Origin of the sequence: Flavobacterium sp. SOK18b (assembly GCF_014156605.1) — a bacterium.
In the GTDB taxonomy this organism is placed as follows: Bacteria; Bacteroidota; Bacteroidia; order Flavobacteriales; family Flavobacteriaceae; genus Flavobacterium; species Flavobacterium tiangeerense.
The window spans coordinates 1-41,191 of the sequence record NZ_QKNZ01000088.1; the positions used below are offsets into that span (position 1 = coordinate 1).

Here is a 41,191-nt window from a genome sequence, read left to right on the forward strand (position 1 = left end):
CCTTTTACTTTTTTAAGGTTTCCATTTTTTTTTATTTTTAAAGTTTTTAATTAAATTATCTTTATGAAAATTAAACTGGAGTTAGGCAAAATTAAATTATTAGTTCCAAGAAAAAAACCTTGTTTTATTTAATTGCAATTAAATTTATTTCAATAACACATTCTAAAGCCCAATATCTTCATTTAACTCCATATTCACATATAATTGAATGTTTTCACGAAAAATAATTTAATTTTTTAAGAAAATTTATTATAATATTTCAAAAACAAGACATGCAATAAAAAAAATATATTTTACCTTTTTTATAACAAAAAAGCTTTAACACTGCAGGAAATACTTAAATTGTTGGTTTTATAAAAAAATAATAACTTGCATACGATTTAAATTCAAACCTATTATGAGCAAAAAAGATGATTTCACCACGTATATAACACAAGGCTTTCAATCAAAAGGCGAAAGTATAACCCTAGGCGGTGCTATTTTAGATGGAGAAGCTGTACCAAATACTTACGTAAAAATACCGTTAAAAACACTTAACCGCCACGGATTAATCGCTGGCGCTACAGGTACTGGAAAAACAAAAACAATTCAAGTACTATCTGAGCAGCTTTCCACTTTTGGTATTCCTGTTCTAATGATGGATATTAAAGGTGATTTTAGCGGGATAGCTAAACAGGGCGAAGAAAAAGATTTTATAACTGATCGCCATGCCAAAATCAACATTCCTTACAACACAGAAAGTTTTCCAGTTGAACTATTAACCTTGTCTGAGCAAAACGGAGTGCGATTGCGAGCCACTGTTTCAGAATTTGGGCCAGTCCTTTTTTCTAGAATTCTCAATTTAAATGATACGCAAGCTGGAGTTGTAGCAGTAATTTTTAAATATTGTGATGACAATAAAATGCCATTACTCGATTTAAAAGACATCAAAAAGGTTATCAACTACATCACCGAAGAAGGCAAAGAAGAGATTGAGGAATTATACGGAAAGATATCAACTGCTACAACGGGGACTATCCTGCGAAAAATAATTGAACTTGAACAACAAGGAGCCGATTTGTTTTTTGGTGAAATGTCATTTGACATCAATGATTTGATGCGCATAGATGAAAATGGCAAAGGATACGTGAATATCTTGCGCCTAACAGATATTCAAGACAAACCGAAATTGTTTTCGACTTTTATGTTGAGTTTATTAGCAGAGATTTACCAACAGATGCCTGAACAAGGAGATGCTGAACAACCTGAACTAGTCATTTTCATAGACGAAGCGCATTTGATATTTAACGAAGCAAGCAAAACCTTATTAGAACAAATTGAAACTATTGTAAAACTAGTTCGATCAAAAGGTATTGGGATTTATTTTATAACTCAAAACCCAATGGACATCCCTAGTGGTGTACTCGCGCAATTAGGTTTAAAAATACAACATGCATTAAGAGCTTTTACAGCCAATGACCGAAAATCCATCAAACAAACTGCCGATAATTATCCTACCTCTGAATATTATACCACTGAAGATGTCCTTACAAGTCTGGGTATTGGAGAAGCACTTGTTACAGCATTAAATGAAAAGGGTATCCCTACTCCTCTTGCTGCAACCATGATGAGAGCACCTATGAGTCGAATGGATATTTTAACCGAAGGTGAAATTGACGCTATTAATAATTCTTCGAAACTTGTCTCAAAATACAGCGCTGTTGTAGACAGAGAAAGCGCCTATGAAATGCTGCAAAAAAAGATTTCCGAGGTCAATGAAAGCGTAGCTGAAAATACTGAGGAAGAAAAAATTGAAAAAGAGAAAAATGAAGGGCCAAGCACTGCTAGCGTTGTGGGTAAATCTGTTTTAAAAGTGCTTACGAGTGCAACTTTTATCCGAGGAGTATTTGGAGTTTTAACCAAAATATTTAAAAAGTAATGCTATAAAATCAAAATATGAAAAAATATTTAGTTCAAAATAACCCTTTTGTAGTCCCAACCACTGACGGAAAATTGATTGAAGAACACCATGGCTCAATTGCAACTCAAAACAACGACATCTCAATTGCACACATGGTGGCTCCCCCAAAGTGGAGTGAGCCTTTTCAAACTCCCCAATTTGAGGAGTATACTTATATTATTAGTGGTAAAAAACAATTCATAATAGAAGACGAAGTTGTTATTCTTGAAGCGGGTCAATCAATAAAAATTGAAAAAAATACACGAGTGCAATATTCCAATCCTTTTGACGAGCCTTGTGAATATATCGCTATTTGCAAACCTGCATTTTCGATAGAAAAAGTTAACAGAGAAGCGTAAGCAAAAGATAAATGGTATCTTTATACGTATAAAAGAAAACAAACATGGAACATCAGAAAAAAATTGTAATCATTGGAGCTGGTTTCGCTGGTTTAAGATTGGCGCAAGACTTAGAAAACACTGCTTACGACGTTTTATTGATTGATAAAAACAATTACCATCAATTTCAACCTTTGATGTATCAAGTAGCCACCGCTAGACTAGAGCCAGCAAGTATTTCTTTTCCATTGAGAAAAGTATTTCAACATTCAAAAAATGTTCGTATCCGTATTGCTGATGTCATTAGTGTGAATGCTCAAAATAAAACTCTCCGAACATCCATTGCTGATTTTGATTATGATCACTTAGTGGTAGCATTTGGTTGTACCACAAATTATTTTGGCAATACTGAAATTGAGAAACATGCATTCCCAATGAAATCAGTACCTGAGGCAATACAATTGCGCAACCAAATTTTGCAGACCTTTGAAGACGCCTTGATTGCACCTGCTGAGGAATTACAATCTTTAATGAACTTTATTGTAGTAGGTGGAGGACCAACCGGTGTTGAACTTGCGGGGGCACTTGCAGAGATGAAAAAAAATATACTCCCAAAAGATTATCCTGACAAAGATTTCTCAAAACTAACCATTTATTTACTGGAGGGTTCACCCAATGTTTTGAATCCAATGAGTGTTGACTCCCAAAAAATGTCTAAGAAATATCTTGAAGATTTAGGAGTGATTGTAATGACCAATACCCTAGTAAGTCATTATGACGGGGAGACGGTAAGTTTACAACATGGAGAAATTATCCGTTCAAAAAATGTAATATGGGCTGCAGGTATTACTGGAAATACTCTAGAAGGAATACCAACAAGTGCATTAACAAGAGGCAACCGTTTTCTAGTAGACCGCTTTAATGGTATTGCTGGATTAGATTCCGTTTATGCCCTAGGGGATATTGCATTTATGACAACCCCAAAATATCCAAACGGACACCCACAAGTAGCAAGTGTAGCTATTGAACAAGCCAAAATTTTAGCTAAAAACTTCAAATTAGCTTTAAAGAATGGAAAGAAAATTGAATATGAGTACCACGACAAAGGCTCCATGGCCACAGTAGGCAAAAGAAAAGCAGTTGTTGATTTACCTAAATTTAGTTTTCAAGGACGATTGGCTTGGTTCACTTGGATGTTTGTTCACCTCATGTTAATTTTGAGCGTAAAGAACAAACTCTCTATTTTTGTAAACTGGATGTTTAGTTACTTTAATAATGACAGTACATTGCGTGTTTTATTAAAACCCGCCACAAAAAAATAACTAGAAAAAACAACAAAGGACTCTAAAAAAGAGTCCTTTGTTTTATTGTAAAAGTTCCAATATTTTATCTTCTACTTTTTTGGAATCCCAGATAGTAGCAATATCATCCATCTTTAACACATCTTCCATAATTTTGTTTTGGTATTCACCAAGAGCCAGCGCTTCGGCATAAGGCGTAAGACTAAAAGTGACCAAACTATAAAGAGGCGTCCATTTATCAGGATGTTTGTCTGAGAACCATTTTTCAATTTTCTTTTGCAATAAAAAATTCTCATCAGCAGTCTTTGAACTCATTTCCATAAAATTTCTTTCGGCAAGTTCAGCAATAGCATCCGCATTTGGTTTGCGAAGTTGCTCATATTCTAAGAAAATTGCTCGCCAGTTATCTCCATGTTTATCAATACAGTCTTGTAAAATAGTAATATCTTCAAATCCCGCATTCATCCCTTGTCCATAAAAAGGTACTATTGCATGAGCGGCATCACCTATTAAAGCAACTTTATCATCATAGGTCCAAGGATAGCATTTCATTTTTACCAAATAACTGGTTGGGTTCTTAAAAAAATCTTCCACCAGATTCGGGATTACAGCTTTTGTATCAGGGAAGAATTTAGCGAAAAAATCAACCAAGTCTTTCTCCGTTTTTAGCTTTTCAAATGAATTATCACCATCAAAAGGCATAAAAAGAGTACATGTAAAACTACCATCAAGATTAGATAAACCCATTAACATAAAATCACCTCTTGGCCAAATGTGTAATGAGTTGGCATCTATTTTATGTGAACCATCAGGATTTGCAGGAATATGCAATTCCTTATACCCTATTTTCATGAACTCCTGAGAATAATTGAACATCGATTGACGTTGCATTTTGTGTCTAATGCGTGAAAAAGCACCATCAGCTCCAAAAACTTTGTCAAATTTAATCTCTGTCCATTCACCACGCTCCGTTTCACCTATGTGTAAAGTAGCATCATTTAAGGTGACGTCCCATATTTTTTGATTAAAAAAGAATTCCACCCCTTCCTTTTCGGCAAGATCTATCATTTTACGGTTTAAAATCCCTCTTGAAAGTGAAAAGATTGCCTCTCCCTCCTTACCATAATTTTGAGTTACATAACTTCCGTCTTGTAAATGTATTCCTCGTTTGTCTACAGGAATACCGATAGCACGTATTTCATCATCAAGACCTATATCTTCTAATGTTTTCCATCCTCTATTAGACATTACTAAGTTGATAGATCGACCAGAAAATTGAATATTGCGTATATCCGGACTTCTATCATAAACATGAACAGTATGTCCTAATTTTTTTAAATATATTGCCAATAGAGTCCCTACTAAACCTGAACCTACTACAGCAATTTTTTGAGGTGTTTGCATTATTTTTGATGATATGTTAAGCAAAACTACTCATTAATTAGTTTATGCTCTTGAAAAAACAGACATTATTTACTAGGAGTAAAAATTAATTTAGTAGAAGTTCTTTGTATCTCCTCTTTATTTAATAACATTCTCCTGAATTTACCTGTATTGTACAACTCCGCTTGGTCATCATAATGGGCACTCATGGGATTCCCTGATTGTCCAGTAGGCAAAATGCTCAAACTGTTTTCAATATCCGAAAAATCTATAACTCTTCGGGTAGAAGGCCCGCCTTTTACATCATAAATCCCACTGCTATTATAACTGAAAAATAAATTATTAATAACCTCGCTAGAACCTGATACCTCAAAAGGACCTACATTGAAAATGTTTTTCAAAACAGCAACTTTACTCAAAGGATGTTGGTGTTCTAAAGTATGAACTCTATTCCAAGTCCAAGCCAATACGTCTGGGCCCAATTGTTTTTCAAGCGCAGATATAGCCTCTTTAAATGACTGTAATACTATATTCTCTCTAGTTTCTTTATTGTTTTTAGTATTAATGTTATCCCACCAAACAGAATTTTTATTTTGTATTTGATTCGCAATTGTCTGTTTCATGACATGGGTGCCCAGGAACATTTCAAACTTTTCCTTTCCTAACTCGTCTTCAAAAGTGTTTTTCATATATTGATATACCCATTTGTTGTAAATTGTAGGAGCAACATCATCCAGATTATTAGAGCCTTTCCAATCTTTTAAAATTAAAATTGCCTGTTTTTGAGTACTCGAAAGTGCTTTAGAACTGCAATTTGCAATCAACTCCTTGACTACATTTGGCGCAACCGATGAAACGTTATCAAAAATCATATTTCCAACAGCTTCCTTATCCCAAGAGGAATTAGAATCTAATAATTGAGCAATTCTTTTGGCGCGATCTTCTGGTAAATAATATCCAGGATAATTAAATCCATCTATAGGTTCCGGCTGATTATTTGCTGAATAAACGTAATTCCATCTTGGGTTTACTGCCGAAGGATTTTTGGAGAAATCCAAAAACGAAACAATATCATCCTTACCCGAAGCTCCATCTAAGATAAAGTTTGGATTTACTCCTTTATTATGTTTGTACAATTTACCAGTAGCCCACCATGCTACATTTCCTTTAGCATCGCCGTACATTACATTTAATCCTGGAGCAGTTATTAATGCAACCCCTTTTCTAAAATCAGCTTTGCTCTTTGCATGCGAAAGAAAATAAACTGCATCAAGAATATTGATGGGTTGTTGGGTATAAATCCAAGATAAGGCAACGGGCTTATTAGGCTCTAAACCATCCATTAAGTCATTCATTATAGGTCCGTGACGTGTTAATTTCAAGTTCAAAACACAATCTGTGGAGTCTTTAATTTTTATTGTTTTTTTTCTAATTTCATAAGTACTATAACCATTGGGAGTTTTATACTCATTGTTATTCTTAGGATTGGATTGTTCTTGATACAAATCGATATCATCATTTTCAAACATGGTCAATCCATAGGCATAATCTCTATTGTGTCCTAATAAAGGATAGGGTGTTCCTGCTAGATAACAACCATATAACTCAAAATCTGGCACCACAATATGAGCTTCATACCACGTTCCAGGTTGAGAAAACCCAATATGGGGATCATTAGCAAAAATAACTTTTCCGTTTTTAGTTTTCTTAGGTGCAATCACCCAACTGTTACTTCCTATAAAAGGAGACACAGGCGATTGGTCTAAAAGTTGCGCAATAGATTTAGATATAGCGGCATACTCTTGAGGATTTTCGAATGCGTTTTTTATTTTGGTAGTATTGAATTCCCCATTTATTCCTAAATCCTTAAGATATTCAGCACCATATTTATTGCGAATATCTGTTAACAAAGGATCTGATTTTTGGGCCATTGCAAAACTAAAAGACATGTATCCAAAAATATTATAGACATCCTTTATGGTAAATTTCTCTTTTTTTACGCCTATCAAACTAAACTCAATCGGAGTTTTACCCTCGTCTAAAAACTGATTAATTCCATCAAGATAAGACATCGTTAGTTGGTAACTTGGACTGTTTTTATCCAATGCTGCTATTGCTTTAGAAGAAGCTTCTTCAATCCCTAAGCCGGCAAAAAATTTATCATTTTTTAACGCTACTGATCCAAAGATTTCTGATAACCTGCCTGGAGCTATGCGGCGCATTAATTCCATTTGCCATAATCGATCTTGTGCATGTACATAACCTAGCGCGACCATAGCATCTTTTGAATTTTCAGCATAGATGTGAGGGACACCAAATTCATCAAAATGAACTGTTGTTTCTTTTTGAATGTTTTTTAACGCTAACTCTCCCTCATATGTAGGCTTTGAGTATAGTGCATACATAAAAATAGAACCTGCTAAAACGGCTACTAGTACCAGTAAAATAAAAAGAGATTTTTTTAGTGTTTTCATCATGGGATAAATTGAAAAACAAATATATAGGATTTGGAAGTGATATGAAACAAATAATTACGACTGGAGTACGATGCAATAAAATAATTTAAAATATCTATATTTTGTTTAATTTATTTCTTGATTAATTAAACAAAAAGTATCTTTGTTTAAAATAATACGACTTATGAAACATATTTCACGAGATATCATTTCTCAAATGGAAAAAATTGAAAGATTAAACTTAATCAATTCGTGTACGGGATATAAATCAGCAAATTTATTGGGAACAAAATCTATTGATGGAAAATCAAATGTTGCCATTTTTAGTAGCGTAACCCATTTGGGGAGTAATCCTGCAATGATTGGGTTTATTATGCGCCCCACTACGGTTCCTAGAGATACGTACAAAAACATTAAAGATACTGGCTACTTTACCGTAAATCACATCACAGCAGATATGATTGAAGCTGCACATCACACCTCGGCCAATTATGAATTAGGAGTTTCTGAGTTTGACAAAACAACACTTGAAGAAGAATTCAAAGAAGGTATCCCTACTCCTTTTGTTAAAGGAAGTCCAGTACAATTATTGTGTAAGTATGTTAATGAATATCATATTGTAGAAAATGACACCATACATGTTATTGCATCTATTGAACATATCTTTTACAAAGAAGAATTAGAACATAAAGATGGCTGGTTGCAAATAGATCGTGGAAATGTTGTGGCTATAAATGGTTTAGACGGGTATTGTTTACCCAAATTATTGGACCGTTTCCAGTATGCCCGAAAAGAAATTCCAACTACTTCCTTTTTCAAAAAATAAACATGAAAAAACTACGGTTAATCCTTGGTGATCAATTGAATGCGACGCACTCTTGGTTTCAAGAAAAAGATGATACTACCATTTATTTGCTTGCCGAAATGCGTCAGGAAACAGATTATGTCAAGCACCACATACAGAAAGTTGTGGCATTCTTTCAATCCATGAGGCATTTTTACACAGACCTTAAAGATAAAGGTCATCAAGTACTCTATTTCGAAATTACAGCCTTAGATAATCCTCAAAATTTAGATCAACTGATTGCCTCTTGTATTGAAAAATATGGCATTACCAAATTTGAATATCAACTGCCTGACGAATACCGTCTGGATCAGCAATTAAAATTGATTTGCTCAAAACTTACCATTGAGACCCAAGCATTCGATACGGAACATTTTTACACCAAACGAGAGGAGTTGACCGATTTTTTTGAAGGTAAGAAGTTATTGCTAATGGAAAATTTTTACCGACACATGCGTAAGAAGCACCATGTTCTAATGGATGGCTCAACACCAGTTGGCAATCAATGGAACTTTGATGCTGATAATCGAAAAAAATACAAAGGAGAAGTTCCAGTTCCTGCAGCAAAAAAATTTGGGACCGATATTGAAGCGCTTCTCTCTCAAATTGAAAAAGCTGGAATCAATACATTTGGTACAATTGACCCGAAAAACTTTGACTGGCCTACCAGCCGAGGGCAAGCATTAGAGCAACTTGATTATTTTTGTGTTCATTTGCTTCGCCACTTTGGAGATTACGAAGACGCCATGCATACAGATGAAAAATATCTGTTTCATTCACGTTTATCGTTTGCCATGAACAGCAAAATGCTTTCACCAAAAGAAGTGATTGAAACTGTAGTTACACACTATCATGAACACGAATCCAGCATTTCCATTTCACAGGTTGAAGGTTTTGTTCGGCAAATTTTAGGTTGGCGTGAATACATAAGAGGAATTTATTGGAAAGAAATGCCGAACTATTCTACGATGAATGCTTTAAACAACACCAATAAACTTCCGGATTTTTTCTGGACAGGTCAAACTAAAATGAATTGCATGAGTCACGCGATAAATCAAAGTTTGAAGGATGCGTATGCACATCACATACAGCGCCTCATGGTGATTGGGAATTTTACTCTGTTAACGCAAATTCATCCTGACGAAGTAGACAATTGGTATCTAGGCGTATACATAGATGCCATTGAATGGGTAGAAATGCCCAATACTAGAGGAATGTCACAATATGCAGATGGCGGAATTATTGCAACAAAACCTTACGTTTCCTCAGGGAGTTATATCAATAAAATGAGTAACAACTGTGCTACATGCCACTACAATGTAAAAGAAAAATTTGGAGATAAAGCCTGCCCATTTAATACGCTGTACTGGAATTTTCTGGACGAAAAGAAAGAATACTTTAAAGGAAACCAGCGTATGGGAATGATGCTAAACCTTCTTAAAAAAATTGATCCTGAAGATTTATACAAGATTAAGATCAAAGCAAATGAAATTATAAACAATATGGATTCTTATTAAAACAGAAAAGCGCTTCAACTCCTCACAGAATTGAAACGCTTTTTTTATTTCTAAAAACGAATTTAGTTTTTCTTACTACCGTCAATAATTGCACCTGTTCCAGCACCAACTCCTGCACCTGCAACACCACCAATAATAGCACCTTGCACTTTTTTCTTACTGATAATTGCTCCGGTTGCTGCTCCTACTCCTGCACCAATTACTGCTCCTTTAGCAGTGCTACTCCAACCTTTCTTTTTAGTTGTCGTAGTTGTAGTTGTGGTTCCTTGAGGAGCTTGCTGGTTAACTACAACAACTTCTTTTTGGGTTTCGACTTTAGCCTCTTCCATTTTCACCATTACTTGCTGCATAGAGTCAATTACTCTTTGCTTTTCCATTTCTACTTTCATAGAATCAACTGTTGCTGCTTTTGCTTTTGCAACATCCATTTTACCTTGATTTTGACAAGAAACTACCGCCATAGCAAGTAACATAAAGTATACTATTTTCATAATTATTTTTATTTTATTGTTAAACAACAAAGTAACAACATAAAAACCCTAGTTCAATTATCTAATTCCAAGTTTAATTTACATAATTCATAGACTCGCTTTCTCTAAAATTCCTTTTTTTAAAATTTGGCCAAACTCATACATATCTACATAAGAGGTATATAAAGGTACAGGCGCCAAACGAATCACATTAGGTTCACGCCAATCTGTAATTACTCCATTTTTCATTAAATAATCAAACAAACTGCGTCCTTCACCATGCAGTAAGACAGAAAGTTGGGAAGCTCTTTCTAAAGGGTTTTGTGGTGTAATGATTTCAAAAGTACTCTCAACTTCTTTATCTATTTCATGTAAAATAAACTCTAAATACGATGTGATACTGTCTCTTTTTTGAATTAGAGCATCCATACCTACTTCATCAAACATAGTTACTGATGCCAAATAAGGAGCTAATGACAATATGGGTAAATTACTAATTTGCCAACCATCGGCACCGTGAACGGGATCAAAAGTTTGCTCCATCTTAAATCGACGTTCTTTATTATGTCCCCACCATCCTGCAAATCTTGGAAGCTCACTATTGTTATGATGCTTTTCATGAATAAAACAACCAGATGCATTTCCTGGCCCTGAATTCATGTATTTATAACTGCACCATGAAGCGAAATCTACATTCCAATTGTGTAATTCTAACTTTACATTTCCTGCAGCATGTGCCAGATCCCATCCTACGTAAGCACCTGCTTTGTGCCCTGCAGCAGTTATCGTTTTCATATCAAAAACTTGACCAGTGTAATAATTGACCCCACCAATGAGAACCAAAGCCAACTGATCGCCTACTTCTTCTATTTTTGCTAACACATCTTCAAGACGGATGTTATGTTCGCCTTCGCGTCTTTTAATTTCTACTAATGCTTCATTAGGATCAAAACCTACCGATCTTGAATGAAAATCAACTTGGCTTTGAAACATATATTGATCCGAAGGAAATGCCTTCTCCTCACAAATAATTTTGAATCTGGATTTTGTAGGTTGGTAAAAAGAAACCATTAGTAAATGAAGATTCACGGTCAAGGTATTCATCACGGTAACCTCGGTAGGAAGTGCTCCAACAATTTTACTTAACGGATTAGCAAAACGTTCGTGGTAATCCCACCACGGTTTATCACTATAAAAATGTCCTTCTACAGCTAGGTTTGCCCAATCATTCATGACTTCGTCGACAAAAGCTTTGGTGCGTTTGGGTTGTAATCCAAGTGAATTTCCGGTAAAATAAATTACTTTTTTTCCGTTTACTTGCGGAAAAATAAATTCCTCTTGGTATTTGTTTAAAGGATCTTGGATATCTAGTTGCCTTGCAAATTCAAGGGTATTTTGAAATTTCATACTTTCGGTTTAGATTTGTAAATGTACAAAAAATGCAGCGATAGTAGCAAGTGTTTAAACGAATTAGGAACTTCATGAAATCCCAAAAACCAGAGTTAGAACCGAGCTTTATCATTAAAAATCCTGATAGAAGAGGATCGAGATTGACGGACGAGTTTGTGTGAGGGATAACAGCGGCATCCTTTATTTTCTTTCTTTAAGAAAATAAAGATAGAGCGGATAGCCCGACCCGACCTTTTTTTGGGAGGGGCACACCAAAAAAAAATCTCGCCACGAATGACGAGATTTAATACTTATGATATGATTTTGTTGTATTATAGAATCAACATGGCATCACCGTAAGAGTAAAATTTATATTTCTCCTCGATTGCTTCGGCATATGCTCTTTTCATTAAATCGTGTCCACAAAAAGCAGAAATCATCATTAATAAAGTTGATTTTGGAGTATGAAAATTAGTGATCATACACGTTGGGATAGCAAAATCGTGCGGTGGAAAAACAAATTTATTTGTCCATCCGTCAAACGGATTAAGTGTGTTTTGTGATGAAACAGAACTTTCTACAGCGCGCATAGAAGTTGTCCCTACACAACAAATACGTTTCTTTTTAGCTTTGGCTGCGTTTACGATATCACAGGCTCCTTGAGTAATTTTTAATTCCTCAGAATCCATTTTGTGTTTCGATAAATCTTCAACCTCAACAGGATTAAATGTTCCTAAGCCTACGTGAAGCGTAACCTCGGCAAAATTGATACCTTTTATTTCTAGTTTTTTCAATAAATGTTTAGAGAAATGCAAACCAGCTGTAGGTGCTGCAACAGAACCTTCCTCTTTAGCATAGATAGTTTGGTAACGCTCTGCATCCTCAGGAGTTACATCTCTAGAAATGTATTTAGGGATTGGAGTTTCACCAAGTTCTGTTAATTTATTACGGAATTCCTCGTAAGAACCATCATATAAAAAACGCAGGGTTCTACCACGAGAAGTAGTATTGTCAATAACCTCAGCAACTAGAGAGTCATCGTCACCAAAATATAGTTTGTTTCCAATTCTAATTTTACGCGCTGGATCAACAAGAACATCCCAAAGTCTTTGCTCAGAGTTTAATTCTCTCAATAAAAACACTTCGATTCTTGCTCCAGTTTTTTCTTTATTTCCGTATAAACGAGCCGGAAAAACTTTAGTATTATTCAAAATTAAGACATCGCCTTCGTCAAAATAATCAATAACATCTTTGAACATTTTGTGTTCTATGGTTTGTTTTTTACGGTCAATAACCATTAAACGTGCTTCGTCTCTGTTTTCGGCTGGATACTCTGCAAGAAGTTCTTTTGGTAAATCGAATTGAAAATGTGATAATTTCATTTGAAAAAGTTATATGTTATGATTTATGCAGTACCTATTTAAATGAAACTGGATATAAATCGTGTGCAAATATACGATTGTGAGAGAGGCGTTGTCAAGTGTTTTAGGGTTTATTTTTAAAAGTCGTTGTTTAGCGGGCACTTAGAGGGCCATTTCATCTTGACAATGCAACCCAATTGTTCTTAAATCATCCCAAAAATCAGGATATGATTTTGAAACTACTTCGGCATTTTCAATAATTATAGGAACTTTTATGGCAAGCGGTGCAAATGCCATTGCCATGCGGTGATCATTATAAGTGGCTATAGATACATTTGGGATACATTGCTTTGTTGCTATAAGCGTTAAACTATCGTGTGTCACTGAAATAGTTGCTCCTAATTTTGTTAATTCAATTCGCAGTGCTTCTAGCCTATCTGTTTCTTTAATTTTTAAAGTATGAAGTCCTGTAAGGTGACAGCCAATTCCTAAACCAAGGCAAGTAACCACAATGGTTTGAGCTATGTCAGGTGTGTTGTTTAATTCAAAACTGATTTGTTCCGGCAGACTAAAATCTTGTTGCTTGCTCAAGGTCATCTGGTCCCCGATAAAATGAGTAACAACCCCAAGTTCTTTGTAAATTTCGACCAAAGCGGAATCGCCCTGAAGACTATCTTGTTTGTAACTTTTTAAGGTTATTGAAGCTTTACTAGAAAGTGCTACTAGACTGAAAAAATACGAAGCCGAACTCCAATCAGACTCCACTGTCATAGACTTTGCAACTACTTCTTTCTTAGGATAAACCGTAATTACATTGCCTTCGAACTTTGTTTTGACTTCTAAATCATTTAATAATGCTAATGTCATTTTGATGTAGGGAACGGAGGTAATTTCACCTACCAACGTAATTTCGATTCCGTTCTCTAGTTTTGGCGCCACCAATAACAAAGCAGAAATATACTGACTACTTACATTAGCTGGGATGGACACTTTTGAGGCCGTTATTTTTTGACCACTGATTTTGATGGGTGGATAACCTACTTCTTTCTCATATGATATTACGGCTCCTAACTGTTGTAGTGCTTCTACCAAAACTTGTATTGGGCGTTCCGTCATGCGTTGAGAACCGGTCAGTATTACCTCGAGACCTTCATGCACTGCATAATACGCCGTCAAGAATCGCATAGCCGTTCCTGCATGATGAATATCAACTATTTCTGCATGGCCTTTCAAGGCTTTTTGCATGACCTCGCTATCATCAGAATTAGAGGTATTATTGAGCGTAATAGTAGGAAACAAAGCTTTCAACAATAGTAGACGGTTGGTTTCGCTTTTGGAACCTGTTATGTTTAATTGTACATCGTCAATCGTAAAAGGTGAATTCGTAGTTACTTTTAAATTCATTTTTGTATTTATAAGTTGTGAATTATGAGTTATGAATTAAATAACCCAAATGCGCAATTTACTACTACTCATTCACAATTCATAATTTACAATTGACAATTTATTTTAGTTTATCGTTGTTTTTGTGACGGTCTTTATCTCTTACGGATTTTAAATCCATCTTTTTATCAAAAGCGGCTTGTAAATCAATCCCCGTTTGATTTGCTAAACACAATACTACAAAAACGACATCAGCAAGCTCCTCGCCTAAATCTTTGTTTTTATCACTTTCTTTCTCTGATTGTTCACCGTAACGACGGGCAATAATACGAGCTACTTCGCCTACCTCTTCGGTAAGTTGTGCCATATTAGTTAATTCGTTAAAGTAACGAACACCATGTTCTTTAATCCAGGTGTCTACGTCTAACTGGGCGTTTTTTAGGTTCATTGTTTATATTTTTTTGAGAACGATTTTTTGTTTTTGAATTTCGATAGTTCTTTGATAAAAGTTTTTTAAATCTTCATAAAAATCCTCCGCCAATAAAACTGTATTCAATTCTTTTGTAACTATTAATTGTATCTTATTTTGTTGCGCTAAAGCGTTAATAGAGAAAACGACGATATTATCATCAAGAACGATTTTTACAGGCTTTGGTAAGGATTCTACTTCATAGCCTTCTGGAAATTCTATGTTTACAATATATTTTTCTTGTAATGGGTAGCCAAAAAATAATGGCATTTGCCTCTTTTCTTGTTTGAATGGATTTTTATCGGTGGTGAAAAACAATAATGGATCAACATAAATTTTACCAGCTATCTTTTCACAATGATTATCGGCACTGAAAGAAAAAATTTCTGTAACAGGTTTCGATAAATCCCCAACCTTATTTTCAATAGTATAATCCTTGATTTGTATACTACCTAGATTATTTTCTAAAAATTCAACATAGTTATCCTTATTACTATTGGCATATTGCTCTCTAAATCTAAATGCCTCATGCATGGATCTTTGCACTATAATTTTACCTGTAATTGTACCTGTATCAGTAATCGTAGACACTACAGAATAATTTAATTTTGATACTGTGGTTGGATCCAAACTAATTTCTTGCGAAGATCCGTCTTCCCTTATGAGCCTTCCTATCCTATTTAATGCTTTTAGCGGTAGTACATTTTGCGAAGTGTACTTGTTTGTTGCATCTAAAAGAATATATTTTCCATCAATTTCTGCACTTGCAATAATATAATTAAACACTATACGATTAGGAAAAATGGGTATACCATGATCAACAGTACTTATTAAAACAGGATTAGCATTTAAACCCGCCAATTTCATCATGGCAATTAGTATAAAATTTATTTCGGCAACATTTCCTGTCTGATCCAAATAAGCTTTTTTTACACCTTTATCCGTGAAGTATCCATTTTCATTATTCCAATTCATTTTACTTTGAACAAATTTAAAAATGATTGCAAGTTTTTCTTCCTCTCCTACTACATTAGCGATTATTCTTTGTACATCTTGTAATACATATTGTCTTTCATTGAGTTCGGGTCCAAAAGACTTATTTTCAAAAATATTTCTTGATACTCCTTCCCATGTTACCGTATACTCTTTTACTGGTTCATCAGGATAGCGGGTACGTTCTAGCTCATTTTGAATGGCAGAAGTATAATTTTTTATATTATCAACATAATCTTCATCCTTAATAGCAGAAATATTTTTGGTCAAGTAAGTACTATTGATTTGTTTATACTTCATATTACTTCTTTGCCCATATATATTATCAAAAGATTGTGACCCGCTATCTAATTTGGAGTCGGAATCTATTTTAGTAGTACCTATTTGAAGTGTTTTGTAAATAAAAAATTCTGGCACTTCAGTATTATATTCTGAATAATTTAATGGTATACTGTATTGATTTTCATATACTGGAAATTTTACAATATTCTCTGATTTAATGGTGTATTTGAATTCTATTACGGAACCAACTTTCACATTTGGCAATGAAATAGAAGCAATGCTCCAATAGGAGTTTACATTTTTCTTAAAGCTTCCCTCACTATTTAGCTTTGTATTAACAATTTTACCGTTTTCAAGATTATAAGTACATGCATTAGAAAACCTAACCGACTCATCGTGTAAATCTTCATACCCTACATAATAAGGCACTTGAAAGTTTGCCCAACTTAACCCTTCTTTTTTATAAACTTTAATTCTAAAAAAGTATTCATGGTTGAGTACAAAACCATCTTTTATGTTGTATTTAAAAAAAGTCCTTCCTTTTTTGGTTAAAATAGCGGCATTTGCTGTAGAATCTAGCGGATGAAACTTCTCTAAAAGCTGGTCAACCGTAACATTTCCCGGCACTGAGTTTTGAGCATTCATTGTAGAAAAAAACAATACAACCATACCTGCAAAAAAAAGATTAAACTTCATTTACTATGCCTTTTTAAAAACTATTTTTTCGTTTTGTTTATCTATCATCTTTTGAAAGAACTCTTTTAAGGCAGGATAGTAGTCAGCTCCAATTATTGAAGCGTTTATCTGGTATAAAAATGATATTTGAACTGCGTTGTCTGTCGCACTCGTTAAAAATTTAAAGGTGGCTAGTCCATCTTGCATAGAAACAACCTCGGTTTTAGGATAGAAATCTATCTTATATCCATCAGGAACTTGAATATTTACTACATATTTATCCATGAGTGGAAAAGCAAAATCAACTGGATATTCTCTAATTTCTTGCTTAAAAGGATTTACACTTGTGGTAAAAGACAATAATGGTTTAATGTATATGGCATTACCTACTTTTTCGCTAAAATTGCCCCCTTTAAAAGAAAGTGTTTCAACTACAGGTAATTTAACATCTGTTTCGTTTGTTCTTACATATTCACTTACTTGAATATTATTGTTATCATTTTCAAATTTTTCTAAGTAAGCATCTTCTTTGGTTCCCTTAAATGAAGATCGAAATAACATTGCATGATGATTTGTTCTTTGACGTCTCAACTTACCTAAAACCTCCCCTTTTTCATCGACACTATAATTCATAGATATAAGATCATTTGCTGTTTGCTGTGGCATCAAATCTACTTCTATGGAACTTCCATCTTTTCGAATTAGCCTACCCACCCAATTTAAATCGCGTATAGGCAATATATTAGGAGCAGAAAAAGCATCTGTAGCATCTAAAAGAATTAGGTTCTGACCATCTTCAACGGCAGCAATAACATAATTAAAGGCAGTTCTATTTGGAAATAGAGCTATCCCATTAGAACGCGTACTAACTAAAACAGGATTTGCAGTTAAACCGGCATATCGTAACATCGCTGTTAACATTAAGTTTATTTCGGCAACATTACCTGATTTCTTGTTATAAGCCTGCCTTACACCATCATTACAAGAATACCCATAATACTCGTCCCATTTTACAGTCGCTTTAACAAATTGTAGAATTGCAGTGATTTTATCCTCGGCAGCATTTAAACCCGCTATTACACCTTGTAAATCTTTTTCAAAATAACCTGTTTTATTTAATTCTGGTCCAAAGTCATCATAATTATAAATCGTCTTTACAACCGAATTCCAATCTGTAGAATACATTTCAGGAATAGAATTTGGAAATTTAGTCATGGCCAATTCATGTGTAACACTTGCCGTATAATTTTCAATATTATTCACAAAAGACTCTTCTTTCATTGCGGGCAAATTTTTAGCTAAATAAGTCGTCTTTGTTTCCTGATAATTTAGATTATCTTGAGAAAAGGTAGTGACCCTGCTATCCCTCCTTTCTTTACTGTTAATTACCAGGGATTTTTGACTTTTATCCACAGTAACCTTAGGAAATACATAACCTTTAAGGTTCGGATTATAAACGTAAAACTCAGGGACATAAGTTATAAATTCCGAATAATTGACAGGAATACTGGTTTGAAAAAACCAATCTTTTAGTTCACTTGCACGTGGCGATCTAATTGTATATTCGTATTCTATGACCGAACCCTCCTTAACGTTAGGCATTGTTATCTTCTTCCTGCCCCAATATTTATTGATTTTTTCATCAAATTCACCCTCACTTTTTAATTTAGTTTTCTCTATTTTACCTTCGATTAAATTAAACGTCACTGCGTCAGAAAAAGAAACGCTTTCCTTTAAATTACTTCCTAAATAATATTGTAACGCTTGATTTGCCCAATCGGAACCTTCTTTTTTATAAATCTTGACGCGTGTTTTGACTACAGTAACCATCTCAAAACCTTTATCTTGACTGTATTCAAATCGAACATCCCCTTTTTTAAACAGAATCGCCGCAACTGCAGAAGGATCTTGAGGATGTGACTTTTCCTCCAATTCTGCCACGGAGACTTTTCCTAATTTAAATTCCTGAGCATTTGTTTTTAAAACAATTGCAATCAGAAACAATGCACTGATAAGTTGGTTAAATTTCATATTATGATTAGTTTTTGGTTAGTAAAACTTTAGCATTGTCATTTCTGGAAATTTGCTCCATAAACAATCGGTAATCCTCGTATTCTTCGTTGGAATACAAACCTTTTTTCAAGAACAAAGAGCGTTTGTAAATCAAATTAGAATCATCTTTTTTTATTATTTCCGTTTTATATTCGCCAAACTTAGTATTTAATTCAAAACCATTTGGTAAAAAATCAACCGAAAAGCCAGGCGGTAAATGAACTTCTATTTCATCTACATCTATGTATCCTCTTGGAATTTCAAAGGGATGTTTACGATTTCTAATCCGTTTAACACTTCCTGAATATTGATTATAAGCGTTTAACACCATCATCATTTTGCCACCAATTACACTAGTATAATTGCTAGAACTAAAAGCAACATTTTCAGTAAATTGAACGCTATCCTTATTATTCACAAGATCTATTGTTCCTATTTTCAAATTATTTATAACACTCCAATAATTTTTATAATGTGCATCTTTTTCAATAGCTGACAACTTTTCAATTCCTTGTTTTTGGTGGTATTGTGTACCTCTAGATACAATTTCTACTTTACCGAAAAAATCACCATTAGCATCTATACTGTAACTTCCTTTAGAGATCTGACTGTTGTCCTTATCTTGATATTTTTTAGTATGGATGATGTGACCACCATCCGGTTTCATAACTACGACGTCTCTGTCATCGGTAAAATTGGCTTGAAAACCAAAAGGATCTGTTTGACTTGTACATTCAAGAAATATATTTTCAGGGCCGTTAGGAATACACAAAATTACATGGTTGCCTTGAATAGAGAAAAAATCTGCTTCAATGTCTCGAATATTGCTATCTCCATAAAGTTCAGTGTAGTAAGACGGTACTCCAACTACTTCAAGTAAAGCCCTTGTATAATTTGACAGAGCTTTGCAATCTCCATATCCTAAACGGTCTACATCATTAGCAGGCATTGGTTTAAACCCACCTATTCCCACTTGAACACTTACATATCTTGATTTTTCTTGAACAAATTTATACACTATTTTTGCCTTTTTAATAGGATCTGTTTCGCTACCTACCAGTGTTTTAATCTTTGCCTTGCTATCGTCATTGAGAATCTCAGTTCCTTTCAAAATATTTTCAGAGAACCATTTCCCATATTCATTCCAGTTTTTTGCAGTTCCATCAACACCTTCTAAATTAAAATTTTCTAATCCCATCATCACTTTCGGGAATATTTTTGAAACAGGTGTGTAGTCTTCATATTTTTGAGCTAAAACATTCTCAACAGAATAGGTTAACTGTGTGTCAGTATCTTTTTCTTTAATGATCTTGAATTTTTCGAAATTAAATTCTTTCTTTTTAAACCCAAGACCGGAAGGGAACGTTACGTTAAGAATGCTTTTCTCAACACTTACATAAAAATCAGTCAATACTAACCATGACGGAATAAAAGCTGTATTTGAAGTCTCTGTTTCACTTTCATAGACTATTGTAAATGGGTATTGAGTAGGCGTATAGTCAATAGTTAGATACCTTCCATCAGAAAAAAGAGTACCTCCTCCTGATGCGCTTTGATCTTTAAAATCTTTACGTTTTATTTTTTTTATTTCATTTCCAAAAGCATCATAAACAACTGCCTCAATTGCTTTTACTGTTTTTCTTTTATCATAACTTTCAACTGCATGTATTGCATTGAGTCCATTTTGATTCAAAACTGTAACAACTCTTTTTTCTTTCACAGTCATGCTTTTTTGTGAAGAGATAGTAATGTCTATTTGATTTAAGCGAATCACGGCATTAGAATTTTCTTTTAAGCTATCTGAAATAATGAGGGAAACATACTCTCTTTTTTGAGCTGAAACTTGAAATGTTAATGCAATAAATAAAAGACAAACAAATGTTGATATTTTCATTGTAATGAATAAATGTTGGGAGAAGATAACCAAAATGCAATAAACAAGAGACCTTTACAAAAAAAGTCTGCTGTTGGTTTTGAAAATAATATTCGTGGTGCTCAAAAATATATTAAATCTAACAAGCAGCAAAGTAATTACTCTTTATTTTTACTGTCTATGATAATGGTTACAGGTCCATCGTTTAGTAATTGTACTTTCATATCGGCACCAAAAACTCCGGTTTGTACTTTTTTGCTAAGATCTTGTTCTATTTGGGCAACAAATTGTTCATACAGAGGAACTGCTATTTCTGGCTTTGATGCTTTAATATAAGATGGGCGATTGCCTTTTTTAGTTAAGGCTTGAAGAGTAAATTGAGAGACCACAATAATGTCACCACTGATATCTTTAACAGAAAGATTCATGACGTCATTTTCATCTCCAAAAATACGAAGATTCACAATTTTGGAACTCAGCCAGCTGCTATCTTCATGCGTATCCGCATCCTCGATACCAACCAATACCAACAATCCTTTTTGAATATTAGCTACAATTTGATCGTCAATTGTGACTGAAGCTTGAGAAACTCTTTGGATTACTACTTTCATTAATCAGTCATAAAGTTACAAAGTCTTAAAGTCGAAAGTAAAAAAATCTATATCTTTCGTTAATTATGACTTTTAAAAATATTACTCTCTAGTTTTATCGCTTATAATTCGATCTTCGTTATGAATGTCAGTTCGGTAATGTTCATCGTCACCTTCTAAAATTTTAAGGTAACTGTTGTAGCGTGACCAAGCAATTTCATCTCGATCTAATGCTTCTTTTATGGCGCACTTAGGCTCTTCTTTATGCAAACAATTATTGAACTTGCATTGCTCTTTCAATTTAAAAAACTCGGGGAAATACCCGCTAATTTCAGCCGGCTCCATATCTACCATCCCAAATCCTTTGATTCCGGGTGTATCAATAATACTGGCGCCAAAAGATAAATCATACATTTCAGCAAAGGTTGTGGTATGTTGTCCTTGTTTACTGGCGTCTGAAATGGTTTTTGTTTTCAAATGCAAAGCAGGCTCCATAGCGTTTACCAATGTAGATTTTCCCACACCTGAATGCCCAGAGAACATGCTTACTTTTCCTATCATCAAGGCTTTTAATTCCTCAATTCCTTTCATTTCAGTTGAGGACACGCGCAAACAAGTATATCCTATTTGCTGGTACACATGCTGCATGTACAATTGTTCGTCTAAAGTAGCCTCGTCAAAAGTGTCAATTTTATTAAACACCAAAACCGTTTCTATTCCGTACGCCTCCGCAGTTATAAGAAATCGATCAATAAAATTAAAAGTTGTTGGCGGATTGTTCACAGTGATCAATAAAAAAACACGATCAATATTTGAAGCTATAATATGCATTTGATGCGATAAATTAACCGACTTGCGTACGATGTAATTTTTTCTGTCATGAATATTAAAAATGGTACCCGTAACTGCATCTGATGTTTCCTCGAGTTCGTAATCTACCACATCGCCTACTGCAATGGGATTGGTACTTTTTATTCCCTTAATGCGAAATTTCCCTTTCATACGGCATTCTATAAAATCTCCTTGCTCGGATTTTACGGTGTACCAACTTCCTGTAGATTTATAAACGATTCCTGTCATGTGACAAAGGTAAAATTTTGTTTCAAGTTTGAAGTTCAAAGTGCACAGTTTTTTTAGAAACAAGTTCAAACAAAAATCCTCCAAAATCTTCTTAACGAAGCTCTGGAGGATTTATTAAAAATTTACAAGCAATTAAGCGTTCAATACCTTATCTTGATGGCTGATACTTTCTTGGTGAATGGCTTTAAATAATTTTAAAACAAACTCTTCTGAAAGTCCTTTGGTTTCTCCATCCAAAATCATTTTACCTAAAATTTCGTTCCAACGGTTGTTTTGCAAAACAGCTACATTGGCTGCTTTTTTCACCACACCAATTTCATCAGCAACTTTCATACGTTTGCCTAAAAGCTCTAGCAAAGTAGCATCTAAAACGTCAATATTAGCCCTTAGTTTTTTCATTTTCTGAGTAAAATCATCCGATACATCATCCGTTTTACGTACTTTCAAATCAATGAAAATTTGTTTCAAAGCATCTGGTGTTACTTGTTGTGCGGCATCACTCCAAGCGTTGTCCGGATCTGTATGCGTTTCAATAATCATTCCGTCGTAATTCAAATCTAAAGCTTCTTGCGTAACCTCTAAGATCATTTTGCGATCACCAGTAATGTGCGAAGGATCAATAATCAATGGTAAATCAGGGAATTTATTTTGCAATTCAATAGCTATTTGCCACTCTGGAATGTTGCGGTATTTTGTTTTCTCGTAAGTAGAGAAACCTCTGTGAATTACTCCTAATTTCTCAATTCCTGCATTGTACAAACGTTCTACTCCACCTAACCACAAGGATAAATCTGGATTTACAGGGTTTTTTACCAAGACAATTTTCTTTGTTCCAGCCAATGCGTCTGCAATTTCCTGAACCGCAAATGGGTTTACCGTTGTTCTAGCACCTATCCACAAGACATCAATGTCATATTCTAAAGCTAATTTTACGTGAGCAGCATTGGCTACCTCCGTTCCCATTAGCAAACCTGTTTCTTCTTTGGCTTTTTTCAACCATTTCAAACCTATTTCGCCCACGCCTTCAAATCCTCCTGGACGTGTTCTTGGTTTCCAGATCCCTGCTCTAAAAATACTTACATCTGAATCTTTTAACTCATGTGCAATTTTCAACACTTGCTCTTCGGTTTCAGCGCTACATGGCCCTGCTATCACTAATGGGTGGGTCAAATTAAATGCCTCCAACCAGTTTCTCATTTCTTTCTTATTTTCCATCTTTTCTAAATTTTATTTTCTAAGTTTCGTTTTTTTTATATTTTTTGTAAGCATTGAAAACTGTTAACTTTGACTCATCACTGAAAACTGCTACTATAAACTGTCAACTGATCACTTCTTAACATTCATTCCGTTCAATATCTCTTTTATCTTATTCACGCTTTCCATTTCATTGTAAATCGCCTCGTAATCCTCATTCTCTAATAGCTCCTTAAATTTAGATAAATTCAAGATATATTCATTCAAAGTTTTTACAACTTGCTTTCTATTTTGCTTAAAAATGGGTGTCCACATTGCGGGCGAACTTTTAGCAAGACGCACCGTACTTTCAAAACCAGAACCTGCCATATCAAAAATATCCTGCTCGTGTTTCTCCTTGTCAATGACTGTTTTTCCTAACATAAAAGCACTGATATGGGACAAATGCGACACATACGCGATGTGCTTATCATGTGATTTTGGATCCATATACCGAATGCGCATGCCCATTTCTTGAAACAAGGCCAAGGCGCGTTCTTGCAATTTAAAAGTCGTTTTCTCTACCTCACAAATAATGTTTGTTTTTCCTTGAAACAACCCTTTTATTGCTGCAGATGGTCCCGAAAATTCCGTTCCAGCAATAGGATGCGTGGCTATAAAATTTCTCCTTTTGGCATGGTTGGCAATACCTTCACAAATAGGTAATTTTGTCGAACCCACTTCAAAAACAATCGTTTGGTCTCCAATCGCCTGCAAAACTTGGGGCACAACCGTGAGCGCTACATCTACAGGAACCGAAACAATCACAAAATCAGCATGCATTAAGTCTGTAAATGTTGCCATTTCATCAATTACCCCCAACTCAATTGCCTGTTCCAAATGCTTCTCGTTCGTATCAATCCCATAAATCGTGGCATGGGGATACAAATCTTTAATATCTAACACCATCGAACCACCTATCAAGCCTATGCCTATTACAAATACTTTCATTTTTTTGTTTTTTATCCGAAGCTAATCCTGCTATCCGTTGCAATCTTTCCTGCCGAACCCCGGCAGCAAATGATTTCCACTACTATCAGGGCTAGGAAACCTCGTCATACAGAAATTTATTTTTTCATTAAACAAATTCATTTGATCATGAATAATAACTAAATGCAATACATCTCGCTGCTATTTCATTCCCCCTTTGGGGGTCAGGGGGCTTAAAATCGACTGATTGCTTCTCTAATTTTTTCTTGTTCAACACACAAAGCAAACCGAATGTAGCCTTCGCCATTACTCCCAAAAATAGTTCCCGGTGTAATAAAAATTGATTTCTCATGCAAGATTCTATCAATAAACACTTCCGCTGATGTAACTCCCTCGGGTAATTTTGCCCAAACAAATAAACCAACACCTTCTTTATACACTTTACAACCCAGTTTTTCGGCGAGCTCCTCTGTTACAATTCGTCTTTTTTTATAGATTTCATTCATAGCATCAAACCAAGCTTTATCACTTTTCAGCGCTGCAACAGCTCCTTTTTGAATGCCGTAAAACATACCACTATCCATATTGCTTTTTACTTTCAAAACCGCATCAATAGCATTGGCATTTCCTAACACCATGCCTACCCTCCAGCCCGCCATGTTAAAAGTTTTACTCAAAGAATTCAGTTCTAAAGCCACATCCTTTGCTCCTTTTACCTGCAACAAACTCATCGGATTGTCATTCAAAACAAAACTATATGGATTGTCGTTGACCAATAAAATTTGATGTTTTGCAGCAAAAGCCACTAATTTTTCAAACAATTCCAAACTCCCTCGTGCTCCCGTAGGCATGTGCGGATACCCAATCCACATGATTTTCACTTTGGTTAAGTCCATTTGCTCCAAAGCTTCAAAATCCGGCTCCCACTGGTTTCCCTCTTTCAAATCATAATACACTGGAACCGCTCCAACTAAATTGGTCACTGATGTGTACGTAGGATAGCCCGGATTCGGAATCAAAACGTGATCGCCTTCATTCAAAAAAGCCAGCGAAATATGCATAATTCCTTCCTTAGAACCCATCAAAGGCAAAATTTCGGTTACCGGATTGAGTGTTACACCATAATTTTTGGCATAAAAAGCAGCCATACCTTCGCGCAACTCCGGCAATCCCTGATAACTCTGGTATTGATGCGCGTTTTCATCTTGCATCGCAGCTACAATTGCAGCTACAATTGCAGGCGCCGGTTGTAAATCTGGACTCCCAATTCCCATATTAATGATGGGTTTGCCTTCGGCAGCTAGTTGCCTTACTTCTCTCAATTTGGAGGAGAAATAATATTCTTCAATGATATGGAGACGCTTTGCTGTGGTAATCATGTTTAAATTTTTATATCTGTATAACTTGGTAACTCGAGGCTCTTTATATTTTAGTATTCTTGTATTCACCCAAGACTTTAAAGTATTCGGCCATTATATTCAATAATGATTTTGCTTTAGCATAATCTTCGTATTTCTCAAAAGTGACATCCACAAAAAAGGAATATTTCCATGGTGTTTCAATTTTGGGCAAAGATTGAATCTTAGTTAAATTCAATTTACAATCACTCATTACGTTTAAAACTGCTGCTAAACTCCCGCGTTTGTGATCCAGTTCAAATTTTATCGATGCTCTGTTAATTTCACTTTCAGGAACAAATGAATTTTCTTTTTTGATAATCACAAAGCGCGTCATGTTGTTCTTAATCGTCTGGATTTCTGGCGCAATAATTTCCAAATCATACATTTCCGAAGCTGTTTTACTTGCAATTGCCGCTATTCCTTTCAGTTGTTTTTCTTGAATTCTTCGTGCTGTCTCAGCGGTATCTTTGTCTTCAACCAATTTGATATTGGGATATTTTTTTAAGAAATCCATACATTGTAAAAGCGCCATCGGATGCGAATGTACTTCGAGAATATCTTTAATTTTTTGACCTTTCAACGCCATTAAATTTTGATGAATATTCAAATAATGCTCTCCAATTATGTGTAAATTATTCTTGTCAATTAAGGCATAATTGGGAATAATTGGACCTGCAATTGAATTTTCTATGGCCATAATTGCTTGCTCTGACTTGCCTGCTAACAAGCTGTCTACCAATTCCTCAAAAGACAAACACTCGTCAAGAATAAATTCCTGATTGAAATATTCTTGAGCAACTTGATGATGAAACGAGCCCGTAATGCCTTGTATTCCTATAATTGTATTCATTTTACACACTTTTAAGCAAAAAAAAATCCCGATTTGCATCGGGATTGTATATCTATAGTATCAATTTAATTTTTGAATTAAATAACCATGCAACAATCCCTTTCTACCTTCCAGAAGAAATAATAAGAGTTGCTAAAATAAAATCGGTTACTCAACATGTTTTGTATTTTTTGTATTTATTACTTTGCGAATGTATACATAATTTTTTACTGCACCCAAAAAAAAGTTGATTTTATGACACAAAAAATGGATTCGCTAAAAAGTTGGTTATTAATTATGTAATGTTTAAAAAAAGGCTTCTAAAATACTATTCATACAACAGCAATTATTGTATTGTTAGGTAAAAACAAGGCTTAATTATGCTGCAACACACAATATGGAACGTGATTTATACAAGTACTTTTTCAGAAAGCCACTTTTTCCCCTCGGCAATTCTTGTCACTAACATTGCCGAAATCAAATCTCCATTAGCATTTAACAAAGTTGCCATTGGATCAACCAAAGTTCCAATAATCATTGCCGCTGGCAAGGCTTGTTCCATTGGAAAACCATAAACGGTTATTGCTAGGATTTCGCCTATGTAACCACCATTAGGAATTCCGCCCTCAACAACAGAAACCACAACTGTAATTCCTAAAGCGGTAAGAATCGTAATTGGATCTGTAAAATCCTTACCAAACATGGCAAAAATAACGGCTATCTTGATAATGGATGACATACTCGAACCATCTTTATGCAAAGGTGCTCCCAATGGAATAACGACATTCCTAATGTGAGCAGGAATATTCATTTTTTCGGCACCTTCAAGATTTGCTGGAATAGTAGCAATGCTGCTGCAGGTCCCAATAGCTGTTAACGAAGGTGTTATATTATTTTTCCAAAACACTTTAAACCCTAATTTCCCACCCGCCATGTAGGCATATAAACTAAAAAATACGATGAAGTAAAAAGCACAAACAGCATAGTAAAGCCCTAGCGGCTTGGCATAAGCACCAAACAGTTGCGGACCAAAAATACCCACCTGATAAGCAAAATAGGCACCTAAACCTACGGGTGCTGTTTGCATAATAATGTATAGCAATTGTTTCATTACTTCGTTACCAGATCGTAAAAACCTACTGAAATCATTGCCTTTTTCACCAGATTGCAAGCTGGCAAACCCTACTAAAAAAGAAAAAAGAATGAGCGCCAACATATTTTTTCGGGACAACAATTCATAAAAATCACCCGCGGTGAGCAATTGCGTAATCTGAGAGCCAGTGCTATTTTCGGCTACAATTTCTAGCGGAATTTTAGAAATGATAATATCTTGATGGATTGGAAAAATCAAAACTCCAACTACCATAAGGATTGCAGAAACCAAGACCGTAAACAAAAAGACTCCAATTACGATTAAGAATAACTTTCCTAGTTTTTCGGTTTTTTCTAAAGTAGCAATTGATGCCGATATGGTAAAAAACACTAACGGAATAATGGCCGTAAACAACAAATTTAGAAAAATGTCTCCCAAAGGTTTCAAAACCTCCACCTCTTTACCAAAAACCAAACCTAATATACTTCCTGCAAGAATGCCCCCCAGAAGTAGCATAATCCCTTTATAATTTTTCACGAAACCTCCTGATCCTATGTCTTTCATGTGTCTTTTGAACTATTTTAAGTAAATATAGAAATCTAAATGATAGTGGTGCAATCACGATGCTACTTTTTTATCATTTCGAATAGAAGTGCTCGTAACTATTCGTGAAAAAATTATTCGTGAATTAGTAGGCAATCGAACAACAAATCCATTCATTTTCTGTTTACTTTTGCAACAAATAATTCATCATGTCAATAGCAGTAAATAACATTTCCAAAAGCTACGGTGCTCAAAAAGCATTAGATAACGTTTCATTTTCAATTAACAAAGGAGAAATTGTTGGTTTTTTAGGCCCAAATGGAGCTGGAAAATCGACTTTGATGAAAATTTTAACTACCTACATTACCGCTGATGAAGGAACTGCCACGGTAAACGGGCAGGATGTAAACACCAATCCAAAAGCAGTGCAACTTTCTATTGGGTACTTGCCGGAGCACAATCCGTTGTATTTGGATTTGTATGTTCGTGAATATTTAGCCTTTAACGCTGATGTGTACAAAGTTGCCAAATCTCGTATCGAAGAGGTAATTCAATTGACAGGTTTAAGTACCGAAAGCCATAAAAAAATAGGCCAACTCTCTAAAGGGTACCGCCAGCGTGTAGGATTGGCCAATGCGCTACTGCACAATCCTGATGTATTAATCCTGGATGAGCCTACCACTGGTTTAGATCCAAACCAGTTGATGGAGATTAGAAACGTAATTAAAAACGTCGGAAAAGACAAGACTGTTTTTCTTTCAACACACATTATGCAAGAGGTTGAGGCTATATGTGATCGCGTTATAATCATCAACAATGGTAAAATTGTTACCGATAAAAAACTAGATAATTTAATTTCTGAAGACAAGGAACAAGTCATTGAAGTGGAATTTGATTTTCAAGTCGAAGAACAATTGATTTCTAAAATTGAGAATCTTGTTTCGTATGTAAACGTTCACGATATGATGTGGGAACTGACTTTTAAATCAGATAAAGACATGCGCTCTGTAGTCTTTGATTTTGCTCAAAACAATGGTTTGAAAACCTTACAACTCAATCAAAAGAATAAAAACTTAGAAGCGGTCTTTAGGGAGATCACTAAATAGTTGGTAATATTGAGTTATATTCTTGAATAAAAAACAAACACTGCTAAAATACAAATTATAAAAAAAGCGTCCAGCCTTCAAAAGGCTGGACGCTTTTAAAATATCAAGAATAAATTGCTAAAAAAGTTGGCTAGCAATTTGACGGATATTTTCTGATTTACCCATTGAATAATAATGCAATACCGGAACTCCCGCAGCCTTTAGCTCGCGTGATTGCTGGATAGCCCATTCAATTCCCACTTGTTTTACATCTGCATTTGTTTTGCATTTATCTACTGCATCAATTAAATCTTCGGGCAAATCGATTCGGAATATTTGCGGTAAAATTTGCAAATGTCTTTGCACCGCCAATGGCTTGATACCAGGAATAATAGGTACTGTAATTCCCATTTCTCTGGCTTTGGACACAAATTCAAAATATTTGGCATTGTCAAAAAACATTTGTGTCACCACATAATCAGCACCTGCGTCCACTTTTTCTTTTAACCTTTTCAAATCAGAAAGTAACGATGGAGATTCCAAATGCTTTTCAGGATATCCTGCCACACCAATACAAAAATCAGCCTTATTATCCACATGCATAACTTCATGCAAATACTTGCCTTCGTTCAACAATTTGATTTGCTGCACTAGATCAATTGCAAAACGATTTCCACCCACTTTTGGAACAAAGGATTGTTCGTCCTTCATCGCATCACCGCGCAACGCCATTACATTATTGATTCCCAGATAATGACAATCTACTAATAAATACTCTGTTTCTTCCTTGGTAAAACCGCCACACAAAACATGAGGAACGGTATCTACGTTGTATTTATGGGTTATCGAAGCGCAAATTCCAAGGGTTCCCGGTCGCATTCTGGTTAGCTTTTTATCCAATAAACCGTTACCTTTATCAACATAAATAAACTCCTCTCGTGAGGTAGTCACATCAATAAATGGCGGTTTGAACTCCATCAAAGGGTCAATGTTATCATACAATTCTTGAATACTTTTCCCTTTTTGAGGCGGAATAATTTCAAATGAAAACAAAGTTTCTCCTTTGGCTTTTTCTATATGTTGTGTTACTTTCATTTTATTTTTTGTTTCATGTTCCAAGTTTAAAGTTTAAAGTTCTCCCGAGTAACTTGAATCCTTAAACTTGAAACAAAATTCCTAATCAGCAATATTCGGATTCAACCATTTCATGGCTACATCAGTGGAAACATTTCTTCTTTTGGCGTAGTCAATTACTTGATCTTCTTTAATTTTTCCGAGTCCAAAATACTTACTTTCTGGATTTCCAAAGTAGTAACCCGATACTGATGAAGCCGGCCACATAGCCATACTTTCGGTCAAGGTTACTCCGATTTCTTCCGCAACATTTAATAATTTCCAAATAGTCGGTTTCTCTAAATGATCTGGACAAGCTGGATATCCTGGCGCTGGTCGAATCCCTTTATAAACCTCATCAATCATATCTTCGGTTGATAAATTCTCATCAGCAGCATAACCCCAAAATTCTTTACGCACTTTCTCGTGCAAATATTCAGCAAAAGCTTCTGCAAAACGATCAGCAAGCGCTTTCACCATAATCGAATTATAATCATCTAAATCCTTTTCGAATTCAGCCGCCCATTCGTCCACACCAAAACCAGTAGTTACACAAAAGGCTCCCATATAATCTACTTTTCCGCTTTCTTTTGGCGCAATAAAATCAGACAAAGCGATGTTTGGCGCTCCTTTGGTTTTTTGAGATTGTTGGCGTAAAGTCAAAAAGAGCCCCCTAACCCCCAAAGGGGGAACTATCTCCTTTGTAGACAACTCCTTGCTGATTTTTTCAATTGTTTCATGTAAATTATTCAATACCTCTTTATTAGTGTATCTAACAACTTTAAAACCCTTAGATTCTAGCCAAATAGTTCTCTCTTTATCATGTTCAATTTGTTCGGGATGATTATGAATAGATCCATCCACTTCAATAACTAGCTTTTTTTCCAAACACACAAAATCAACTATATATTCCCCTATTACATGTTGCCTTCTAAATTTATACCCTTCTACTCCTCTATTAGATAAAACATTCCATAGCATTTTCTCAGCTTCTGTTGGTTTGTTTCTCATCTCTTTAGCGCGTTCTTTTAAAACATCATACATAATAGGATTTGCTGTTTCCCAAGTTTGTTTTGCTGTTTCGAGAGTAGCTCCCCCTTCGGGGGCGGGGGGGGCTTCGTATAGTTCAATATCATCATCATTGATTTGATTCGCCGGAAAAATGCCGTAAATACCTTTGGCAGATAATTTCTTCTCTTTCAAAATAACTTTCAGCATGGCTTGTGCATCTGCAAAAACCGAAGTCGCTTGTTCGCCTACTACTTCATCGGTTAAAATAGCTGGATATTTCCCAAACAATTCCCAAGTTCTAAAAAACGGCGTCCAATCGATATAAGGCACCAAAGTTTCTAAATCTACTTCTACGATTTGCTTGCCAATAACTTTAGGTTTCACGGGCGTGAAATTATCCCAATCCAATTGCAATTTATTTTTACGGGCTTGCTCAATGGTCAAGAAATTCTTGTCGCGAGAACGATTCAAAAACGTTTCTCTAAACGCATCGTATTCTGCACGAATATCACTAGCATATATTTTTCGGTTGTGATCCAATAAATTACCCGCTACCGTTACCGCTCTCGAGGCATCGTTGACGTGAATTACCGTTTGGCTGTATTGAGGTGCAATTTTCACGGCTGTATGCGCACGCGAAGTTGTTGCACCACCAATCATGACTGGAATTTTAAGTCCTCTTTTATCCAATTCCTTAGCGAGATACACCATTTCGTCCAAGGACGGCGTGATCAATCCGCTCAATCCAATAATATCTACTTCGTGCTCAATAGCTGCAGCAATGATTTTTTCTGGAGGCACCATTACACCTAAATCGACAATCTCATAATTATTACAAGCCAATACCACCGAAACTATATTTTTTCCGATATCGTGAACATCACCTTTTACGGTAGCCATCAGGATTTTTCCGTTACCAGATTTGTCGCCAACTTGCTTAGCCGCTTCAATAAAAGGCAATAAATACGCCACTGCTTTTTTCATTACACGTGCCGATTTCACCACTTGTGGCAAAAACATTTTACCCGAACCAAACAAATCACCCACGACATTCATTCCCGTCATCAAGTTGATTTCGATCACCTCAATGGGTTTTGTAGCAGCTTGTCGCGCTTCTTCAACATCTTCTTCAATAAACGCATCCACTCCTTTTACTAACGAGTGCGTGATTCTTTCTTGAACGGTTCCTGAACGCCATTCTAATACCGCCTTTTCATTTGTTTTGGATCCGTCGCCTTTTACATTCTCCGCAAAATCGAGCAAACGTTCTGTCGCATCGTCGCGTCTGTCCAGAATCACATCTTCAACATGCTCCAATAAATCTTTCGGAATCTCATCATAAATCGATAACATTTCTGGATTTACAATCCCCATTGTCATTCCGTTTTGAATGGCATGGTACAAGAAAACCGAGTGCATCGCCTCACGAACCGTATCGTTTCCTCTAAACGAAAACGAAACGTTACTCACCCCACCACTGATATGTGCGTGAGGTAAATTTTCGCGAACCCACTTGGTTCCTCTAAAGAAATCCAACGCATTTAAGCGGTGCTCTTCCATACCTGTTGCCACTGGGAAAATATTCAAATCGAAGATGATATCTTGTGGCGGAAATCCAATTCCCACTAAAATATCATACGAACGCTGACAAATTTCAACACGCCTTTCGTAATTATCCGCTTGACCCACTTCGTCAAAAGCCATCACAATTACCGCCGCACCATAACGCTTTATCAGTTTAGCATGGTGAATAAAAGCTTCTTCGCCTTCTTTCAACGAAATCGAATTCACAACACATTTCCCTTGTACGACTTTCAAACCCGCCTCAATGATTTCCCATTTCGAGCTATCAATCATAATGGGTACGCGCGAAATATCCGGCTCAGCCGCAATCAAATTCAGGAATTTTGTCATCGCATATGCGCCATCGAGCATTCCCTCATCCATATTGATATCAATGATTTGTGCTCCACCTTCTACTTGCTGGCGCGCAATATCAAGCGCCTCATCGTATTTTTCTTCCTTAATCAATCGAAGAAATTTTCTCGAACCCGTCACATTGGTTCGTTCCCCCACATTCACAAATACACTTTCCGGCGTAATGATTAGGGGTTCCAATCCTGCTAATACTAGGTTTCTTCTTTTTTCTGCCATTTCTTTATTTTGAGTTACTCCATTTCTAAGAAACTTAGAATGAGTTTTTATTTTTTTATTTAATGCAAAGTTTTCGAAACCTTACCATCTTATTTCAATTCTTTTTCGGGCGTGTCCCTCCAAAAAAAGTCGGGTCGGGCTATTCGTTTCAAGTCCTCAATCAATTCCGTTAGCACTCCATTGATCTGCGGGCTTTCCACTACTATCCCTCACGCGGGCATTGTGCTAACAACACACTTTTTTTTTGTTGATTCTTCCGTTTCTTTATTCTTCAATTTTGTCATTTTGAGGAACGAAGAATCTAAACAAGTTGCTCTGCTGCTAGCGCTAGCGTCACGCTCGTGCTTATTATTTTTTCTTAAAATTCTTTTCCTGCCTATTTTATGTGCACCAGCGGGGCGCTCGCGCTCGCAAACGAATAAAACTATTTTACTCACCAATACTTCCTTTGACTTGCGTAATAGATGCATTGTAATAAAATCCAATAATCGCGATCACTGCCATTTTGATTTTTCTAGATATCGACTAGTTACATTTCCATCGTATACATAATATTTAGTCCAAGTAAAACCATTTTTAACAAGAGTAAGGGAATCGGGCTTCAATTCTTTATCTAAAAAAATATAATTCCCTTTCGGATTATTTAAGTCATACTTCACTTTGTAAAACTTGTTTAAAATTTCATCTCCTCCCATCGTATTTCTCTTAGACATAACCTTACCATCCACATAAAAGCAATAAATTAAAACCCTTCGTTTACCGACCTGTTTAAACCTCGTTGTTAAACCAATTGCTTCGCCCTTAAATGTTTCTTTGTACTTTTCAAACTTTGTTTTTCTAGAGATATCAAATAATATATATATTGTTGCCAAGGTAAGAGAGCATAGCAGTACCCATTTCAAATTCTTAAAATTATCAATAGTCTTTTCCTCCATTTTTAATAAACTAAATTATCTTAACATTACATCACTGCAGTTGAAACCCTCGGTTTGTATTCCTTTGCGATATCGGCAATTAACTTGATGTGGGCTGGTGTTGTTCCGCAACAACCCCCTATGATGTTGACCAAATTATCATCGAGATATTCTTTGATAAAAGCTTGCATTTGTTCTGGTGTTTCGTCGTATTCTCCAAAGGCGTTGGGCAATCCTGCATTAGGATGGGCCGATACGTTGAACGATGTGTTTTGCGACAAGGTTTGTAAATACGGCTTGAGTAAATCGGCACCAAGGGCGCAATTGAATCCTACACTCAACAACGGTATGTGCGACACCGAAACTAAAAAAGCCTCAACCGTTTGTCCCGAAAGTGTTCTTCCGGAAGCATCAGTAATTGTTCCGGAGACCATAATAGGAATATCAAGATTGCGTTCGTCTTTTACTTCTTCAATAGCAAAAAGCGCTGCTTTGGCATTTAAAGTATCAAAAATAGTTTCTACCAAAAGTAAATCGCAACCACCATCCATAAGCGCTTCTACTTGTTGCTTGTACGCGATGCGTAAATCATCAAAAGTTACGGCTCTGTAACCGGGATCGTTTACATCTGGTGACATGCTTGCTGTTCTATTCGTGGGTCCAATGGAACCCGCTACAAAACGAGGTTTGTCTGGATTTTTGGTGGTAAATTCATCGGCTACTTCGCGGGCAATTTTGGCCGACTCATAGTTCAATTCATATACATATTCTTCAAGATAGTAATCAGCCATACCGATAGTGGTTCCTGAGAAAGTATTGGTTTCAACAATATCAGCTCCAGCTTCAAAATATGCGGCGTGAACGTCTTTTATAGCTTGTGGCTGCGTGAGCGACAATAAATCATTGTTTCCTTTTAGCGAATGCGGAAAATCCTTGAAACGTTCTCCTCTAAAATCTTCTTCGGAGAAATTGTAACGTTGCAACATGGTTCCCATAGCTCCATCAAGGATGAGGATGTTTTTTGTAATGGCTTCGTGAATGCTTGACATAACTTTTTATTTCTTGTAAATCACAATTTGAAATTGTGATTTTTACTTTTGATTAGTATTTCCAAAAGTTCCCAATTTTTCTTTATAGCCCCGATTGCAGTGAAAATCCTTTTATTTTTTTCTTTAAAAAATAAAAGATTGTAACGGAAAGCGGGAACGATTATGACTGAAAAGCGCCATTAATCTGCTCTAAAAAATTCGATATGTTGTCAAGAAAAGGTTTGAGAAATACTGTAGAAGTATTCTTGTGTTATCTATCTTTGATACTGGTTGTATAAAGTAGAATGTAGCACCTTCTTTAAAAAATAAAGGGTTGCTAAGGTTTCATTGGGTCTTTCCCTCCGCCTTTCGTGATAACTTTCAATAAATATAGGAACAGTGCAAAGTAACGACATAGTGCTAACAATTGCAAGTGTTTTTTTAAAGATTCTGAGAGGCTAATTGTCTAAGCAAAAAAAAAGTTCTGAATTACTAAGCTTTTTAATGAACTTAGCAACTCAGAACCTTTTTGACTCAATAGCTTTTTTATACGATTGCTTTTACTACGGCTTTTGGAGCTTCTTTACGAGTTCCGTCAAAACCATCTACGCCTGAAACGGTAGTATATTTTAAAACATAGCGCTTACCTGGATTAATGATTTGGTAGGCCGCTTGACACATTAAAGTGGCTTCATGGAATCCACACAAGATTAATTTTAATTTTCCTGGATAGGTATTTACGTCTCCAATGGCGAAAATTCCAGGAATGTTGGTTTGGTAATCTAAGGCGTTGTTTACTTTGATGGCATTTTTTTCGATTTCTAATCCCCAGTCGCCGATAGGACCTAACTTTGGAGTAAGACCAAAAAGCGGAATAAAATAATCGGTTTCGATGGTGCGTTGTGCGCCATTTTCCTCGACTACAACTGCCTCAAGATGTTCGGCACCTTTTAAACCTACTACTTCACCTGGTGTAATCATTTTTATTTTACCAGAAGTCTTTAGCTCTTGTACTTTTTCTACAGAGTCTAAAGCACCACGAAACTCGTTGCGACGGTGAATCAAAGTCACTTCTGAAGCTACGTTTGACAAAAAGATACTCCAATCTAGAGCCGAATCGCCACCTCCAGCGATAACTACGCGCTTGTCACGGAATTTTTCTGGGTTTTTGATGAAGTATTTAATTCCTTTGTCTTCGTAGAATTCGATGTCTTCAATCAATGGTTTTCTTGGTTCAAAACTACCTAATCCACCAGCAATAGCAATAACTGGCGCATGGAATTTCTTGCCTTTGTTTGAAGTCACAATAAATGTTCCGTCTTCTTGTTTTTCGATGGTTTCGGCACGTTCACCCAAGGTAAACCCTGGTTCGAACTGCTTGATTTGCTCCATTAAATTATCTACTAAATCACCAGCCAATACTTCTGGAAATCCAGGAATATCATAAATAGGTTTTTTAGGATATAACTCTGATAACTGCCCACCTGCTTGTGGCAAAGCATCTAATATATGACATTTTAATTTTAATAATCCTGCTTCAAAAACTGCAAATAAACCTGTTGGCCCCGCGCCAATAATGAGTATGTCTGTTTTAATCATTTTGATTTAATTTAGTATCCTATGTTTTGCCTTCAGTTGTAATTGTAGGCTGTTATGGAAATTGTTAATTGTGTTTATCTATGTTATTGTATTGAATCTAGGCGCTCAATCCTTTTAATTATAATTGAGTACAAATATCACTATTCTGTTTAGTTAAAAAAACAGAAACTGATTATTAAGAACTATTACATTTTATCTTTTTTCTATGAACTTAAGATTGTGTTTTGTGCTTACTTTGCTTTGAGCGTCTCTGTGATTTCATTCATTTTTTGAACTTTTTCCTCAAAATTTCCTTTCAATGTTTTTCGGTATTCATTGAGATTCTCGACCATTTTATTGATATCGTTTGGAATTATTTCTTCAAAAAACTCTCGCAGTCGTTTGGCTGTAGTGGGTGATTTCCCGTTGGTTGAAATGGCAATTTTCACATTCCCTTTGGTTACAATTCCGCCCAAATAATAATCACACAATGGCGGTGTATCAGCAATATTACAAATCAAATATCTTTTTCGGGATAAATCATAAATCCTTTTGTTCACCTTCAAATCATCGGTGCAGGCAATCACCATGTGGCGTTTGCGGAGCATCCAGCGATTGAATTTTTTATAAGTCAACTTCACTGTTGGATGGCTTGCAGCCAAGGTTTCTAATTCTGGTAAAAACCAGGGTGCTACTACCTCAACATTGGCATTGGGACTGGATTTCAACAGAAACGATAGTTTTTCTAAACCCACATTTCCGCCACCCACAATGAGCACATTGAGGTTGTGTAATTTTAAAAAAATAGGATATAATTCGTTTCTTTCCACTTTTATTTTAATTCTTTAAATTGGAATTCGTTATTAATCAATAGAATTCGTTTTCGGCAACATTGGGTTAAAAATCAACCTTTTTTATCATTCATCATCGTATTAATCATAATGCCATCATTACCGTTATCATCGGGTTGAAACCCGACGCTACAATATTATCCGTTCCTACGGAACTGTTATTTACGAATTTCTTTCGCTATGAATTCTTCATAAAAGCCTTTTAATTTATTGCTCTCTTTAACCACCTCGCCAATGACGATTATGGCAGGTGAACTTAATTGTTGCTCTGCAACCACTTTCTCAATGTTGTTGATGGTTCCCACGCCAATTTTCTCCTGAGCGGTCGTTCCGTTTTGAATAATGGCAACCGGTGTTTCTCCTTTAGATTCTTTTTGGAACAAATCGATAATCTGAGTGAGTTTGCTCATTCCCATTAAAATAACTACCGTTGCTGATGATTGTGCAGCCAAAGCCACATCATTTGATAATTTTCGATCAGAAGTTGTTCCTGTAATTACCCAAAAACTTTCAGAAACGCCTCTTTTGGTCAATGAAATCCCTTGATAAGCCGGAACAGCAATCGAGGATGAAATTCCAGGCACCACAGATGTAGGTATGCCAAAACTTTCTATAAAGTCAATTTCTTCACTTCCACGGCCAAAAATAAAAGGATCACCTCCTTTTAAGCGAACTACATGTCCGTACGTCAAGGCATTGTCTACAATCAATTGGTTGATTTGATCTTGCGAATATTCATGACAGCCTTTGCGTTTGCCTACAAAAATCTTAATCGCTTTTTTGGGAGCATACGTCAAAATCTCCTCGTTGGCCAAGGCGTCGTACAATACCACATCCGCTTCTGCTAATGCTTTGGCACCTTTGATCGTCAGTAAATCGGGATCGCCAGGACCCGCACCAACTAGTGTTACGATGGGTTGTTTCTTTTTAAGCATCAGCTAAGTCTTTATTTCTATACGCTTCGATGGCATCAAAAAACACAATGGCATCTTGAATGTACTTTTTAGCAAATTCAGCAGAAGGTTCATTTTGATTGATTTGATATACCAATTCTCGTAAAGAAGATTGCAATTGAATTGTATTTGTAGCCACAAAAACGGCATCAAACAAATCAATAATTCCCGCTTGGTGGTTTGTTTTTTGGTTTTCAGCAAGTAATAATGCTTTGGCTCCGTTGACAAATCCGGCGTACGCCAAATAAATTGCATCCGACCATTTTGCATCTTCAAAAGCTTCTTGTGCAAAAGTCAATTTTTCTTTCGCTTCAAATAATAAGGTTGCAACCAAGTCAATTACAACTCCCGCACATTCTCCTACCCCAACTGCTTTTACATAATTATCTGCATTTCCCCAGTCAATAAAATCAGCTTCGGTTAGATTGGTTACATCAGCTAATGGTTTCAAAAATTCGTAGAAATATTTTTCGCCTTGAGCGTCATAATAATTCAAGAACGATTGTCCGTTGGCATTGGCTTCGAAATCATTTAAAATCAAACGCAAAGCATCTGGTCCTCTTCGGCTCGGGATTTTGATTACTTTATCAGAGAATCTTCCGTTTCCATTTCCTAAATTCCCTCCTCCTAATAAAACTTGCAAGGCTGGAGCTACTAATTTACCCGCATTGATTGACATTCCTTGAAAGCCTATTTCGGCCATATTGTGTTGCCCGCAAGCATTCATACAACCACTAATTTTAATAGTAATTTCACGGTTGTTGCTGTACTGCGGATATTCAGCAGTTAAAACACGTTCTAACTCTACTGCAATTCCGGTACTGCTCGCAATTCCTAAGTTACACGTATCAGTACCTGGACAAGCTGTAATATCAGCAATCGTGTTGTAGCCTGTGGTTACAAAATCTAATTTGGCTAATTCTTGGTAAAAGAAAGGAAGGTTTTCCTCTTTTACATGACGAATTAAAATATCTTGGCGCAACGTAAAACGCAATTCGTTTGCTGCATAATTTTTGATTAAGTGCGCTAATGCTCTCGCTTTATCGGTATAAAAATCCCCTAATTGAACTTTGATTCCGATGGCCACATAACCCGCTTGTTTTTGCGGAATTACATTTGATTTTTTCCACGCTTCAAAAGCTGCTGTATCTTCAATTTCGACTTTTGGAACTTCCAATAATGGTGCTGCAATAGCACCCTCAAAAGCAGTAGTATCAATTTCGACTGTATGTAGTGACAACGCTTTTTTCTCTTCGTCTACCAATCGTAAAAATTCGTCTTTCCCTATTTCTTTCAACAAAAATTTCAAACGTGCTTTTAAACGTTTGGCTCTTTCGCCGTAGCGGTCAAAAATTCTTAAAATCCCTTCGGTAGTTGGAATGATTTGATTGGCCGGAATAAACTCTGTCAGCAATTCGGCATGACTCGGTTGCGAACCTAAACCTCCACCTAACATCACTTTGAAACCTTTTACACCGCCTACAATTTTTGGAATAAATCCTAAATCGTGTAAATAACTCAAACCGGTATCTTTATCAGATGATGAAAAAGACATTTTGAACTTACGTCCCATTTCTTGACAAACTGGATTTCTCAAGAAAAACTGAAACATCGCATGCGCATATGGAGACACATCAAAAGGTTCCTCTGGATCAATTCCTGCTGTTTCACTAGCGGTAATATTTCGAACTGTGTTTCCACAAGCTTCTCTTAGTGTAACATCGTCTTTTTCTAATTCGGCCCAAAGTTGCGGTGTTCTATCTAAACTCACGTAATGAATTTGGATATCCTGACGTGTTGTAATGTGCAAACGCCCTGTTGAATACTCATCAGAAACTTTTGTAATTCGCACGAGTTGCTCGCTAGTCACTTTACCAAAAGGTAATTTGATACGAATCATTTGTACGCCTTCTTGACGCTGCCCGTAAACGCCACGTGCTAAACGCAGACTACGAAAACGCTCGTCATCAATTTTTCCGTCACGGAATAAAGCAATTTTTCTTTCTAAGTCGATTATGTCTTTTTGAACAATCGGATCTTCAATTTCGGTTCTAAAACTTTCCATAAGCCCCACCCCAGCC

Annotated in this window: 31 protein-coding genes and 1 riboswitch; of the genes, 6 read left to right on the forward strand and 25 right to left on the reverse strand. The window is 35.8% G+C overall.

The genetic code is table 11. The features are described 5' to 3' along the window. The first annotated feature begins 397 nt into the window (after positions 1–397). From DNC80_RS12505 to DNC80_RS12515, 3 genes are read left to right on the forward strand one after another with little or no spacing between them, the layout of a single operon-like run. Positions 398–1,918 (forward strand): helicase HerA-like domain-containing protein, encoded by a 1,521-nt coding sequence (locus DNC80_RS12505; protein ID WP_182651515.1) that lies wholly within the window; start codon positions 398–400, stop codon positions 1,916–1,918. A 17-nt stretch (positions 1,919–1,935) separates the two neighbouring features. Further along, complete coding sequence (locus DNC80_RS12510; RefSeq protein ID WP_182651516.1) at positions 1,936–2,298, forward strand: cupin domain-containing protein; 363 nt, start codon at positions 1,936–1,938, stop codon at positions 2,296–2,298. A gap of 44 nt (positions 2,299–2,342) precedes the next feature. Beyond that, positions 2,343–3,599 carry an NAD(P)/FAD-dependent oxidoreductase gene (locus tag DNC80_RS12515; protein WP_182651517.1) on the forward strand — a complete coding sequence of 419 codons (1,257 nt, stop codon included), beginning with the start codon at positions 2,343–2,345 and terminating at the stop codon, positions 3,597–3,599. Between the two features lie 42 nt (positions 3,600–3,641). Here DNC80_RS12515 and DNC80_RS12520 read toward each other — a convergent pair whose 3' ends face one another. Both DNC80_RS12520 and DNC80_RS12525 read right to left on the reverse strand, forming a co-directional pair. Continuing rightward, complete coding sequence (locus DNC80_RS12520) at positions 3,642–4,982, reverse strand: NAD(P)/FAD-dependent oxidoreductase (protein ID WP_182651518.1); 1,341 nt, start codon at positions 4,980–4,982, stop codon at positions 3,642–3,644. 65 nt (positions 4,983–5,047) lie between these two features. Continuing rightward, positions 5,048–7,435 (reverse strand): penicillin acylase family protein, encoded by a 2,388-nt coding sequence (locus tag DNC80_RS12525; RefSeq protein ID WP_182651519.1) that lies wholly within the window; start codon positions 7,433–7,435, stop codon positions 5,048–5,050. A 166-nt stretch (positions 7,436–7,601) separates the two neighbouring features. On the opposite strand from DNC80_RS12525, the gene DNC80_RS12530 reads away from it, so the two are divergent. Next, on the forward strand, positions 7,602–8,243 hold the full coding sequence (locus DNC80_RS12530; protein ID WP_182651520.1) for a flavin reductase family protein: 642 nt from the start codon (positions 7,602–7,604) through the stop codon (positions 8,241–8,243). A 2-nt stretch (positions 8,244–8,245) separates the two neighbouring features. Then, positions 8,246–9,778: a cryptochrome/photolyase family protein gene (locus DNC80_RS12535; protein ID WP_182651521.1), complete on the forward strand. Its 1,533-nt coding sequence runs from the start codon at positions 8,246–8,248 to the stop codon at positions 9,776–9,778. A gap of 62 nt (positions 9,779–9,840) precedes the next feature. Here the strand turns inward: DNC80_RS12535 and DNC80_RS12540 are convergent, their stop codons facing one another. The 15 genes from DNC80_RS12540 to DNC80_RS12610 all read right to left on the reverse strand — a co-directional run bounded on the left by DNC80_RS12540 (position 9,841) and on the right by DNC80_RS12610 (position 28,444). After that, positions 9,841–10,269 carry a YMGG-like glycine zipper-containing protein gene (locus DNC80_RS12540; protein WP_182651522.1) on the reverse strand — a complete coding sequence of 143 codons (429 nt, stop codon included), beginning with the start codon at positions 10,267–10,269 and terminating at the stop codon, positions 9,841–9,843. Positions 10,270–10,356: 87 nt separating this feature from the next. Continuing rightward, the gene (gene kynU / locus DNC80_RS12545) at positions 10,357–11,655 is read right to left on the reverse strand and encodes a kynureninase (RefSeq protein ID WP_182651523.1); all 1,299 of its coding nucleotides are present in this window, start codon (positions 11,653–11,655) and stop codon (positions 10,357–10,359) included. A gap of 314 nt (positions 11,656–11,969) precedes the next feature. Continuing rightward, positions 11,970–13,019, reverse strand: coding sequence for a tRNA preQ1(34) S-adenosylmethionine ribosyltransferase-isomerase QueA (queA, locus tag DNC80_RS12550; protein WP_144891626.1), 1,050 nt, complete (start codon positions 13,017–13,019; stop codon positions 11,970–11,972). Between the two features lie 141 nt (positions 13,020–13,160). Beyond that, a complete protein-coding gene (locus DNC80_RS12555) occupies positions 13,161–14,402 on the reverse strand; it encodes a 3-phosphoshikimate 1-carboxyvinyltransferase (RefSeq protein WP_182651524.1) in 1,242 nt (413 codons plus the stop codon). A gap of 100 nt (positions 14,403–14,502) precedes the next feature. Beyond that, positions 14,503–14,829 carry a nucleotide pyrophosphohydrolase gene (locus DNC80_RS12560; protein WP_007811153.1) on the reverse strand — a complete coding sequence of 109 codons (327 nt, stop codon included), beginning with the start codon at positions 14,827–14,829 and terminating at the stop codon, positions 14,503–14,505. Positions 14,830–14,832: 3 nt separating this feature from the next. Beyond that, a complete protein-coding gene (locus tag DNC80_RS12565; protein WP_182651525.1) occupies positions 14,833–16,821 on the reverse strand; it encodes a DUF3857 domain-containing protein in 1,989 nt (662 codons plus the stop codon). Positions 16,822–16,824: 3 nt separating this feature from the next. Continuing rightward, positions 16,825–18,831 carry a DUF3857 domain-containing protein gene (locus tag DNC80_RS12570; protein WP_182651526.1) on the reverse strand — a complete coding sequence of 669 codons (2,007 nt, stop codon included), beginning with the start codon at positions 18,829–18,831 and terminating at the stop codon, positions 16,825–16,827. A 7-nt stretch (positions 18,832–18,838) separates the two neighbouring features. Further along, complete coding sequence (locus DNC80_RS12575) at positions 18,839–20,746, reverse strand: DUF3857 domain-containing protein (protein ID WP_182651527.1); 1,908 nt, start codon at positions 20,744–20,746, stop codon at positions 18,839–18,841. 137 nt (positions 20,747–20,883) lie between these two features. After that, the gene (dtd, locus tag DNC80_RS12580; RefSeq protein WP_182651528.1) at positions 20,884–21,336 is read right to left on the reverse strand and encodes a D-aminoacyl-tRNA deacylase; all 453 of its coding nucleotides are present in this window, start codon (positions 21,334–21,336) and stop codon (positions 20,884–20,886) included. An 81-nt stretch (positions 21,337–21,417) separates the two neighbouring features. Continuing rightward, a complete protein-coding gene (gene rsgA / locus DNC80_RS12585; RefSeq protein ID WP_182651529.1) occupies positions 21,418–22,395 on the reverse strand; it encodes a ribosome small subunit-dependent GTPase A in 978 nt (325 codons plus the stop codon). A gap of 132 nt (positions 22,396–22,527) precedes the next feature. After that, positions 22,528–23,610, reverse strand: coding sequence for a bifunctional 3-deoxy-7-phosphoheptulonate synthase/chorismate mutase type II (locus DNC80_RS12590; protein WP_182651530.1), 1,083 nt, complete (start codon positions 23,608–23,610; stop codon positions 22,528–22,530). Between the two features lie 111 nt (positions 23,611–23,721). Beyond that, positions 23,722–24,579 (reverse strand): prephenate dehydrogenase, encoded by an 858-nt coding sequence (locus tag DNC80_RS12595; RefSeq protein WP_182651531.1) that lies wholly within the window; start codon positions 24,577–24,579, stop codon positions 23,722–23,724. 212 nt (positions 24,580–24,791) lie between these two features. Continuing rightward, positions 24,792–25,937 carry an aminotransferase class I/II-fold pyridoxal phosphate-dependent enzyme gene (locus tag DNC80_RS12600; RefSeq protein WP_182651532.1) on the reverse strand — a complete coding sequence of 382 codons (1,146 nt, stop codon included), beginning with the start codon at positions 25,935–25,937 and terminating at the stop codon, positions 24,792–24,794. Between the two features lie 43 nt (positions 25,938–25,980). Next, the gene (locus DNC80_RS12605; protein ID WP_182651533.1) at positions 25,981–26,808 is read right to left on the reverse strand and encodes a prephenate dehydratase; all 828 of its coding nucleotides are present in this window, start codon (positions 26,806–26,808) and stop codon (positions 25,981–25,983) included. Positions 26,809–27,196: 388 nt separating this feature from the next. Further along, on the reverse strand, positions 27,197–28,444 hold the full coding sequence (locus DNC80_RS12610; protein ID WP_182651534.1) for a dicarboxylate/amino acid:cation symporter: 1,248 nt from the start codon (positions 28,442–28,444) through the stop codon (positions 27,197–27,199). A gap of 188 nt (positions 28,445–28,632) precedes the next feature. Here DNC80_RS12610 and gldA point away from each other — a divergent pair, with 188 nt between their 5' ends. Next, a complete protein-coding gene (gene gldA, locus DNC80_RS12615; protein ID WP_182651535.1) occupies positions 28,633–29,529 on the forward strand; it encodes a gliding motility-associated ABC transporter ATP-binding subunit GldA in 897 nt (298 codons plus the stop codon). A gap of 117 nt (positions 29,530–29,646) precedes the next feature. Here the strand turns inward: gldA and metF are convergent, their stop codons facing one another. The 8 genes from metF to DNC80_RS12655 form a co-directional block, all read right to left on the reverse strand. Beyond that, positions 29,647–30,603, reverse strand: a complete 957-nt coding sequence (gene metF, locus DNC80_RS12620; RefSeq protein ID WP_182651536.1) for a methylenetetrahydrofolate reductase [NAD(P)H] — start codon at positions 30,601–30,603, stop codon at positions 29,647–29,649. Between the two features lie 81 nt (positions 30,604–30,684). Next, positions 30,685–33,786 carry a vitamin B12 dependent-methionine synthase activation domain-containing protein gene (locus DNC80_RS12625; protein ID WP_182651537.1) on the reverse strand — a complete coding sequence of 1,034 codons (3,102 nt, stop codon included), beginning with the start codon at positions 33,784–33,786 and terminating at the stop codon, positions 30,685–30,687. Positions 33,787–34,280: 494 nt separating this feature from the next. After that, complete coding sequence (locus DNC80_RS12630; protein ID WP_182651538.1) at positions 34,281–34,721, reverse strand: hypothetical protein; 441 nt, start codon at positions 34,719–34,721, stop codon at positions 34,281–34,283. A 26-nt stretch (positions 34,722–34,747) separates the two neighbouring features. Further along, the gene (locus DNC80_RS12635; protein ID WP_182651539.1) at positions 34,748–35,749 is read right to left on the reverse strand and encodes a homocysteine S-methyltransferase family protein; all 1,002 of its coding nucleotides are present in this window, start codon (positions 35,747–35,749) and stop codon (positions 34,748–34,750) included. 247 nt (positions 35,750–35,996) lie between these two features. Next, positions 35,997–36,109: riboswitch (SAM riboswitch) on the reverse strand. A 165-nt stretch (positions 36,110–36,274) separates the two neighbouring features. Continuing rightward, a complete protein-coding gene (locus DNC80_RS12640) occupies positions 36,275–37,327 on the reverse strand; it encodes an NAD(P)/FAD-dependent oxidoreductase (protein ID WP_158728851.1) in 1,053 nt (350 codons plus the stop codon). Between the two features lie 230 nt (positions 37,328–37,557). Further along, a complete protein-coding gene (locus DNC80_RS12645; RefSeq protein WP_182651540.1) occupies positions 37,558–38,136 on the reverse strand; it encodes a bifunctional precorrin-2 dehydrogenase/sirohydrochlorin ferrochelatase in 579 nt (192 codons plus the stop codon). 179 nt (positions 38,137–38,315) lie between these two features. Next, on the reverse strand, positions 38,316–39,092 hold the full coding sequence (gene cobA, locus DNC80_RS12650) for a uroporphyrinogen-III C-methyltransferase (protein WP_182651541.1): 777 nt from the start codon (positions 39,090–39,092) through the stop codon (positions 38,316–38,318). Then, a complete protein-coding gene (locus DNC80_RS12655) occupies positions 39,085–41,175 on the reverse strand; it encodes a HEPN domain-containing protein (protein WP_182651542.1) in 2,091 nt (696 codons plus the stop codon). Before DNC80_RS12655 ends, cobA begins: the two co-directional genes overlap by 8 nt. Between the last annotated feature and the right edge of the window lie 16 nt (positions 41,176–41,191).

Coding starts and splice junctions, on each gene's coding strand:
- DNC80_RS12505 (WP_182651515.1), top strand. CDS start 398: ATGAGCAAAAAAGATGATTTCACCACGTATATAACACAAGGCTTTCAA.
- DNC80_RS12510 (WP_182651516.1), top strand. CDS start 1,936: ATGAAAAAATATTTAGTTCAAAATAACCCTTTTGTAGTCCCAACCACT.
- DNC80_RS12515 (WP_182651517.1), top strand. CDS start 2,343: ATGGAACATCAGAAAAAAATTGTAATCATTGGAGCTGGTTTCGCTGGT.
- DNC80_RS12520 (WP_182651518.1), bottom strand. CDS start 4,982: ATGCAAACACCTCAAAAAATTGCTGTAGTAGGTTCAGGTTTAGTAGGG.
- DNC80_RS12525 (WP_182651519.1), bottom strand. CDS start 7,435: ATGAAAACACTAAAAAAATCTCTTTTTATTTTACTGGTACTAGTAGCC.
- DNC80_RS12530 (WP_182651520.1), top strand. CDS start 7,602: ATGAAACATATTTCACGAGATATCATTTCTCAAATGGAAAAAATTGAA.
- DNC80_RS12535 (WP_182651521.1), top strand. CDS start 8,246: ATGAAAAAACTACGGTTAATCCTTGGTGATCAATTGAATGCGACGCAC.
- DNC80_RS12540 (WP_182651522.1), bottom strand. CDS start 10,269: ATGAAAATAGTATACTTTATGTTACTTGCTATGGCGGTAGTTTCTTGT.
- kynU (WP_182651523.1), bottom strand. CDS start 11,655: ATGAAATTTCAAAATACCCTTGAATTTGCAAGGCAACTAGATATCCAA.
- queA (WP_144891626.1), bottom strand. CDS start 13,019: ATGAAATTATCACATTTTCAATTCGATTTACCAAAAGAACTTCTTGCA.
- DNC80_RS12555 (WP_182651524.1), bottom strand. CDS start 14,402: ATGAATTTAAAAGTAACTACGAATTCACCTTTTACGATTGACGATGTA.
- DNC80_RS12560 (WP_007811153.1), bottom strand. CDS start 14,829: ATGAACCTAAAAAACGCCCAGTTAGACGTAGACACCTGGATTAAAGAA.
- DNC80_RS12565 (WP_182651525.1), bottom strand. CDS start 16,821: ATGAAGTTTAATCTTTTTTTTGCAGGTATGGTTGTATTGTTTTTTTCT.
- DNC80_RS12570 (WP_182651526.1), bottom strand. CDS start 18,831: ATGAAATTTAACCAACTTATCAGTGCATTGTTTCTGATTGCAATTGTT.
- DNC80_RS12575 (WP_182651527.1), bottom strand. CDS start 20,746: ATGAAAATATCAACATTTGTTTGTCTTTTATTTATTGCATTAACATTT.
- dtd (WP_182651528.1), bottom strand. CDS start 21,336: ATGAAAGTAGTAATCCAAAGAGTTTCTCAAGCTTCAGTCACAATTGAC.
- rsgA (WP_182651529.1), bottom strand. CDS start 22,395: ATGACAGGAATCGTTTATAAATCTACAGGAAGTTGGTACACCGTAAAA.
- DNC80_RS12590 (WP_182651530.1), bottom strand. CDS start 23,610: ATGGAAAATAAGAAAGAAATGAGAAACTGGTTGGAGGCATTTAATTTG.
- DNC80_RS12595 (WP_182651531.1), bottom strand. CDS start 24,579: ATGAAAGTATTTGTAATAGGCATAGGCTTGATAGGTGGTTCGATGGTG.
- DNC80_RS12600 (WP_182651532.1), bottom strand. CDS start 25,937: ATGATTACCACAGCAAAGCGTCTCCATATCATTGAAGAATATTATTTC.
- DNC80_RS12605 (WP_182651533.1), bottom strand. CDS start 26,808: ATGAATACAATTATAGGAATACAAGGCATTACGGGCTCGTTTCATCAT.
- DNC80_RS12610 (WP_182651534.1), bottom strand. CDS start 28,444: ATGAAAGACATAGGATCAGGAGGTTTCGTGAAAAATTATAAAGGGATT.
- gldA (WP_182651535.1), top strand. CDS start 28,633: ATGTCAATAGCAGTAAATAACATTTCCAAAAGCTACGGTGCTCAAAAA.
- metF (WP_182651536.1), bottom strand. CDS start 30,603: ATGAAAGTAACACAACATATAGAAAAAGCCAAAGGAGAAACTTTGTTT.
- DNC80_RS12625 (WP_182651537.1), bottom strand. CDS start 33,786: ATGGCAGAAAAAAGAAGAAACCTAGTATTAGCAGGATTGGAACCCCTA.
- DNC80_RS12630 (WP_182651538.1), bottom strand. CDS start 34,721: ATGGAGGAAAAGACTATTGATAATTTTAAGAATTTGAAATGGGTACTG.
- DNC80_RS12635 (WP_182651539.1), bottom strand. CDS start 35,749: ATGTCAAGCATTCACGAAGCCATTACAAAAAACATCCTCATCCTTGAT.
- DNC80_RS12640 (WP_158728851.1), bottom strand. CDS start 37,327: ATGATTAAAACAGACATACTCATTATTGGCGCGGGGCCAACAGGTTTA.
- cobA (WP_182651541.1), bottom strand. CDS start 39,092: ATGCTTAAAAAGAAACAACCCATCGTAACACTAGTTGGTGCGGGTCCT.
- DNC80_RS12655 (WP_182651542.1), bottom strand. CDS start 41,175: ATGGAAAGTTTTAGAACCGAAATTGAAGATCCGATTGTTCAAAAAGAC.